General features: G+C 63.0%; 56 protein-coding genes and 2 pseudogenes (1 of these 58 cut by a window edge). 18 read left to right on the top strand and 40 right to left on the bottom strand.

All coding sequences use genetic code 11. The features are described 5' to 3' along the window. On the bottom strand, positions 1-1,571 hold the 5' portion of the coding sequence (flhA, locus tag HCN58_RS33425; protein WP_171583604.1) for a flagellar biosynthesis protein FlhA. It extends 565 nt beyond the left edge of the window; only the first 1,571 of its 2,136 coding nucleotides appear in the window; the start codon lies at positions 1,569-1,571; the stop codon falls past the left edge of the window. Positions 1,572-2,655: 1,084 nt separating this feature from the next. Here flhA and HCN58_RS33420 point away from each other — a divergent pair. Both HCN58_RS33420 and HCN58_RS33415 read left to right on the top strand, forming a co-directional pair. Further along, positions 2,656-3,156, top strand: coding sequence for a hypothetical protein (locus tag HCN58_RS33420; RefSeq protein WP_171583603.1), 501 nt, complete (start codon positions 2,656-2,658; stop codon positions 3,154-3,156). Positions 3,157-3,782: 626 nt separating this feature from the next. Beyond that, the gene (locus HCN58_RS33415) at positions 3,783-4,070 is read left to right on the top strand and encodes a hypothetical protein (protein ID WP_171583602.1); all 288 of its coding nucleotides are present in this window, start codon (positions 3,783-3,785) and stop codon (positions 4,068-4,070) included. Between the two features lie 719 nt (positions 4,071-4,789). On the opposite strand, the gene HCN58_RS33410 is transcribed toward HCN58_RS33415, so the two are convergent. Further along, complete coding sequence (locus HCN58_RS33410) at positions 4,790-5,218, bottom strand: hypothetical protein (RefSeq protein ID WP_171583601.1); 429 nt, start codon at positions 5,216-5,218, stop codon at positions 4,790-4,792. Positions 5,219-5,492: 274 nt separating this feature from the next. After that, positions 5,493-5,885 (bottom strand): VOC family protein, encoded by a 393-nt coding sequence (locus HCN58_RS33405; protein WP_171583600.1) that lies wholly within the window; start codon positions 5,883-5,885, stop codon positions 5,493-5,495. A gap of 265 nt (positions 5,886-6,150) precedes the next feature. On the opposite strand from HCN58_RS33405, the gene HCN58_RS33400 reads away from it, so the two are divergent. Further along, positions 6,151-6,993: a GNAT family N-acetyltransferase gene (locus HCN58_RS33400; protein WP_171583599.1), complete on the top strand. Its 843-nt coding sequence runs from the start codon at positions 6,151-6,153 to the stop codon at positions 6,991-6,993. Positions 6,994-7,123: 130 nt separating this feature from the next. Here the strand turns inward: HCN58_RS33400 and HCN58_RS33395 are convergent, their stop codons facing one another. The 7 genes from HCN58_RS33395 to HCN58_RS33365 form a co-directional block, all read right to left on the bottom strand. Further along, complete coding sequence (locus tag HCN58_RS33395; RefSeq protein ID WP_171583598.1) at positions 7,124-8,194, bottom strand: AI-2E family transporter; 1,071 nt, start codon at positions 8,192-8,194, stop codon at positions 7,124-7,126. Between the two features lie 126 nt (positions 8,195-8,320). Continuing rightward, positions 8,321-8,587: a copper-binding protein gene (locus tag HCN58_RS33390; protein ID WP_235984118.1), complete on the bottom strand. Its 267-nt coding sequence runs from the start codon at positions 8,585-8,587 to the stop codon at positions 8,321-8,323. A 139-nt stretch (positions 8,588-8,726) separates the two neighbouring features. After that, complete coding sequence (locus HCN58_RS33385) at positions 8,727-9,188, bottom strand: cupredoxin domain-containing protein (protein ID WP_171583596.1); 462 nt, start codon at positions 9,186-9,188, stop codon at positions 8,727-8,729. Positions 9,189-9,316: 128 nt separating this feature from the next. Next, positions 9,317-10,714: a multicopper oxidase family protein gene (locus HCN58_RS33380; RefSeq protein WP_235984111.1), complete on the bottom strand. Its 1,398-nt coding sequence runs from the start codon at positions 10,712-10,714 to the stop codon at positions 9,317-9,319. A 242-nt stretch (positions 10,715-10,956) separates the two neighbouring features. Continuing rightward, entirely contained in the window at positions 10,957-12,396 is a 1,440-nt protein-coding gene (locus tag HCN58_RS33375) for a TolC family protein (RefSeq protein ID WP_235984110.1), read from the bottom strand. After that, the gene (locus tag HCN58_RS33370) at positions 12,386-12,688 is read right to left on the bottom strand and encodes a hypothetical protein (RefSeq protein ID WP_171583595.1); all 303 of its coding nucleotides are present in this window, start codon (positions 12,686-12,688) and stop codon (positions 12,386-12,388) included. Before HCN58_RS33370 ends, HCN58_RS33375 begins: the two co-directional genes overlap by 11 nt. A 79-nt stretch (positions 12,689-12,767) precedes the next feature. Then, on the bottom strand, positions 12,768-13,208 hold the full coding sequence (locus HCN58_RS33365) for a hypothetical protein (RefSeq protein ID WP_171583594.1): 441 nt from the start codon (positions 13,206-13,208) through the stop codon (positions 12,768-12,770). Positions 13,209-13,474: 266 nt separating this feature from the next. On the opposite strand from HCN58_RS33365, the gene HCN58_RS33360 reads away from it, so the two are divergent. Further along, on the top strand, positions 13,475-14,710 hold the full coding sequence (locus HCN58_RS33360; RefSeq protein WP_311966932.1) for an MFS transporter: 1,236 nt from the start codon (positions 13,475-13,477) through the stop codon (positions 14,708-14,710). 88 nt (positions 14,711-14,798) lie between these two features. Here HCN58_RS33360 and HCN58_RS36360 read toward each other — a convergent pair whose 3' ends face one another. From HCN58_RS36360 to HCN58_RS33350, 3 genes are read right to left on the bottom strand one after another with little or no spacing between them, the layout of a single operon-like run. Then, positions 14,799-15,038 (bottom strand): GDCCVxC domain-containing (seleno)protein, encoded by a 240-nt coding sequence (locus HCN58_RS36360; RefSeq protein WP_446471653.1) that lies wholly within the window; start codon positions 15,036-15,038, stop codon positions 14,799-14,801. 17 nt (positions 15,039-15,055) lie between these two features. Beyond that, positions 15,056-15,340, bottom strand: coding sequence for a mercury resistance system periplasmic binding protein MerP (merP, locus tag HCN58_RS33355; protein WP_171583593.1), 285 nt, complete (start codon positions 15,338-15,340; stop codon positions 15,056-15,058). Positions 15,341-15,354: 14 nt separating this feature from the next. Beyond that, positions 15,355-15,741 (bottom strand): mercuric transporter MerT family protein, encoded by a 387-nt coding sequence (locus HCN58_RS33350; protein ID WP_171583592.1) that lies wholly within the window; start codon positions 15,739-15,741, stop codon positions 15,355-15,357. Positions 15,742-15,789: 48 nt separating this feature from the next. Between HCN58_RS33350 and HCN58_RS33345 the strand changes: the two genes are divergently transcribed. After that, entirely contained in the window at positions 15,790-16,221 is a 432-nt protein-coding gene (locus HCN58_RS33345; protein WP_171583591.1) for a MerR family transcriptional regulator, read from the top strand. Between the two features lie 22 nt (positions 16,222-16,243). Here the strand turns inward: HCN58_RS33345 and HCN58_RS33340 are convergent, their stop codons facing one another. Next, entirely contained in the window at positions 16,244-16,648 is a 405-nt protein-coding gene (locus HCN58_RS33340; RefSeq protein WP_171583590.1) for a DUF4864 domain-containing protein, read from the bottom strand. A 167-nt stretch (positions 16,649-16,815) separates the two neighbouring features. On the opposite strand from HCN58_RS33340, the gene HCN58_RS33335 reads away from it, so the two are divergent. Continuing rightward, complete coding sequence (locus tag HCN58_RS33335) at positions 16,816-17,094, top strand: DUF1488 family protein (protein WP_171583589.1); 279 nt, start codon at positions 16,816-16,818, stop codon at positions 17,092-17,094. 167 nt (positions 17,095-17,261) lie between these two features. On the opposite strand, the gene HCN58_RS33330 is transcribed toward HCN58_RS33335, so the two are convergent. After that, positions 17,262-17,699: a cupin domain-containing protein gene (locus tag HCN58_RS33330; RefSeq protein WP_171583588.1), complete on the bottom strand. Its 438-nt coding sequence runs from the start codon at positions 17,697-17,699 to the stop codon at positions 17,262-17,264. Positions 17,700-17,789: 90 nt separating this feature from the next. On the opposite strand from HCN58_RS33330, the gene HCN58_RS33325 reads away from it, so the two are divergent. Then, positions 17,790-18,716: a LysR family transcriptional regulator gene (locus HCN58_RS33325; RefSeq protein WP_171583587.1), complete on the top strand. Its 927-nt coding sequence runs from the start codon at positions 17,790-17,792 to the stop codon at positions 18,714-18,716. Positions 18,717-19,213: 497 nt separating this feature from the next. On the opposite strand, the gene HCN58_RS33320 is transcribed toward HCN58_RS33325, so the two are convergent. The 3 genes from HCN58_RS33320 to HCN58_RS33310 form a co-directional block, all read right to left on the bottom strand. Continuing rightward, positions 19,214-19,570 (bottom strand): hypothetical protein, encoded by a 357-nt coding sequence (locus HCN58_RS33320; protein WP_171583586.1) that lies wholly within the window; start codon positions 19,568-19,570, stop codon positions 19,214-19,216. A gap of 264 nt (positions 19,571-19,834) precedes the next feature. Further along, entirely contained in the window at positions 19,835-20,242 is a 408-nt protein-coding gene (locus HCN58_RS33315; protein ID WP_171583585.1) for a hypothetical protein, read from the bottom strand. A gap of 751 nt (positions 20,243-20,993) precedes the next feature. Next, positions 20,994-21,542: a cupin domain-containing protein gene (locus HCN58_RS33310; RefSeq protein WP_028347208.1), complete on the bottom strand. Its 549-nt coding sequence runs from the start codon at positions 21,540-21,542 to the stop codon at positions 20,994-20,996. Between the two features lie 153 nt (positions 21,543-21,695). Here HCN58_RS33310 and aptA point away from each other — a divergent pair, with 153 nt between their 5' ends. Beyond that, positions 21,696-23,024, top strand: coding sequence for an omega-aminotransferase AptA (gene aptA / locus HCN58_RS33305; protein ID WP_171583584.1), 1,329 nt, complete (start codon positions 21,696-21,698; stop codon positions 23,022-23,024). A gap of 163 nt (positions 23,025-23,187) precedes the next feature. After that, on the top strand, positions 23,188-24,453 hold the full coding sequence (locus HCN58_RS33300) for a D-amino acid dehydrogenase (protein ID WP_171583583.1): 1,266 nt from the start codon (positions 23,188-23,190) through the stop codon (positions 24,451-24,453). Positions 24,454-24,630: 177 nt separating this feature from the next. Here HCN58_RS33300 and HCN58_RS33295 read toward each other — a convergent pair whose 3' ends face one another. Further along, positions 24,631-26,952 carry a molybdopterin-dependent oxidoreductase gene (locus tag HCN58_RS33295; protein ID WP_171583582.1) on the bottom strand — a complete coding sequence of 774 codons (2,322 nt, stop codon included), beginning with the start codon at positions 26,950-26,952 and terminating at the stop codon, positions 24,631-24,633. Beyond that, the gene (locus HCN58_RS33290) at positions 26,949-27,518 is read right to left on the bottom strand and encodes a cupin domain-containing protein (protein ID WP_210266278.1); all 570 of its coding nucleotides are present in this window, start codon (positions 27,516-27,518) and stop codon (positions 26,949-26,951) included. The genes HCN58_RS33295 and HCN58_RS33290 overlap by 4 nt, the downstream gene beginning before the upstream one ends. Here HCN58_RS33290 and HCN58_RS35400 point away from each other — a divergent pair. The 6 genes from HCN58_RS35400 (at position 27,493) to HCN58_RS33265 (ending at position 32,571) form a co-directional block, all read left to right on the top strand. After that, positions 27,493-27,762: a hypothetical protein gene (locus HCN58_RS35400; protein ID WP_210266277.1), complete on the top strand. Its 270-nt coding sequence runs from the start codon at positions 27,493-27,495 to the stop codon at positions 27,760-27,762. The genes HCN58_RS33290 and HCN58_RS35400 overlap by 26 nt on opposite strands. A 47-nt stretch (positions 27,763-27,809) precedes the next feature. Then, the gene (locus HCN58_RS33285; protein WP_171583580.1) at positions 27,810-28,577 is read left to right on the top strand and encodes an ABC transporter substrate-binding protein; all 768 of its coding nucleotides are present in this window, start codon (positions 27,810-27,812) and stop codon (positions 28,575-28,577) included. Then, positions 28,577-29,230 (top strand): amino acid ABC transporter permease, encoded by a 654-nt coding sequence (locus HCN58_RS33280; RefSeq protein ID WP_171583579.1) that lies wholly within the window; start codon positions 28,577-28,579, stop codon positions 29,228-29,230. The genes HCN58_RS33285 and HCN58_RS33280 overlap by 1 nt, the downstream gene beginning before the upstream one ends. Then, on the top strand, positions 29,227-29,958 hold the full coding sequence (locus HCN58_RS33275; protein WP_171583578.1) for an amino acid ABC transporter ATP-binding protein: 732 nt from the start codon (positions 29,227-29,229) through the stop codon (positions 29,956-29,958). The genes HCN58_RS33280 and HCN58_RS33275 overlap by 4 nt, the downstream gene beginning before the upstream one ends. An 18-nt stretch (positions 29,959-29,976) precedes the next feature. After that, positions 29,977-31,269 carry an NAD(P)/FAD-dependent oxidoreductase gene (locus tag HCN58_RS33270; RefSeq protein WP_171583577.1) on the top strand — a complete coding sequence of 431 codons (1,293 nt, stop codon included), beginning with the start codon at positions 29,977-29,979 and terminating at the stop codon, positions 31,267-31,269. A gap of 87 nt (positions 31,270-31,356) precedes the next feature. Next, complete coding sequence (locus HCN58_RS33265) at positions 31,357-32,571, top strand: DUF1236 domain-containing protein (RefSeq protein WP_171583576.1); 1,215 nt, start codon at positions 31,357-31,359, stop codon at positions 32,569-32,571. 325 nt (positions 32,572-32,896) lie between these two features. Here HCN58_RS33265 and HCN58_RS33260 read toward each other — a convergent pair whose 3' ends face one another. Further along, positions 32,897-33,589 (bottom strand): LysR family transcriptional regulator, encoded by a 693-nt coding sequence (locus HCN58_RS33260; RefSeq protein ID WP_171583575.1) that lies wholly within the window; start codon positions 33,587-33,589, stop codon positions 32,897-32,899. A gap of 216 nt (positions 33,590-33,805) precedes the next feature. Between HCN58_RS33260 and HCN58_RS33255 the strand changes: the two are divergent. Continuing rightward, positions 33,806-34,773, top strand: a pseudogene (locus tag HCN58_RS33255) (Bug family tripartite tricarboxylate transporter substrate binding protein). A 50-nt stretch (positions 34,774-34,823) separates the two neighbouring features. Here HCN58_RS33255 and HCN58_RS33250 read toward each other — a convergent pair. After that, the gene (locus tag HCN58_RS33250; protein ID WP_171583574.1) at positions 34,824-36,524 is read right to left on the bottom strand and encodes a phospholipase D-like domain-containing protein; all 1,701 of its coding nucleotides are present in this window, start codon (positions 36,522-36,524) and stop codon (positions 34,824-34,826) included. 131 nt (positions 36,525-36,655) lie between these two features. Between HCN58_RS33250 and HCN58_RS36355 the strand changes: the two are divergent. Next, positions 36,656-36,742, top strand: a pseudogene (locus tag HCN58_RS36355) (thiaminase II); the annotation flags it as partial. 11 nt (positions 36,743-36,753) lie between these two features. Here the strand turns inward: HCN58_RS36355 and HCN58_RS33245 are convergent. From HCN58_RS33245 to HCN58_RS33230, 4 genes are read right to left on the bottom strand one after another with little or no spacing between them, the layout of a single operon-like run. Next, entirely contained in the window at positions 36,754-37,944 is a 1,191-nt protein-coding gene (locus HCN58_RS33245) for an ABC transporter permease (RefSeq protein WP_171583573.1), read from the bottom strand. Between the two features lie 2 nt (positions 37,945-37,946). Continuing rightward, complete coding sequence (locus HCN58_RS33240) at positions 37,947-39,107, bottom strand: ABC transporter permease (protein ID WP_171583572.1); 1,161 nt, start codon at positions 39,105-39,107, stop codon at positions 37,947-37,949. Then, on the bottom strand, positions 39,104-39,784 hold the full coding sequence (locus tag HCN58_RS33235; protein WP_171583658.1) for an ABC transporter ATP-binding protein: 681 nt from the start codon (positions 39,782-39,784) through the stop codon (positions 39,104-39,106). Before HCN58_RS33235 ends, HCN58_RS33240 begins: the two co-directional genes overlap by 4 nt. Before the next feature lie 47 nt (positions 39,785-39,831). Continuing rightward, positions 39,832-40,899, bottom strand: coding sequence for an efflux RND transporter periplasmic adaptor subunit (locus HCN58_RS33230; RefSeq protein WP_171583571.1), 1,068 nt, complete (start codon positions 40,897-40,899; stop codon positions 39,832-39,834). Between the two features lie 451 nt (positions 40,900-41,350). On the opposite strand from HCN58_RS33230, the gene HCN58_RS33225 reads away from it, so the two are divergent. After that, positions 41,351-42,178 carry a DUF2066 domain-containing protein gene (locus HCN58_RS33225; RefSeq protein WP_235984108.1) on the top strand — a complete coding sequence of 276 codons (828 nt, stop codon included), beginning with the start codon at positions 41,351-41,353 and terminating at the stop codon, positions 42,176-42,178. A gap of 32 nt (positions 42,179-42,210) precedes the next feature. Here HCN58_RS33225 and HCN58_RS33220 read toward each other — a convergent pair whose 3' ends face one another. From HCN58_RS33220 to HCN58_RS33155, 14 genes are all read right to left on the bottom strand, one after another. After that, positions 42,211-43,224, bottom strand: coding sequence for a zinc-dependent alcohol dehydrogenase family protein (locus HCN58_RS33220; protein ID WP_171583570.1), 1,014 nt, complete (start codon positions 43,222-43,224; stop codon positions 42,211-42,213). A gap of 73 nt (positions 43,225-43,297) precedes the next feature. Next, entirely contained in the window at positions 43,298-43,924 is a 627-nt protein-coding gene (locus tag HCN58_RS33215; protein ID WP_171583569.1) for an FMN-dependent NADH-azoreductase, read from the bottom strand. A 13-nt stretch (positions 43,925-43,937) separates the two neighbouring features. Beyond that, positions 43,938-45,515 (bottom strand): isochorismatase family protein, encoded by a 1,578-nt coding sequence (locus tag HCN58_RS33210; RefSeq protein ID WP_171583568.1) that lies wholly within the window; start codon positions 45,513-45,515, stop codon positions 43,938-43,940. A 19-nt stretch (positions 45,516-45,534) separates the two neighbouring features. After that, positions 45,535-46,383: an MBL fold metallo-hydrolase gene (locus HCN58_RS33205; RefSeq protein ID WP_171583567.1), complete on the bottom strand. Its 849-nt coding sequence runs from the start codon at positions 46,381-46,383 to the stop codon at positions 45,535-45,537. A 53-nt stretch (positions 46,384-46,436) separates the two neighbouring features. Continuing rightward, positions 46,437-47,327: an amidohydrolase family protein gene (locus tag HCN58_RS33200; protein ID WP_171583566.1), complete on the bottom strand. Its 891-nt coding sequence runs from the start codon at positions 47,325-47,327 to the stop codon at positions 46,437-46,439. After that, a complete protein-coding gene (locus HCN58_RS33195) occupies positions 47,324-48,442 on the bottom strand; it encodes a vWA domain-containing protein (protein WP_171583565.1) in 1,119 nt (372 codons plus the stop codon). The genes HCN58_RS33200 and HCN58_RS33195 overlap by 4 nt, the downstream gene beginning before the upstream one ends. Then, positions 48,439-49,320 (bottom strand): AAA family ATPase, encoded by an 882-nt coding sequence (locus tag HCN58_RS33190; RefSeq protein ID WP_171583564.1) that lies wholly within the window; start codon positions 49,318-49,320, stop codon positions 48,439-48,441. Before HCN58_RS33190 ends, HCN58_RS33195 begins: the two co-directional genes overlap by 4 nt. Positions 49,321-49,328: 8 nt before the next feature. Continuing rightward, complete coding sequence (locus HCN58_RS33185) at positions 49,329-50,351, bottom strand: xanthine dehydrogenase family protein molybdopterin-binding subunit (RefSeq protein ID WP_171583563.1); 1,023 nt, start codon at positions 50,349-50,351, stop codon at positions 49,329-49,331. Position 50,352: 1 nt separating this feature from the next. Continuing rightward, a complete protein-coding gene (locus tag HCN58_RS33180) occupies positions 50,353-51,936 on the bottom strand; it encodes a xanthine dehydrogenase family protein molybdopterin-binding subunit (RefSeq protein ID WP_171583562.1) in 1,584 nt (527 codons plus the stop codon). A gap of 11 nt (positions 51,937-51,947) precedes the next feature. Beyond that, complete coding sequence (locus HCN58_RS33175; RefSeq protein WP_171583561.1) at positions 51,948-52,427, bottom strand: (2Fe-2S)-binding protein; 480 nt, start codon at positions 52,425-52,427, stop codon at positions 51,948-51,950. 4 nt (positions 52,428-52,431) lie between these two features. After that, entirely contained in the window at positions 52,432-53,250 is an 819-nt protein-coding gene (locus HCN58_RS33170) for an FAD binding domain-containing protein (protein WP_171583560.1), read from the bottom strand. Between the two features lie 16 nt (positions 53,251-53,266). Then, positions 53,267-53,710, bottom strand: a complete 444-nt coding sequence (locus HCN58_RS33165) for an SRPBCC family protein (protein WP_171583559.1) — start codon at positions 53,708-53,710, stop codon at positions 53,267-53,269. Between the two features lies 1 nt (position 53,711). Continuing rightward, positions 53,712-54,149 carry an SRPBCC family protein gene (locus HCN58_RS33160; RefSeq protein WP_171583558.1) on the bottom strand — a complete coding sequence of 146 codons (438 nt, stop codon included), beginning with the start codon at positions 54,147-54,149 and terminating at the stop codon, positions 53,712-53,714. A 9-nt stretch (positions 54,150-54,158) separates the two neighbouring features. Next, positions 54,159-55,444: flotillin family protein (locus HCN58_RS33155; protein ID WP_283814676.1), on the bottom strand; the 1,286-nt coding region annotated here is incomplete at its 5' end.

The raw sequence follows: 55,444 nt of genomic DNA, 5'->3' as shown, positions 1-55,444 counted from the left end.
CCATAGGACAGCAGGTCACTCATGTTGTTCTTGAGCAGCTCGGTAAGGTGCGTCGACAGCACGGTCGCGGCATCGACCACGGTGTAGCCCTTCAGCGAGGCCTCTTCCTTCAGCGCGGCGTCGACCCAGGTCGCCGGCAGACCAAACGTCGGCTCGACGGTGTGGATGCCGGGCACCCCGACCTGGTTGCCGGCGGGATCCATGACCATGAACTGGTTCGGCCAGATCTTGCCGCTGCCGGCGTCGACTTCCTTGATCTTAATGACGTAGGTGTTGGCCTCGAGTTGGACGTTATCGAGGATGCGCACGGCGGGCATCACAAAGCCCATTTCGATGGCGAGCGAACGGCGCAACGCCTTGATCTGCTCGGTCAGGCGGTCGGTGCCGTCAGGGCCGTTGACCAGCGGCAACAGCGCGTAGCCGAGCTCGATCTTGAGGTCGTCGATCTTGAGCGCGTTGGCGATCGGCTCTTCGGCCGCGGCGTTGGCGGCAGCGGCTGCGAGTTCGGGCGCGGCGGCTGCGGCTGCTTCCGCCGCCTTGGTGACGCGGTTGTGGTTTCGCGCTTTCCAGGCCAGCGCCGCGGCACCGCCGCCGAGCGCCAGGAACGGCAGCATCGGGATGCCCGGCAACAGCGCCAGCACCAGCATCACGCCGGCCGACATGCCGAGCGCCTGCGGATATCCTGAAAGCTGCTTCATCAGCGCCTTGTCGGCGGCGCCCGTGATGCCGGCCTTCGAGACGAGCAAGCCCGCCGCGGTGGAGACGATCAGCGCCGGCACCTGTGTGACCAGACCGTCGCCGACGGTGAGCACGGTATAGGTGCGGGCGGCGTCGCCAAAGCTCATGCCTTGCTGCGCCACGCCGATGATGATGCCGCCGACGATGTTGATGAAGACGATCAGCAAGCCCGCAATCGCATCGCCGCGGACGAATTTCGAGGCGCCGTCCATCGCACCGAAGAAGCCGCTTTCGTCTTCCAGCGCCTTGCGCCGCTCCTTGGCGGCCTTCTCGTCGATCAGGCCGGCGGAGAGATCGGCATCGATCGCCATCTGCTTGCCGGGCATCGAATCCAGCTGGAAGCGGGCGGCGACTTCGGCGATGCGGCCCGAACCCTTGGTGATGACGACGAAGTTCACGATCACCAGGATCGCGAACACGATAATTCCGATGACAAAATTACCGCTCATCACGAAATTGCCGAAGGCCTCGATGACGTGGCCGGCCGCCGCCGTGCCCTCATGCCCCCGCGACAGGATCAGGCGCGTGGAGGCCATGTTCAGCGACAGCCTCAGCATGGTCGATATCAGGAGCACGGTCGGAAACGCCGAAAATTCCAGCGGCGCCTGGATGAACAGCGAGGTCATCAGGATCAGGATCGACACCGTGATCGAGATCGCCAGAAACAGGTCGAGCACCAGCGCGGGCAGCGGCAGGATCAGCACCACCAGGATGGTGAGAACGCCGAACGCCAGCGCGAGATCGCCGCGTTTTAGGATATCGCCGATTTCGCTAAGGCGCGGAAACTTGCTGCTTGGGCCTGCGCCGCCCTGACCCGCCGTGACATCGACCATGGTAGCCGCTCCCCCCCGCGATTGACGCCCGCGGGCGCCAAACGTCTTGGCGGCGGCCGAAGGGCCGCCGCTCCGAAAGTGAGGCACCGCACTGGCGTCCACGGGGTTCCTCCCGTTTTACGCGGCCGACGACACTCGACTTCACCCGGCAATTTTTGCCCGGTGTATGGTTAGCAAAGGGTTAACGGCCCGGTCATTCCGGGGCGATGCGCCAGCATCGAACCCGGAATCCCGATCCGCGTGCGCGGTCGTACCCCGCGCAGGCGTACGCCGCGGCCTATCGGTTCAAGCACTGCGGCCTCTGGAATACTGGATCGTCCGCTTCGCGGACGATGACAGCCCAAACTAATTTAGTCAGACCTTCACCTTCCCGCGGCGCATTCCACCCGGGTTTTGCCAAAAACTTTCGCCCCATCAAGAAGAGGGCGCAGGGAATGCCGGGTGCCGGCTAGCACCCGCGGTCTCGTGTGCAAGAGATTGCGAAGATGCGCACACGAGCATACAGGTACAGCCAGAGCATTCCGGCATTCCCTGCGCAGTGGTTTTACGGCTTATGCCGCGCTCTCCCCGGAGACGAATTCCTTTTGCCTCCGTCGCCGGCGAATTGACGACTTTGCGCGCCCGGTTGGGCTCGCAAAACCTCCGCCGACTTGACGCCAGCCACGGGCGCCAGGACCACACGGTTTTGCCGTACGCTTCAGCACCGCTCGTCTGCCGCGCTGCCGACCGCTCACGAGCTTTGGGCTCGCCCTGCCATCGACCTTGCGCAGCGGGTACTGGCGCGTCCACCGCATTCCGAGCCCAACGTCCGTGACGATCGCGATACGCCCCTCTAGCGGGCCGGAACGGGCGAGGTTGTAGAACTGATTTGCGGCAATCGAAAATAGATTTATTTTTGCTGGGAGGACTAGACAGCAAATCACGTTGATTGCGTTGAAGAAATCGTGTGAAAGGATTTGGGTTGTGGGCCGGCGAAATGCGTTTCCGAGTATGCGGTAATTTGGGCAATTGAATTTATCACCTCACAGGATGCGAAGGTCGCAGGGCACGACATTCCATGTCGTCGTGCCTGTCAGGTACCGCCATGCGCAACTTCATCAGGATCGCGCTGCTCGTTTGCTCGGCGGTGGCGGCCGTACCGATCGTGCTGGCCGGAGCGCTCTGGCTGTGGAGTTGGCACGCGGCTGCCGAGGCTGAGCGGTTTTATCGAGATCATCCTCTGCTGGGGCAAATGAGCAGTCTTCAAAAGAGCAGCACAAACGCTTCGCAGGATGCCCGCAAAGCCTGGTTGGATCTGGTGCCGCTCGGGACCGCCAGAGAGGTGGCGATCGCCGCGATCCCCAACGAAGGATTCGAATGTAAGACGATCGTCGAGCCGATCGCAGATAGGCAGCTTCGCCAGCGCTTTCTGAAAGCACGCGGGTTGAAGGACATCGCCAATGATACTCAGGGCGGAAAGAACAGAGTGGATTGTCAGATGACGTCCCCAGCTCTCGTTGGACACGAGCATTGGATCGTGGATTTGCAATTCAACACCGGCGGCCTGAGCGAGGCACGCGTTGCCAAATGGAACATCTTCCTCTAGCGCAATAGCTGCGCAGGATGGGTAGAGCGGAAAGCGAAACCCATCAATCGCGTGCGCGGCGGGATGGTATCGCTTCCGCCTTCGCTCTAGCGAGCTAGAGCGGACAGGGCCGCTCCACCCATCCTACCTGCAAAAAAATCCTGCGTGGGGAAAACTCCACTTATGTCAGCCGAACTGCATTTTCCGAATCGGCAGTCCGTGCTCGCTTTCTCGAAATTTGAGTCTGGTTTGCGGGGCAACGGAGTGAGCCAGTTTTCCTTTATGCTTCTGCTCGTGGTGTCCCTGACGCTCACCGTCTGCGTCGGAGTGGCAGCTTGGCGCATGTCCGACGATCGACTGGACGTTACAGGAAGCACTTCGCCGGCATCTATCCACATGCGTTGAAAATCCACCCTTCAAAAGCGCCGGCGTTTGTAGTCGGCGACGCGCATCCAGAAATGGCCTCCGGTGCAAGGCGCTACCATGATCACTCTTGTCAGCCGAGGCCGAAAAAGTTCCAACAATAAACGCCGCTTTACGCGCGGAACCGTGGTAAGGAACCAAGTGTTTTTTCCGCGACGCACTTAGGTGATTTAGGTAATTGCAACCGCACTTTTCTGACCGCGCTTCGATTTGGAGCATCGGACATGAGCACATTTCTCAAGGTCGGTGCCTGGATTGCGGGCGCAGTTCTCGGTGTTTTTGTTTGGAATGTGTTTCCCGACTTCCGACCGATCGTGACCTGGGTTTTGGCCGCCGCATTCGTCTGCCACGTGTTGTCCATCATCGTTGAAGCGACAGTTAAGCGGCTAATAGGGGACGAACTCCTGGAAGTTCGACGTCAGTGCACCGCCGCCTCTGCCCGTCTTGACGTCCTGGACCGTAAAGTTACTGCGATTCTGAGAGATGCGCTTGAACAGCGCCGGCTCCGCTGACGGAGGCGAAGGCCACGCGACCGCGCGCCGGCCGGCTAGTCTCCCCACGGCCTTACCGGCACCGCTTAGGATCGCAGTGCGATGAACCCGTTTGCCGCGACGGAGGCAAAAGGACTTCGTCATGTCCGCAACGGTCAACGCTTTAGCGGCAAGCTCCTGAATGGGATCGATGCCTCCATTTGCTGACCTGGATCGACGGTCCCGAGCTGGGCCTCACATTCGCGGAAGAGGTCGAGGCGGAAAAACGCGCGGCCGCGCAGCGCGTCGCTAATGCCTACGCGCGCGCATGCGCCCAATGCGTTGTGTTCATCTGCCACGCGCGGGCCACTCCTTCTACGGGCTGATCGATGGCCGCGAGCGAACGCAACGCTGCGCCACCGACTCGCAATGCCGCTCTCAAATAGAACTGCGACACGGCCATCCCCTTAAAGCCGAAGGGCCCCAACTCCTGACGGAGCTGAGGCCCTTGCTGCAGCAGATACAGCCCGACACCCACACCGAGCTGATGCGGGGATGCTGCGCGTAGCCTTCGGGCGCGGCTATTACAAATGTTAGCCGTGCGTTAGCGCAGTAGGCATGTAGGATAGGTGGAGCGACTTGTCCGCCGTAGCTCCCTAGAGCGAAGGCGGAAGCGATACCCATCGGCCTTCTTGGATGGAGATCGCTCCACCCATCCTACGCACTGTCATCGCAATACGAACCCGCACGAGCTGCGCGGCTCAATCGCAGTAGCTCCACCTGCCATAGCCGTCGTCGCATCGCACCCGCGCGCGGTAGGGCACGGGCAGAGGCGGCCTCGGCGCATACTCCGCCGCATAGTCGCGTTCCTGCGCGTAATAGCGTTCCCGAGCGTAGTAACGCTCGGGATAGGCGGGCGCGCGTTCGACATAGACCGGCTGCGCGGCGTAGGGCGGTTCGTACTCGCCGTAGACCGATGCGGGTGCACGGTATGGATAGCCCGGCGTTCCATAAGAGGGCTGCCGATATCCGTAACCGGGTTCCGCGTACGGCCGATGAGCCGGGCCCGGACGTACATAGACATCAGCGGAAGGCGCGTAGATTCCACCCGGTGCCACATAGACGTCGCTGGCCGCGGCGGTCGCAGCGGACAGGACAACAAAGGCCAGCGTGAGCGATGATCGGTACATGTGTGAACCCTCCTACAACGCAAAGCCGCGCCAGCCAGCATGATTAATTTTCGCTAAACAATTCGCCGGGCGCAATGACATTCTGCGCGAAGAAGTGTGCCATTTCTGGACTGTGCAACGTGCGCATCGCATCGCAAGTCGAGGAACTGCGCTGCGCCCCATCGTAGGATGGGTAGAGCGAAGCGAACCATCACACTTATTGAATCGAACGTAGATGATGGGTATCGCTGCGCTCCACCCATCCTGCGAAATGATTGATTTCGTCGCGCGGTCCTCACGGATTCCATCCGCCGCTGCCGTACGGGCGGGTGATGATTTCGAGCAGGTGACCATTGATATCCTCGAAGTAGACGCCGCGTCCGCCGTCGTGGTGATTGATCTCGCCCGGCTGCTTGCGCCCGGGATCGGCCCAGTAGGCGAGCTTGCGATCCCGAATCCGACCGAGAATCTCGTCGAATTCGTCCTCGCCAACCAGGAAGGCGTAATGCTGCGGCGAGATCTCGCCGTCAGTGTCCATGTAATCGAGATTGGCCCCGTTATCGGTGATGACGACCTCAAATGGTCCCCAATGCCTTGGCGCAGGAAGGTTCAGCATCTCAGCCAGAAACCTTGCCGAGGCCTTGCTGTCGCGCGCCGACAGGATCGTATGGTTGAAATGGATCGGCATGTCACTTCTCCCTTGAGATTGTCCCGCTCCGTCGATCGTTTGCTCGCCACTTGCCTGCAGGTTCCACTTTCTTGCCCAATGGCTGCAACGCTGAAACAGTGCAACTTCGGTTGAGTTCCATTTTCAGAAATGCATTCAAATGACTTTGGCTGGTGGGCAGCACGTGGACTTACGCTTTCGCCCCGAGTCGTCGCTTCCTGGCGCAAACGCTTCGCGTTTTGCCGCAGGCAACGACGGCTGAAAACCCATCCGAAGGATCGCCGCCATGAACGACCTGAACATCCGAACGATGCGGCCGGACGAAATCTCGCTGGCGGTGAATTGGGCCGCGGCCGAGGGGTGGAATCCGGGCCTTGCCGACGACGCCTGCTTTGCGTCTGTCGATTCGGAAGGCTTTTTCATCGGCGAGATCGATGGCGCGCCGGTCGCGACCGTCTCCTGCGTCAATTACGACGCGCGCTTTGCCTTTCTCGGCTTCTACATCGTGCGCGCGGATTTGCGCGGCAGAAGTTTTGGACTGCGGATCTGGAATGCGGCCATCGCGCATGCCGGCTCGCGCGTGATCGGGCTCGATGGCGTGGTGGCGCAGCAGGACAATTACAGGAAGTCTGGCTTTCAGCTTGCTTACGCTAATGTCCGCTATGGCGGCATGGTCGCGGCATCGAGTGCGCCGCAGGCCGGGGTGATTGATCTGCGCGAGGTCCCGTTGGCCGATGTGCAGGCGGATGACGCGACGGTATTTCCGGCACCGCGGCCGGCCTTCTTGCGCGCCTGGATCGCCGCGCCCGGACATGCCGGGTGCGCGGTCGTACGCGACGGCCGGCTTGCGGGGTGGGGTGTGATCCGGCCGTGCCGGAAGGGTTTTAAGATCGGACCGCTGGTGGCCGACGATCGCGCCACTGCCGAAGCGGTGTTGTCGGCCTTGCTTGCGAAAGCGGGCGGCGGCGAGATTTTTCTGGACGTGCCTGGGATCAACCGCGAGGCGGTCGCGCTTGCAGAAGATTTGGGGCTCGCGCCGGTGTTCGAGACGGCGCGCATGTATACCGGCGCGATTCCGCCGCTGCGGCTGGAGCGGGTGTTCGGCGTCACGACATTTGAGTTAGGGTAGTATGGGATTGGGCGTTCGCACTGACCCCGTCATTGCGAGGAGCAAAGCGACGAAGCAATCCATATCTCCGCAAGGGGCGGCATGGTTGCTTCGCTTCGCTCGCAATGAAGGTGGAAACATCACGCGGACGCTACGCCTCGCTCGCCCGCTCGTCCCGCGCTATCCGCCTGGACGCAACAAAGATCTCCCAGCTCACCAAGAAGATTGCCGCGATCAGCGGGCCGATGACAAAACCGTTGAGGCCGAAGACTTCGATGCCGCCGAGCGTCGAGATCAGCACGACGTAGTCCGGCAGCTTGGTGTCCTTGCCGACCAGGAACGGCCGCAGCACATTGTCGACGAGGCCAATGACGAGCACGCCATAAGCGATCAGGGCGAGGCCCTGCCAGATGGCGCCGGTAGCGAGAAAGTAGATCGCGACGGGGAGCCAGACGAGCCCGGCGCCGATCGCCGGCACCAGCGACAGGAACGCCATCAGCACGGCCCACAGCAGGGCTGCGTGAACGCCGAGGAACCAGAAGGCGATGCCGCCGAGGGCGCCTTGCGCCAGCGCCACCAAGATCCCGCCCTTGACGGTGGCGCGAACGACATCGGCGAACCGGCTGAACAGCGCCGACTTCTGATCGGCGCGCAGCGGCACCGCCTGCTTGATCGCATCCGCCAGCGCCCGGCCGTCGCGCATCAGGAAAAACAGGAGGTACAGCATGATGCCGAGGCTGATGACGAATTCGAACGTGTTCATGCCGATGCTGAGCGCCTGCGGCGCCAGGATCTGGCCGCCCTTCATCAGGCCGGACGACAAGGTGTCGCGGAGCCCCGAAAGATTTGTCAGGTTCAACCGCTCCAGCCAGCCGACGGCCCACGCCGGCAGCGCATCGAAGATGCGCTGGATGTAGGCCGCAAGATCATATTCGCCCGACTGGATTTTACTGAACAGGCTGGTGGCTTCCCGGACCAGCGAGGCCGCGACGATCGCGAGCGGCAGGATCACCATGGCGATGATGAGCAGAACGGTCAGCAGCGCCGCGAGGTTTTTCCGGCCGGGCATCGATGCCAGCAGCGCGCGGTTGACCGGCGCGAAGATGACGGCGACGATGATCGCCCACAGTACGGCGCCGTAGAACGGCTGCAGAACCCAGCCGAAAGCGAGCGTAACGGCAAGCAGCAGGAGCAGGAACGTCTGTTCGTCAATCCTTCGCACGGACGTCTCGTTCGGTTGCTTTTGTGTAGGATGGGTAGAGCGAAAGCGAAACCCATCGCCATTGTGAACGGAGTTGATGGGTTTCGCTACCGCTCTACCCATCCTACGCCCACGCCCGGCCGGTGTTTACCGGCTCTTCTGTATCTTCGTCACCGTATATCCGGAAGAGCCGTTCTCTGCTTCGAACTCGACCTTGTCGCCGACCTTGACCTGTTTGAGAACCGCGGGGTCGTTGACGCGGAACACCATGGTCATGCCCTGGTCCATGCCGAGGTTCTTGATCGGGCCGTGCTTGAGGGTGATCTTGCCGGCGGTCTCGTCGATCTTCTTGACTTCGCCCTGAACGGCGTCGCCCTGCGCGTGGGCGGGAAGCGACAGAATTGCCGCGAACATCGCGGCTGCAACCGCATGCGTGAATTTCGTCATGGTGTTCTCCTCAACGCTCGATCCCGGTTCTGCGGAGCAGCGTTGCCGGACGATGCTTCGCATCGCCTAGGCTGCACCGCGTCCGGGACACGCCTGTGACCTTGTCTCACTTCACCGTCACCTTGCCGATCATCCCGTAGTCGCGATGGTCGGGGATCAGGCACGAATATTCGAAGCTTCCCGGTTTGCTGAACTTCCAGATGATCTCGGCTGATTTCTTCGGCTTAAGCCGCACGCCATTGGGATCGTCGTGCTCCATATGCGGGTTCTTCTTCATGGATTCCGCGTGCTTGAGGTTTTCCTCCGTGGTGGCGAGCAGGAACTCGTGGTCCTCCTTGCCGACATTGCGGATCACGAAACGGATCTGCTCGCCGCGCTTCACCTCGATGCGCGAGGGCGTGTACGCCATCTCGCTCATTTCAACTTCGATCGTGCGCGAAGGTTTCTTGGGATTGCCGGGCTCGCCGGCCGAATAGCTTTCGTGGGCGTGCTTGTCGTGGCTATTCGCAGGCCATGGCAGCGTGACGAGGGCGGCCAGCCCGACGCCTGCGATCATCATCCTCTTCATCTTGTCTTTCTCTTGTTGCTGGTTTGAACGCTTCGCGAGGGCATGCTGCCTGCCTACCCCGTCGTCCCGGCGAACGCCGGGACCATATCGCGTGATCTCTCTTGTGGCATGATGTCGGACGCTGTCCTTCATCGCAGATGCCGGTGATTATGGGTCCCTGCTTTCGCAGGGACGACGCGGGGAGAAATGCTGCTGCCCTTCGCCGGCGGGGAGGTTGCCGGCGTCTCCTGCCGCGTTGGCGCGGCGGCGGGCGTATCGACTTCCCAAGCCACCGTGCCGGCCGGGAATTTGTAGGGGCCGGGATCGGAGTAATCGTCGCGCGCTATCCCCTCGCGGATCTTCATCACCGTGAACATGCCGCCCATCTCGATCGGGCCGAACTGACCGGTGCCGGTCATCATCGGCAGGGTGTTGTCGGGCGCGGGCATTTCCATGTTGCCCATCGCCATGCCGGTCGATCCCATCACCATCGCATCGGGCGCGAGCTTGCCGACGGCCTTGGCGAGATCCTTGTGCGACACGCCGATCATGTTGCGCATGTCGTGGCCCATTGCATTCATGGTGTGGTGCGACTTGTGGCAGTGGAACGCCCAGTCGCCGGGATTGTCCGCCAGCAGATCGATCGCCCGAATAGCGCCGACCGGCACGTCGGTCGTCGTCTCCGGAATTTGCGCGCTCTCCGGAATCCAGCCGCCATCGGTGCACGACACCACGAATTTGTGGCCGTGCAGGTGGATCGGATGATTGGTCATGGTGAGATTGCCCATGCGCACGCGAACCCGGTCGCCAAGCCGCACCGGCAGCGGATCGATGCCGGGAAACACGCGGGAATTCCATGCCCACATGTTGAAGTCGGTCATCTCGTTGACCTTCGGCAGATAGGTGCCGGGGTCGATCAAATAGCTCGACATCACGAAGACGAAGTCGCGATCGACCGGGCGGAACGATTGGTCGCGCGGGTGCACAACGAAGATGCCCATCATGCCCATCGCCATCTGCACCATCTCGTCGGAATGCGGGTGGTACATGAATGTTCCGGAGTGCCTGAGCTGGAACTCGTAGACGAAGGTTTTTCCGGGCGGGATGTGCGGCTGCGTGACGCCGCCGACGCCGTCCATGCCGCACGGCAGGATCATGCCGTGCCAGTGCACGGTGGTGTGCTCGGGCAATTTGTTGGTGACGAAGATGCGCACTCTGTCGCCCTCGACCGCCTCGATGGTCGGTCCCGGCGCCTGGCCGTTGTAGCCCCACAGATTGGCCTTCATGCCTTCGGCGAATTCGCGCACCACGGGCTCTGCGACCAGGTGAAATTCCTTCCAGTCGCCGTTCATGCGCCACGGCAGCGTCCAGCCGTTGAGCGTGACGACAGGGCGATAGTCCGGGCCTGAGGTCGGATGCAGCGGCGGCTGCATCACGGCCTTGTCCGTCGTCGGCGCTTCCGGGATGGCGGCGGCCTGCACGCGGCCGGAGACGGTGCTGGCACCAAGGAGCGCTGCAGTGCCGAGGAATCCTCTGCGTGAAAACATCGTGTCTCTCCTTTTAGATCGGTCCGGCCGCGAACTCACTCACCTCTCCCGCTTGCGGGGGTCGAGACGAGCGAAGCTCGCTCTGAGGTCGCATCGCCTCGGATGATGCAATGCGGGTGGGGGAAGCTCTCTCCGCACGAACAGTGCGACTCACGGAGGCACCCCCACCCCAGCCCTCCCTGCACGCGGGAGAGGGAGCGCAGCTCGCATCCTGGATGCATCTCGATCTATTCCCATCATGTTCAGTGCCCTCCGCCGGCTGCAGGCGTTGCCGCGGCCGTGGTCGTCGGCGTCTCTCGTGCGCCGCCCGATCCGCCGCCGTTGATGGCGGTCTGCAGCTCGCTTTGCGCCAACCAGAATTGCCGCTTCGCGTCGATCGCCGCGCGCAGGGATGCCAGGCGCTGGCGTGCCTCGGTCAGCAGCGCGAACACGTCGATCTGCATGCTCGAGAAACGAAGCTGCATCTCCTCGGTGATGATCTGGCGCAAGGGGAGAATCTCGCGCTGGTAGTGGCTGGCGATGTCGTAGGTCGAGCGATAGACCCGGTAGGCGTCGCGCGCTTCCGAGCGCACATTGACGGCTTTCTCGGTCAAGAGGTTGAAGGCCTGGTTGTAGCTCTCCACCGCCTGGCGCACGCGCACCTCGCCACCGTCGAACATCGGGATCTGGAACGCCACGTCAAAACCGCGTTCGCGGAACGGCGGTCCTTCCGGATCGCGGGTGCGCTTGGCGATGCCGGCGACGTCGAGCAACGTGACGAAGCGCGTTGCCTGCGTAAGACCAAGCGATTTTTCCAGCGCCGCCAATTCCATCCGCGCGATCTGCAGGTCGATGCGGTGGCCGACCGCGTCGGCCTCGATGGTTGGAAGCGATCGCGGCTGTCGCGGCAACGCCGGCAGGCGGCTGGGTAGGCGGAAATCGAGATCCTCGCCCCACAGGCCCATCAGGCGCGTGAGCTGTTCGCGGGCGCTGGTTGCCTCCTGCCGCGCGCTGGCGAGGTCGGCGGTGGTTTCGGCATAAAACACCTGCTCGCGGGCCTGGTCGAGCTTGTTGAGCGAGCCGGTCTCGCCGAGTTTTTTCGCCAGCTGCGCCGTGCTCTCGGCGGTCGACTTCGCATCCGTGAGCAGGCCGACCATCTCGTTGGCCGCGACTGATCGGAAATAGCTGCGCCTGACCTCGGCGGCGAGCCGCAGTGTTTCCAGCGCGGCACGGAGCTGCGCCTGACGAAAGCGCTCGCGCGCGATCTCGGACCGGAACGGCAAGGTCGCTAGCGCCAGAATGTCGCCGACCACCTGCCGCTCGACTTCGCTGGCGCCGTTGCCGGAGATGCGCGAAATCGAGAAGGTCGGATTCGGCGGCAGGCTTTGGGCAACGAGATCGGTCTCCGCCAGTGCGAGCTCGTTATAAGCTGCCTGCAGCCCCTTGTTGCTCAATAGCGCGACCTGCACGGCGGCATCGACGGTGAGCGGACGGCCAAGCAGGCGGCGCACGGCGCCGCCGGCCCGCTCGGCACCGTCGGCCGAACGCACGAAGGCGACATCCTTGCCGATGGTCTGGCTGGCGACGTCGGAGACGACACCCATGCCGGCGTCCGGCGAGAACGATGCGCATCCGGAGAGGCCGATGCTCGCTGACAGCAGTAGGGCTGTGGCCGGCGTGCGCCACATGAAACTAATGCTCATGGCTGTTCCCCCGAGGTTTGGGGGCGACACTGTCGTTGCGCTCGCGCCAGGGCGCGGGCGTCGAGGGGCGCCATGCGGTGTAGGGCGCGACCGTCGAGCGGTAGCCGACGCGTGCTATTCGCGCCGCGGGGTCCGCGGGATCGATGCCGGCGACGCGCGTGGTCGCAGGTGTGCAGCCCGCGGCCATAATCGCGGTGGCGGCTACGACGCCGCGGACCGCCGACTTGAAGATGGCACGGCGTCCGTCCGCCGAACCGATGGCGGCGACCCACGCATGAGACTGCGCAGACATGAATGAATCCCTGATTTCGCGGTTGACCACGGGCGTGCGCGCGCTGTCGTCGCGCGGCGGCCCACCTCGCTACGTCGGATCAGGCGATAGGGGGACGGTAGTGGAGAGGGGGCGCCTCACCCGGCAGGCGCCAGGAATTCTCGGAGACGCAGACCGAGATCGGCTGCGAGGGTTTTACAACCGTCGGCAGATCGGCCGCTATTCCGGAGACGCATAGCATGGCACAGCATGGTCCCGGCGAAGACTCGTCGTGCCCATGCTTGGCGGGCTCATGCTGAGTGTCGCCGGCATCGGCGTGGTGACTTTCGTGCGCCTGATGGTGCTGATGCGCAGCGGCTGCCGCATGCTCCGCGTGATCATGGGGATGTGAGGCGGCGACCGGCTGGATTCCGATCACCAGGCACGAGGCGGCATCGCCGAGTGCCAGCGCAACGCCGGGTGCCAGCACGCAAAACAAATAGAGCAGGGCGGCAAACCACCCTGCCTTGACGCGCGCAGGTCTCGTCAGGCGAACGAACATGGCCGGCAAGCTATCCCCAATCGCCGATTCAGCCAAGGTGGAGTGGCGAAGGCTCTCTCCTTTCGTCATTCCGGGGCGCGCGAAGCGTGAGCCCGGAATCCATGCTCCCGATGGTTATGGATTCCCGGCCTGCGCCCAACAGGGCGCATCCCGGAATGACAACGGTGCGTGGAAGCCGCGCCGTCCCGCCCCCTCACATCTGCATGCCCAATATCGCGGCATTGTGGCTTGACCTTGGGCGATTTGACCGCGAAGTTCCGCCTGCCGTGGCAATTTCTTCTGAACTCACCCGAGAATCCGACCTGTTCATTCCCGACTCGCGCCGGGCATGGATCCGGCTTGCCGTGGCCGTGCTGATCGGCTCGCTCGGCAGCGTTGGCATGTGGTCGGTGGTGGTTGCGCTGCCCGTGGTGCAGACGGAATTTGCCGCGAGCCGCGGCACCGCCTCGTTGGCCTTTACGATGATCATGCTCGGCTTCGGTTCCGGCGCGGTGCTGACCGGCAAGATCACCGACCGCTACGGCATCGTCACCGCGATCGGCCTCGGCATCGGCATTTTGGGCCTCGGCTATGTCGTCGCGGGAATGTCGACCTCGATCTGGCACTTCATCCTGGTGCATTTCGCGATCGGATTGTCGTCGTCGGCCACCTTCGGCCCGCTGATGGCGGAATCCTCGCACTGGTTCGACCGCTACCGCGGGCTTGCGGTCGCCGTCGCCGCCAGCGGCAATTACATCGGCGGCGCGATCTGGCCGCCGGTGGTCAACTACGCTATCGAGACGACGGGCTGGCGCACCACCCACATCGCGCTCGGGATATTCACGGCAGTGGCGATGACGCTGGCGCTGATCGCCTTGCGGCTGCTGATGGGGGCGGGATCTCAGCGCGACCATGAGAACGCGCCGCCGCCGCGTGTCGATTTGAGGATATCCACCAATGCGCTGACCGCGATCCTGTCGCTCGCGGCGATTGCCTGCTGCGTCGCGATGTCAATGCCGCAGGTTCATATCGTCGCCTATTGCGGCGATCTCGGCTATGGCGTGGCGCGCGGCGCCGAAATGCTCTCGCTGATGCTGGGTTTCGGCATCATCAGCCGGATCGGTTCAGGCTTTCTCGCCGACAAGATCGGCGGCATCCGCACGCTCCTGATCGGCTCGGTGGCGCAGGGCACCGCGCTGCTATTTTACCTGTTCTTCGACAGCCTGACCTCGCTCTACGTCATCTCGGCGATGTTCGGCCTGTTCCAGGGCGGCATCGTGCCGAGCTATGCCATCATCGTGCGCGAGGCAATGCCGGCCTCCGAAGCCGCGACACGTGTGGGCATCGTGATCTTCGCTTCCGTGTTTGGCATGTCGTTTGGCGGCTGGATCTCGGGCGCGATCTTCGACGCCACCGGCTCCTATATGGCCGCATTCGAGAACGGGCTGGGGTGGAACGCGCTCAACATCACCATCATGGTGCTGCTGTTGATGCGTGCACGGCAGCGGCTGGCGATGGCATAAGGATAGGTAATTCGATCCGGGTCTCTAGCTGGCATTGCTGGACGCGTGCTGCCGGGACAATCGCGTGAGATCTGGACTGCACCGTCCCTCATGATGCTCTGGCACCGGAGCAAGAGTTGGGCGTTGCGGCTTCGCCGGAGCGCACGGCCTGTATCGGCGGACACGGCACCGAACCATAGGAACAGAATACGCAGCAATCGCCCCGCTTGGGCCGCAGCCGAGCGCCGCAACCCCCGCATTCATAAAAGAAACGGCAGGCATCGGTTGGCATGGCTTCCGATTTAGCGGTGGCGCAGTGCGGGCAGGTAATGACGGATTCGAGGATCACGGCGTTTCCAAGCATGCCTAACCTTTGGCAGCGGACGGATAACCCGCATTGGTGGTGGCGGCGGTCAGCTCATTTACGCTGGTCTTCGCATCGTCGAACGTCACGACCGCCGTCTTGTCCTTGTAGGACACCGTGACCTTTGCCGCGCCCGGCACCGCTTCAAGGCTTGCTTTCACGGTATAAGGACACGCTGCGCAATACATATTCTTGACCGCAAGCGTGACCGTCCTCTCGGCAGCGAACACGGTGGAAGGTCCAAGCAGGCAGAGGACGAATGCAGCGGATATGAGGCGTTTGTTCATCGGGAATCTTCCTTTCATGTGTTGAGAAGCAGTGGCGCAAGGAGGTCGAACCCGAGTGCAGCAACGACCAGGATCGTTGCCAATATGAGCGCGGTCTTGACCAACTGGTTTGGCAAGGGACGGGCGCAGGCTTCGCCCTCCGCGCAGGCACGGTTCGAGCTACGGTGGACGAGCCAGTAGCCAGTTCCGAGAAAGAGCAGTGTCGCCGCGAGGAAGTAGGGTTGATAGCGTGCAAGCTGCGTGAAATTGCCGATCCACGCACCGCTGATGCCGAGACTGAACAGAAGCACCGGCAGGACACAACAGGACGACGCGGCGAGCGCGCCCAGCAGACCGCCTGTGGCCATCAGCGCCTGTCCGTGCCCTGGGTCGGCGGAGATATGCTCTTCCTTGACCTTCATGCCAACAAGCCTACATCCTGTAGTGACTACAGGATCAAGGGGTTTTCCATGAGTGCGATCACGGCTGCGCGAGCCGAAAAGCTAACAATCGGCAAGCTGTCGCAGCTTACCGGCGTAAACATCGAAACCATCCGCTACTATGAAAAAATCAAGGTGCTTCCGGTCCCCTCGCGCGCGGAAAACGGGCGTCGCGTGTACGGCCCGATGGAAGGGCGCATTCTTGCTTTCGTGCGGCGCTCTCGCGAGTTGGGATTTTCGCTCGACGAGGTCCGCGCCTTGCTCCGCCTCGGCGGTCCTGAAAAAGCCTCGTGTCGTGAGGTCCGGGAGATCGCTGCCCATCACCTCGACGACATCCGCACAAAGATCGCCGACCTCCGCAAGCTGGAACGCTTGCTGACCAAAACCGTCGCCCAATGCACCGGCACCGCAGCGCCGAAGTGTCCGGTATTGGAGATCCTCGATATCCAACGTTCCAGATAAGTGCTCGGCGGTGGCTTGAGTCTTATGCCGCCTGGCCGGTTTTCAACAGCGAGCAGCCGGTAATCTTCAGGCTGCCGTCAGGCTGCTGCTCCAGCGTGTACATCGCTTCCCAAGCCTCGCCATTGTCGTCCACGATGTGGACGCGCTGCGCGACGTGGCCATTGGCCGCGCGCGCCTCGCCGAATTCAAAACTCTTGTGGCGATAGACCGGCGCGTAGCCCTGCCGGACCATCTGCATGAAGATGTCGGCTTGCGGAAAAATCTGCCTGATCTCGGGCGCGGCATGGGAATAGGCGGCCGCGGCATCGTCGCGGATGAACGCCTGCTCCTGCGCGCGGATCACGCTCTGGGCGGTGGCGACGTCGTCGGCGAGGGCAGCGGCGCCCAAGCCGACCAGGAATGCGAGAACCAGAACAAGAGCGCGCATGCCAATGCCTCCCGGACTGGCGGTGCTTGCCACGGTGCAGACACGCGGAAATTTATACCCGCAGGCAAGCGGGCGGAAGTGCTATTCGCGCACGCATCAGGAGAGATGAGGAACAAGCCGAGGCAATTACCGTTTCTAATTATCGTTTCTGTCGGGAGGAACACCCGATGACACTCGCACGCGGAAACATTCGCGGTTATGAGTTCGATCGCATGGTGCTGCTGTTCTCTATGATGGACGGGCCCAGGGAGATTCCCTGCGCCGTCAGCGCCTCGGCGATGGACGAGCTGGAACATGCGTCGCGCACGGCGACCAGCCAGCGCGAAGAGCAATTCCTTCGATTGCGCGACCGGATCGAACAATGCGCGTCGCGCAAGTTCGAGGCCGGGGAGCTGGAGGGGACGCCGCCCGGCATCATCCTGCGCAGCATCGACTTTCGCGGCTAATTCTTGTGCTGGCTCTGCTCCAAGCGATGGCTGTCGCCACGATGACAAGACCGCCTAGTTCTACTGCGTCATAACTGCTCAAACCCTCATCCCTGAGGAGCCCGCAGAGCGGGCGTCTCAGAGGCGCTTTGCGCTCCTCACCATGCGGGGCTTATGACGCAGTAAGGCTAGTGCGAATGCAAGTCCAGGAACGGCGTGTCGTTGGCGCTGACATAGAAGATGACCACCTTGGTCGCTTCGGTCGCGCTGCGATTATAGCCGGTCATGGCGATCTTCGGCGGTTCGACCATCGCCTCGCCGGCCTTCACGTTAAGCGGTGGACGACCGTCGAGTTCGAGCGTGAAGGTACCTTCGAGGACATAGACCGTCACCGGAAAACGGTGGGTGTGATAGACGGTCTTGTCGCCCGGCTTGAACGTCGCCGTCATGACCCGCACGGTCTGCTTATCATCCTTCGGTAACCCCTCGACGACCTGATGCAGCACCATGTTGGGCTTGGTGATATCAGGTGCGGCGGCACTGTGCTGCTGCGCCGAGGCCGGACTGTTGAGGCCTGCGCCCAGGCCGGCGAGAAAGAGGATGCCCGGAAGAAGGTGGCTGCGCATGTTGTCACTCCCTGTGTCAGTCGAGTACCGCCTGGGTAGCTCGGCGCGAAAAAGCCTAAACGCGCCAGCCCTGCCGCGGGAGCCGCAAGATTGCGAAACCCCGCTGCAGAAGTGCATAATGGGCGCATGTTCGACTGGAATGATCTGAAATATTTTCTCGCGGTGGCGCGCCATGGCAGCACGATCGCGGCCGGCAGGGCGCTCGGCACCAGCCAGTCGACGGTGCACCGCCGCCTCGACGAACTCGAACGCAGGCTCGGGCGGGCCTTGGTGAGGCGGCAGAACACCGGCTATCGGCTGACCGAATATGGCAGCACGCTCTTGAAATATGCCGAGCGCATCGAGGCGGCGGTCGATGATTTCCAAAGGCGGGCTACCGACGTCGAGCAGGAATTAAAGGGCGTGATCCGTGTCACCTGTCCCGAGCCGATCGTTTTCCGGATTACGCAGTCGACGCTGATCGACCGCTTCCATGCCCGCTACCCGCAGCTTCGCGTCGAGTTCATCACCAGCGACCGCTATCTTGATTTGTCGAAGGGCGAGGTGGATGTTGCGTTTCGCTCAGGTGATACCGACGACGAGCTGGTGGGCCGCAAGGTCGCGGACTCGATCTGGGCGGTGTATGCCAGCCGCGGCTATATCGAGCGTCATGGCAGGCCCGAGCGCATCGAGGATTTGTCACACCACCTTCTCGTCGGTTTCGATGAGACGCTCGCCAACCATCGCGCGGTCAAGTGGCTGAAGGAAGTGGCGCCAAACGCGCAGATGTCTGCGCGAAATAATAGCGTGCTGGGGCTGGTCTATGCCGTGAAATCCGGTGTCGGCCTTGGCCCGCTGCCAACGGCGCTCGGCGATGCGGAGCCAGATCTGGTCCGCGTTCTCGGGCCCATCCCCGAATTGACCCGAAGCTGGCGACTCTTGACCCACCCCGATATCAGGCGCGTCCCGCGTATCGCGGCGTTCTTCGACTTCATCGTGGAAGAACGCGACTCGTTGAAATCAATCCTGACAGGGTGAAGACGGAGCAGCCCCGCCGGAGCGCGCCGTTGAGCATTCAACCCGATCCTTGATCAGGATCGTTCCTAGCAGCGCGCCGGAGATGAATTATCCGCCCTAGCTCTTTGCCGGGAGCCCTGTCGCTGGAGCTTGCACCGCAACAGGCGGACATTATTGATCACCGATTTCGGCGGCGGACTGCACGAGTAAAAAAGTCGCGGGCTATCGTATCCAAGACCGCGGAAATTTGTTCGCTGGACTCTCGCGTTGTGACACGTCCAATTTCGAGCCTCTCAGCCTCGCGAATGTAATCCATGGATAATTCGCGCAAACGCTGGGCTTCAGAGTCATCGGGTAAGGGAGCGATTTGTGCTAAAAGGTATCGTGCACGCGCGCGTGCACGTTCGCTTCGAGAGCCATCCATGAAAGCCTCCGACGGATCTACGGTTTTGATTTTTGATCAGTCCCTCTGCCTGCGTTCGGCACGGAAGGGAGGCCTTTGAGATCGGCTCACTAGATCAAGAAAAGTAAACGCGGCCCGTTGTGTCGCGTTCCCGACATTGCGTCCATTTTAACGTCGTGCCGCCTGATTTTTGGTAACGGTGGGAAAAGCCAAATGGGTCAAGCGCTTTGCCAAGACCCGCCGCCGCTCGAGCTGCGCCGCCCCGGAGTTCCGCTGTTCCACACCAATCGTATTGATCGGAACGGCTCGCGAAATCGTCCAGCCGCGCTTTGCTTGGGATCGCCGGAAGAGCGGGTGCACGCGCGCAGGCGACGCCATCGGCGATGATCGCCTCGACCGTGTCGGGAATAGCGGGCTGCAGCGTGCGGCCCCAGCCGCCGTTCAACGCCGCCTCGATCCAGACCGTGCGCATGCTATGACTCTCCCGAAAATTCGGTTCTTCCATCTATGGCGCGTGTACTCATAGACGAGAGATATCCGATTTTGGGGCCAAAGCAGACACACCTTTGGGCTCCGGCGGATGCCCGCAACTCCAAACAAGACTCTCGGCGCCGCCTTCTCGCATCCTTCACAGGAGCCTGTATGCTAAGCGAAATGTCGAGCGCCGATGATTGCTGCGCGGCTGGCCCCTCGTCGTGCGCCATCCGCACCTGCAATTGATCTCTTGCAACGAGTCTTAAGCTTTCAGGTCCGTGATCCGCATAATTGCGACCACGTTCCCATCATTGAACGCCTGCTCTTTTGTGTCCTTGTTGCAGGTCCAGACAAAGTTCTTCTTGGCTGTAAAGGTCTTTCCCTCTTGCTCGAGCCGAAGCTCTCCCTCGGGGATATGGCAGATCATGGCGTTCATCATCGGGGGGCCGGCTGTTTTCGATCCCGGCTGCATAATGACGTCGCGCATTGAGACGCTCTTAAAACCGGGGATGATCGATGGTGTCTCGCCATCATATTGACGCACCACGACACCTGGCCACGGCGTCGTATCCTTGTACCCCGTGGTTTGAGCGGCGGCTGGCTTTATCATGGCCGCCGAAGCCGCTGCCAGCCCGATTCCCAATGCTGACCTTCGATCGATCTTATTCATCGCTTTTCTCCTGAAGTTACAGCAACGAGCCGCCGCAGAAGCGGCGCGCGCATTTTGTGGAATGTGAATGGTCGTATGAACCGAAAAAAGCGTCGGTCTGTTAGGAGAGCGTGCCTGCCGATGGCATCAGTACTGCTCGTTCGCCCCGGACGGCGATTTCGGCTGTCCCGTTTCAAGGGCAACTACATTTATACGTGACCTGACGCCCCAGAGAAACAGCATCAAAAATGCACAATGTCATAAATTGGTGAGAGCCTGAAGAAGGCCGAATCCGGCATCGGCAGCTCCACTCTGGCTAACTGACATAGCAAGTCAGCATGACTGACCGGCCTTTCGGCTCGATCATCGGTAAGTGCGCCACCACGGCCCGATTGGCGTCAACGTTCGGAGCGACGACTGCGGCTCCCAGAATGTCCGGAGTTGGCCGATGGTGTTGAAAAACCCGAAAATTGAGAGGCGCCGAAAATCTTCGAATATCGAATGTGGGCGATCTCAGCCGCTAAAAGGCTCTGTAGAACTGGTAGAACAGTCAGCGATCGCTTTTGTGTTAGTCGATGTGGTCCCTCACGTCGCCGCGCAAGAGACGCGCGAGTGGCCCTGAGAATTTTCACTCATCAGCCAAAGAGGAATTTTTCAAAACTATCGGGCCAACTCGGACATGCCGGTAGGCGGTTCCGATGTCTGCTGCCGAGCCAAAAGCGGAGATTGCCATTGCAGCGTTGCCGCGGATTTATCAGCACGCCCTTGCTGCTCAAAACGTCGGCGGCGTGCAGGCGCTTATCACCTCGCAAGGTTTGCCACCGACGCAGCGGAAGCGGTGCGGGCGGCGGCTTTCGAAATAATAGGCGTCGCCGGGGTCGAGGATGCGGCGCTCGTCGTCGACGGTCACCTCGAGGCGGCCGCTCACCACGATGCCGCCTTCCTCGCCGTCATGGGTCAGCGGCACGCGCCCGGTGTCGCTGCCGGGCTCATACCGTTCCTTCAGGATCTGCAACGCGCGGCCGAACAGATTGTCGCCGACCTGACGGTAGGAGATCGGCTGCTTGCCGATCTCGGTCAGTTCGTCAGAGCGGTAGAACGCCTTGCGGGGCCGCTCCGGCTCGATCGCGAAGAATTCGGCAAGCCCCATCGGAAGTCCGTCGAGGATGCGCTTGAGCGCGCCGACCGACGGGTTCATCTGGTTCGATTCGATCAGCGAGATCGTCGAATTGGTCACGCCGGAGCGTTTTGCCAGCTCACGCTGCGACAGCTTGTGCCGGGCCCGGACGAAGCGGAGTCGCCCACCGATATCGACGCTCATCGAAAATCCCTGTTGCAGGTGTTTCGGATCGAACAAATATGCCCTGACGGGGTCAGCAAAATCAATGGGTTGCAGGGGCGCAGAAAAGGACTTGTTGTGGCTTCCCGAGCGTGGCCCGGTGGCACCTTGAGCTGCCAGCAAAGGAGCTAGACCGTGACCGTTCATCAGAAGCCGAATACCCTGCAGACCGACTCGTTCTGGATGCCCTTCACGGCCAACCGGCAGTTCAAGAAAGCGCCCCGCCTGTTCGCCTCCGCCGAGGGCATGCACTACACCACCGTCGACGGCCGCAAGGTGATCGACGGCTCCGCCGGTCTCTGGTGCGTCAATGCCGGCCATGGCCGCCGCCAGATCGCCGCCGCCGTCGAACGGCAGTTGATGAATCTCGACTTCGCGCCCTCGTTCAACATGGGCCATCCGCTGGCGTTCGACTTTGCCGAGCGGCTCACTGAGATCGCGCCGAAAGGACTCGATCGCGTGTTCTTCACCAATTCGGGCTCGGAGTCGGTTGATACCGCGCTGAAGATCGCGCTCGCCTATCAGCGCGCCATCGGGCAGGGGACGCGGACGCGCCTGATCGGCCGCGAACGCGGCTATCACGGCGTCGGCTTCGGCGGCATGTCGGTCGGCGGCATGGTAGCCAACCGCCGCGCGTTCGCGACCCATCTGCCTGGAGTCGACCACATCCGTCACACCCATGATCTCGCCCGCAACGCCTTTGCGAAGGACCAGCCGGAACATGGTGCCGAGCTCGCCGACGATCTCGAGCGGATGGTGGCGCTGCATGGCGCCGACACCATCGCCGCCGTCATCGTCGAGCCGGTGCCGGGCTCGACCGCCGTGCTGCCGCCGCCGAAGGGCTATTTGAAGCGCCTGCGCGAAATTGCTGACAAGCACGGCATCTTGCTCATCTTCGACGAGGTTATCACCGGATTCGGCCGTCTCGGCACGCCGTTCGCCGCTGACTATTTCGGCGTCACGCCTGACATGATGACGACCGCCAAGGGCATCACCAACGGCACGGTTCCCTGCGGCGCGGTGTTTGCGAGCCGCAAGATCCACGATGGGTTGATGACCGGGCCTGAGGGCACGATCGAGCTGTTCCACGGCTACACCTATTCGGCGCATCCGACCGCCTGCGCCGCAGGCCTGGCGACGCTCGACATCTACAAGGACGAGGGTCTATTGACGCGCGGGGCAACGCTCGCCGACTACTGGCGCGATGCGCTGCATTCGCTCAAGGGTTTGCCGAACGTGATCGACATTCGCAATGTCGGCCTGATGGGCGCGGTCGAGCTCGCGCCGCGCAGCGACGGCGTCGGCGCACGCGGCTACGACGTGATGGTGGATTGTTTCAATCGCGGGCTTTATTTTCGCATGAGCGGCGACAGTTTTGCGATGTCGCCGCCCCTGATCGTCGAGAAGAGCCATATCGACGACATGGTTTCGATCCTGGGCGACGCCATCAAGCGCGTGGCCTGATCCTTGCTCTGAAGGAAGCCATAGCGTTTTCGAGCGAAGTGGAATCCGGTTCGCGCGAAGAAAACGCGTCAAGACGAAAATCCGGAGCGCGGTTCCGATTCAATCGGAGCCGGGCTCCAGAGCGGCCGCGGCGTGCGACGCCGCGGCAGATGCATGAGGAATCGTGAAAGTCATCGTTCTCGGCAGTGGCGTTATCGGCGTCACGACAGCCTATTATCTGGCGCGTTCCGGCCACGAAGTCGTCGTCGTCGACCGTCAGGCTGAGCCTGCACAGGAAACCAGTTTTGCCAATGCCGGCGAGGTCTCGCCCGGCTATTCCTCGCCCTGGGCCGGCCCCGGGGTGCCGGTCAAAGCGATCAAGTGGCTACTGATGCGGCACGGACCGCTGGTGATCTGGCCGAAGCTCGATCCCGTGATGTGGCTGTGGATGCTCAAGATGCTGCGCAACTGCACGGCTGAGCGTTACGCGGTCAATAAGAGCCGGATGATCCCGATCGCCGAATACAGCCGCGACAGCTTGCGCGCGCTGCGCGCAGAAATCGGCATCACATATGACGAGCGCAGCCGCGGCACGCTGCAGCTCTTCCGCAAGCAGAAGCAGCTTGACTCCACCGGCGGCGACATCGCGGTGCTCAAGCAATACGGCGTTCCGTACGAGCTTTTGGATCGCACCGGCTGCATTGGTGCGGAGCCTGCGCTTGCGGCCGTGAAGGAGAAATTCGTCGGCGGGTTACGATTGCCGCAGGACGAGACCGGCGACTGCCACATGTTCACGCAGGCGCTCGCCAAGCAAGCAGCAAAGCTCGGGGTACAGTTCAAGTTTAATACCGGCATCGAGCGGCTGGTCGCGAATGGCGACAAGATCACGGGCATCGTCACCAGCGCCGGGCTGTTGCAGGCCGATGCCTATGTCGCAGCGCTCGGAAGCTGGTCGCCGCGGTTACTCAAACCCATAGGCATTTCCATTCCGGTCTATCCGGTGAAGGGCTATTCGATCACGGTGCCGGTCACCGATCCCGACGGCGCGCCGGTGTCGACCGTGATGGACGAGAGCTACAAGGTCGCGATCACGCGGCTGGGGGACCGCATCCGCGTCGGCGGCACCGCGGAAATTTCCGGCTATTCGAACACGCTCGATGCGGCGCGGCGGGCGACGCTCGACCATTCGCTGACCGACATGTTTCCGCGTGGTGGCGATCTCGACAAGGCAAGCTTCTGGTGCGGCCTGCGCCCGATGACGCCGGACGGCCCGCCGATCATCGGCGCCACGCGCTACGGCAATTTGCACCTCAATACCGGCCACGGCACGCTCGGCTGGACCATGGCGTGCGGCTCGGGGAGGGTGCTGACAGATCTGATGTCGGGACGGAAGCCGGATATCGACGTGAGCGAACTCACGGTGAGTAGGTACGATCAGCGGTTTGGCTAGCGCTGTCATTCCGGGATGGTGCGTGAGCACCAGGCCCGGAATCTCGATATTCCGGGCTCGCCTCTTCGAGGCGCCCCGGAATGACGACCCAACTCACCCCGTCTGCGTCAACACACACACGGCACCACCGCCTTCATCATGGGCGGAATAGAAGAAGCGACGGATGTCGCCGCTACATCACCCTTGCTCGGGAGGATCAAAGGCCCGAATCGGAGGCAGCGTGCCCGAATACTTCTCGCACTCAACTACCGTCACCTGACCGCAGCAACCTTGCGCGAGCCGCGATGTGCCGATGTCGCGGGTGAGCACGTTCGCGTTGCCGTGGACGCAGAGCGGATGCTCTGCCGCACCCACTTGCGGGTCGTACCAGGCGCCGGTGGACAATTGCACCACACCGGGCATGACGTCGTCTGAAACGGCGGCGGCGGCCAGACACGCACCCCGATCATTGAACAGGCGGACGATGTCGCCATCGACGATGCCGCGACTCGCCGCATCAACGGGGTTGAGACGGACGGCTTCCCGGCCGGCAATTTTTTTGGACTGGCTGTAGGCACCGAAGTCGAGCTGGCTGTGCAGCCGGGTCGCCGGCTGGTTGGCGATCAGCGTCAACGGGTGGCGTGAATCTGGCAGTTCGGTCGATGGCAGCCATGCCGGGTGGGGCGGGCAATCGTCGTAGCCGAAGCCTGCGATGGTTTTCGAATAAATCTCGATCTTGCCGCTGGGTGTGGGCAGCTTGTCCTTGACAGGATCGTTGCGGAAGGCGCGCAGAAAGCCGCCGTCGTCGGGCGCCGATGGCAGCGCGAGTTCGCCGCGTTGCCAGAATTCATCGAAATCCGGCGCATCCCAACCGGCATCAGCAAGCGCCCGCCGCGTCGGCTCGTAAAGATGAACCAGCCATTGCCTGGTATCGCGTCCTTCCGTGAAAGCCTGTTCGACGTCCAATCGCCGCGATAACGCGGCAAAAATATCAAAATCGTCGCGCGCTTCGCCGATCGGGTCCACGGCCCTTCGCATCGCGATCAGCCTTGGATCGGTGCCGGCGGCGCCGATATCGTCGCGTTCCAGCGTCATGGTCGCCGGCAGCACGATGTCGGCAAACTTCGCCATCGGCGTCCAGGCGCTCTCGTGCACGACAATGGTTTGCGGAACATTGAAGGCCCGCCGTAGCCGATTGATATCCTGGTGATGATGGAAAGGGTTGCCGCCCGCCCAATAGACCAGCTTGATGTCGGGATACCGCATTGTGTGGCCGTTGTATTCGAACGCTTCTCCCGGATTGAGGAGCATGTCGGCGACTCGCGCGACCGGGATGAAGTCGCTGGTAGCATTCTTGCCTTGCGATAGCGTCGGGATCGGAACTGCGTTGAGACGGCGACCGGTGTGGCCGAGCGCACCGAGCGCGTAATTATATCCGCCGCCGGGCAGGCCGATCTGGCCGAGCATGGCCGCGAGCACCGCGCCCATCCACACCGGTTGCTCGCCATATTGCGCCCGCTGCAGGGAATGCGAGACCGTGATCAAGGTGCGTCCGCGCGGCAGCCGCCGGGCGATATCGACGATTGTGCTAGCCGGAATGCCGGTAATATCAGCCGCCCATGCCGCGTCCCTCGGCGTATGGTCGTCGCGGCCGAGCAGATAGCGCTCGAAGACGTCGAAGCCGGTGCAATAGTGCGCGACAAAGCCGCTATCCCACAGATTCTCGACCAGGAGCGTATGCGCGAGCGCCAGCATCAGCGCGACGTCGGTACCGACCTTGATCGGCATCCACCGGGCGCCGGCCGCTTCCGGCACGTCGTCGCGCAAGGGAGCGATGCCGTAGAAGACGGCGCCGCGGCGCGCGGCTCTATGCATCGCATCGCGCTCGATGTGCCGGCTGATGCCGCCACTTGCGACGTCCGAGTTTTTCAACGCCATGCCGCCGAAGGCCAACACCGTATCGGTGTGCTCGGCGATCTGATCCCACGTTACATTGTGGCGCGAAACCGCTTCGTAGCCGCCCATCACATGCGGCAGGATCACGGCCGAGGCGCCGGCGCTGTAGCTGTTCACCGAACGCACATAGCCGCCGAAGGCTGTGTTCAGGAAACGATGAACCTGGCTCTGCGCGTGGTGGAAACGTCCGGCGCTGGCCCAGCCATAGGAGCCGCCATAGACTGCGGTGGCGCCATATTCGGTTCGGACCTTAGACAATTCGCCTGCGAGCAGGTCGAGCACTTCGTCCCAGGGGCATGCGACGAATTTCTGGTCGAAGGTGCGCGCGGCGGGTGCGCTCCGGTCCAGCCACGCCTTGCGCACCATCGGGCGCAGGATACGGGCCTTGTGGCGCACCGCCGTGGTAAAATTCTGCAATATCGGGGAGGGCGCCGGGTCGCGCTCGTCCGGCTTGATATCCAGCGTCGCGCCAGTCCACCGTGCCGAGAAGGCGCCCCAATGCGCGCTGTGCGGGCTCCAATCTTCTCTGGCTCGGTCCACTCCTTGTTCCAGCCTGTCGTTCATGACGCCTGCGTCACGCAATTCACCCACAGCACGACCGCTTTCGCATCTTTCGCGGGATTTGAGAAGCGGTGCGGGCGGCGGCTGGCAAAACGAAAACTGTCCCCTCGCTTGAGCGACCAGGTCTCAGCGTCGACGGTCAGCGTCATCTCGCCTTCCAGCACCAGCCCCGCCTCCTCGCCGTCATGGGTGTAAAGCTCGTCGCCGGTATTGCCGCCGGGCTCCATGTGCACGAGAAACAGGTTGAGGCGGTTTTCCGCACCCGCCGGGCTCAGCAACTGCTTGGAAATGCCGGTGCGCCACAGCTTCAGTTCGGCGCGCTGCATTTCGCGCGTTACCACGCCGCCGGAAGCGGCGTCGTCGCTCGGCTGCGAGCCGAACAGCGCGGCGATGCCGACGCCGAGCATGTCGGCCAGCGTCGCCAGCACGCGAAGCGAGGGTGACGACAGGCCGCGCTCGATCTGGCTGAGGAAGCCGATCGATAGATCGGTGCGCGCGGCAATCGTCTCCAGCGACAATTTGTGTTCGCGGCGGAGGTCGCGGATGCGGCGGCCGACTGCAAGATCCATCGCCGGCTCGGCCGGCCTGGTGGCGATCTTCGCCTTCGACCTGGCCGCAGCCTTTCCTGCGGCCCTTGCTTTGGCCCTGGATGCCGGTTTGGGCGCCGGTTTCCTTATTCGCTTGCCGCCGCTCACGTCAGACCGCTTCCTTCATGTGCATGAAAACCACTTGCAAACGCTTGGCAAGTGTGACCACAATTTCATATTGGTGAAAATAGGCCTGACCGGCGTTGCCCGCAACTCTTTAGTCTGAGGCGAGCGGGCCGGCCGGGGCGGTGTGCAGTTTCAGGAGGTGGTGCGATGGCTCTGAAGCGTCTCGTTCAGGCCGCGGTGGCGGCCTTTGTTCTCACAGCCGCGATGCCGGCATCCGCGCAGCAGGTGCTGAAAGTGGGCTCGACGCCGACCGGCGTGCCCTTCACCTTCCTCGACACCAAGACCAACAGCATTCAAGGCATCATGGTCGACCTCATCACCGAGATCGGCAAGGACGCCGGCTTCCAGGTGCAGATCGAGCCGATGCAATTCTCGACCCTGATCGCCTCGCTAACGTCGAACAAGATCGACATCATCTCGGCGGCGATGTTCGTAACCCCCGCGCGCAAGGAGGTAATCGATTTCTCCGAACCGTTCTACAGCTATGGTGAAGGCCTCTTGGTGCCGAAGAGCGATACGAAGGCCTACACCAAGCAGGATGATCTAAAGGGCGAGGTGGTCGGCGCGCAGGTTGGGACGGCGTTCGTCGATGCGCTGAAGAAGTCGGGGCTGTTCAGGGAGGTCAAGGCCTACGACACTATTCCCGATATTCTGCGCGACGTGAACGCCGGCCGTCTCAAGGCCGGCTTCGCTGACTACCCGATCCTCGCCTACAACCTGAAGCAAGGCGGCTTCCCGGAGGCGCGCATTGTCGAGAGCTACAAGCCGGCGACGGTCGGCTCTGTCGGCATCGGCGTGCGCAAGGGTGATAGCGAGTTGCTGGCCAAGATCAACGCGTCGCTCGCGAAATTGAAGGCGAACGGCACGGTCGAAAAGATCCTCGATAAATGGGGCCTGAAGGCGCAGGGGGCTTGATGCAGGCCTTCTGGCGCGATACGACCGAGTTCCTGCCGATCTTGATGAGCGGCGTGGCACTGACGATCATCGTCACGATCGGCTCGTTGTTGCTGTCGACCGCGCTTGGATTGATCTGGGCCTTGATGCGGGTATCCGGCATCGGCGTCTTCACAGGCTTCAGCGCCGGGCTGATCAACGTGATCCGCGGCATCCCAATCATCGTGCTGCTGTTCTATCTCTACTTCGTGATGCCCGAACTCGGCGTCACGCTGACGGCGCTGCAGGCGGCAATTCTCGGTCTCGGTATCGCCTATTCAGCCTACCAGGCGGAGAATTTCCGCGCCGGCATCGAGGCGATCGACAAGGGGCAGATCGAGGCGGCGCAGGCGATCGGCATGGGCTGGTGGGCGACCATGCGCCGCGTGGTGCTGCCGCAGGCGGTCAAGATCGTGCTGCCGCCCTACGGCAACATCATGATCATGATGCTGAAGGATTCTTCGCAAGCTTCGACCATCACGGTCGCCGAGCTCGCGCTGCAGGGCAAGCTGATCGCGTCCTCGACCTTCAAGAACACCAGCGTGTTCACGCTTGTGGCGCTGATGTATCTCACCATGAGCATCCCGCTCATTCTGCTGGTCCGTCACTTCGAAAAGCGCGCGGGCCATAAATGATCGAGCTTTCCAACGTTCACAAAAGTTTTGGCAAGGTCGAGGTGCTCAAGGGCATCACGGCTTCCGTCGAGAAGGGCGAGGTGGTCTGCATCATCGGCCCCTCGGGCTCGGGCAAGTCCACCATCTTGCGCTGCATCAACGGACTGGAAAGCTATGACAGCGGCAAGATCCTCATCGAAGGCGCGAAGGTCGATCGCAGCGCGCCCTCGATCGTCGCGATCCGGACACAAGTCTCGATGGTGTTCCAACGCTTCAATCTGTTTCCGCACCGTACCGCGCTCGAAAACGTCATCGAGGGGCCGGTCTATGTGAAGAAGGAGCCGCGCGCCGAGGCGCTGGAGCGCGGCCGCGTGCTGCTGGCGCAGGTAGGGCTTGCCGAAAAGGCCGACAGCTATCCGCCGCAACTCTCCGGCGGTCAGCAGCAGCGCGTTGCGATTGCCCGCGCACTGGCGATGCAGCCGAAGGCGATTCTGTTCGACGAGCCGACTTCGGCGCTCGATCCCGAACTGGTCGGCGACGTGCTGTCGGTGATGCGCAAGCTTGCCGACGACGGCATGACCATGGTCGTCGTCACCCACGAGATGGGATTTGCTGGGGATGTCGCCGACCGCGTACTGTTCATCGACGGCGGCGTGATCGTCGAGCAGGGGCCGGCGAAATCGGTTCTCAACCAGCCGCAGCATGCGCGCACGCAGGATTTTTTGCGGCGCGTGCTGCATCCGCTCTAAGCATCCGGTTTACGATTCATGAACGCGCCCGCACCTCTGCCGCTGCCGCCAAGCCTCTACGCCGATACGGCGGTCGCGCCAATACCGACGCCGCCGCTCGATAGAGACAAGGACGTCGCGGTCGCGATCGTCGGCGGCGGTTTCACCGGGCTGTCCACCGCATTGCATCTGGCCGAGCAGGGCGTAAACGCGACCGTGCTGGAGGCGCAACAGCCGGGCTGGGGCGCTTCGGGCAACAATGGTGGGCAGGTCAATCCGGGCCTTAAGCATGACCCCGACCAGATCGAGGCCGATTTCGGCGCCGAGCTCGGCGGCCGCATGATCGCGTTTTCCTACGGCACCACGAACTACACGTTCGACCTGATCCGCCGTTATCAGATTCCCTGCGAGGCGCGGCAGAACGGCACGCTGCGCGCGGCCTATAACGAGGCGAGCGCGGCGGCGATCGGAAACACGGCAAAGCAATGCATCCGGCGCGGCATGCCGGTGACACTGCTGAATCGCGAGCAGATGCGGGAGATGACCGGCACCGATCGCTATCTCTGCGGCATGCTGGACAATCGCGGCGGCGACCTGCATCCGCTGAGCTATGCGCGCGGCTTGGCGCGCGCCGCGATCACGGCCGGCGTCGCGGTGCATGGCGAGACGCCGGCACTCTCCTTGTCGCGTGAAGGCGCGCATTGGTGCGTTGAGACGCCGCGCGGGATCGTGCGCGCCGACAAGGTGCTGCTGGCAACCAACGGATTCACCGATGACCTTTGGCCGGCGCTCCGCCGCACCATCGTTCCAGTGTTTTCGTCGATCGCGGCCACCGCGCCGCTCTCCGACGCAGTCGCGCGCGAGATCATGCCGACGCGCTCGGTGTTGTACGAGAGCGGCCACATCACGGTGTATTACCGGATCGACGCGCATAATCGCTTGTTGATGGGCGGACGCGGGCCGATGCGCTGGATCAGCAAGCCTGCCGACGTTGCCTATCTCATCCGTTACGCCGAACGGCTGTGGCCGCGGCTGAAAGGCGTGAGCTGGACGCACGGCTGGAACAGCCGGCTGGCGATCACGCGCGATCACTATCCCCATGTGCATGAACCCGCGGAGAGCCTTCTGATCTCGCTTGGCTGCAACGGCCGTGGCGTCGCGCTTTCGACCGCGATGGGCGCGCAGCTCGCCCGCCGCCTCGTCGACGGCAAGAACGCCGAGATCGACATGCCTATCACCGCCATCAAGCCGATGGCGATGCACGCGTTCTGGCCGCTCGGCGTTACCGCAGCCGTACTGGCCGGGCGGGTGAGGGACCGACTGGGCCTATAACCGCCTCTGCATCGCGGCGTAACTCTGCGGAACCTCCGGCAGCGGCGAACGTTCGCTTGCATAATGCCGATTGTGGAGGAGGTTTAAATGCGCAAGCAGTTGCTGTTATCGACTGGAATTATCTGCCTGATGCTGGCACCGGCGGTTTCCTACGGCCAGGCGCCTGGCGCAAGAGGGGAAGAGCAGAAACAGATGCGGCCAAGCGATTCTGACAAGGGTGCTGCATCGCAGGAACGCGGCGCCGAACGGTCGCAGGAGCGCGCGAAGGGTGCGGAGCAAAAAACGCAGGGCGCGGCAGGCCGTGAGGAAAGAGGACCCGCTCCCCGGCAGGCCGAGGAAAAGGGCAAGGCCGCGCCAGGCACTGAGCGCCCAGCGACTGCGCGCGATGACAAGCGTGGACGCGGCGATGACGCGAAAGCCGCCGAGCAAACCAAGGACTCCCGCAAGGGCGATCGGGAAGCTCAAGGCGGTCGCGGCGGCAAGGACGCTGCCAAAGGTAGCGCCGAAATGAAGCGCGATAGCGCCCGGGAAAAATCAAGCGCGGAATCCGACAAATCCAGGGACGGAACCGCTGCCTCCCAGAAGGAACGCGAGGGCACGGCTACCACGCAGAAAGAGACCGGCCGCGATCAGCGGGACAGAGCCTCGAAGGATGCGGCTGAGCAGGGCAAGGAGACGAGCCGGCCGGCGACCGCGACTGAAACCACGCGCACGCAGACCCAGACCAGCCAGACGCAAGACCGCCAGCAGATCTCGACCGAGAAGCAGCTGCGCATCTCCGAGACGCTGACCCGCGAGCGCCTCGCGCCGCCGCAGCGCAATCTCAATATCTCGATCCGGGTAGGCGAGCGGCTCCCGCGTCATGTCCGGGTGCAACGGCTGCCAGCCACCATCGTCTCGATCGAGCCGCAGTACCGCGGCTACGATTACTTCACGACCGAGGAGGAAATCGTGATCGTCGAACCCGGCACGCAGCGGATCGTGAGCCATATTCCGCGTGACGCGTCGCGCATTCGCGCCGCTGGCGGCGAGACCGGCAGTGGACGTGCAACCGACGCGATGGCCCAGGCCGGCGGTGCGCCTTGCCGTATCATGCGCCGGGATACCGCGGGCAATATCACCGAAGTCTCGCCCACAACAGTGGGTTCGACCGCATCGCCGGACTCGATCAGCGTCACAGTTCGTGCGCCGGGCGGCGGAGGGTCGACGAACCCGATTGCATTGGGTGCGTCCGATGGACAGATCGTTGTCGCCATGCAAGGCGGCGATTGCACGGTCACGATCGAGCCGCAGACGCGGTAGCAGGACCAGCGCGCCTCATCGGTGAAACATGATCGTCGCCGCGAGGCGCTATTAAAAAAGTCCGGCACCAAGGTGCCGGACTTCCTTTTGGCTTTCATGAGCGTCGAACTCGTGCTATCCGAAATGATCAGCAGCGCCCCTGCTTCCAGAGGCCGGGAGGGCAGCCGCGACCACGCCAACCGACCTTTCTTCCGCGGTGCCAGCCTGGAGGCGTGCCATAGCTATGTCCCATCGTGAACGCGCCATGGCCGCGCCCACCACCATGCCAGCCGCCATGTCCGCCGCCACCCTTGGCTAAAACCGCGTTCGGCATCATCCGGCATGCTCAGGCATGGGGCACCCGATGCACCGGCACCAATTTCTTGGGGTGATGCCGGGGTGGCACGTGGCTCAGCACATTGACGGCGATGTTTGGCACGTAGTTTAGTAGGGGTCGCTCACGCAAACCCTTCCAACTGGCCGTTTTTCCCTTGGTCAGCCGATCATCGTTGCGCAACGTTACGCACAGCGGGTCGGCGCAGATGATGTGCACCTCGACCGATTGATCCGGGGCAACACCCGCCGGCCCAAAGCCGATGTTGGTAGAGCCGTTCTGCAGACCGGCCAGCACCTCCTGGATCGGCACGTCATCGAAGCGGACGTCCACGCCGGGATGGCTGGTGTTGTATGCGGCGATCAGTTCGGGCAGCAGCGTGCATGATAACGTCTCGGGCGCGGCCACGCGCACCAACCCGCGGCGAAGCTCCTTGAGGTTGGTCAGATTATCGAGCGCCTCGTCAAGGTTCGAGAGCACGCGCCGCGCCATCGGTGCAAAGGTCTCGCCGACGGCGGAAGCGGAAACTCTTCGCGTCGTGCGGTCCAAGAGGCGGAGGCCGACGCGGCTCTTGAGCTCCTTGATCAGGCCGGAGAGCGCTGCCTGCGACAAATGCATGGCCTTGGCGGCTTCCGAGAAGCTCGCGGCCTCCAGTACGGCCACGTAAGCGCGCAACTGCCGCAGTGTCACATCGCCATGTCGCATCCTTCATCGTCGTCTTTTCGATATTCATAGGATCAGCTTATCAATCTGTCAAAAAATACACATTGTTCGATAGAAGTTGCACATCTATCGTTGCAGGCTCGACAAGACGAAGAGTCAGGCGGTCCAGCAATGCGATCGCGCCAATGCGGCTCGAGTAAAAAGGGATGGACGCGACGGGCTGCACCGCACTTTCAGGCGGCCCCAAAAGAGGCGCTCATGAACGTCACACGCCGAACGCTGCTGGGGACCATCGCCGCCTGCCTTTCCGCAGGCTCTACCTTCGAGGCATGCGCCGAGGGCGACTGGCCGTCGCGGCTGGTGCGGCTCGTGTCGCCCTACGGCGCCGGCGGGGCAAACGACATTTCGCTGCGCATTTTGGCCGAGCAACTCGCACGCAGCTTCAACCAGCGGTTCATCGTCGAGAACAAGCCGGGGGCGGGCACGCGTATTGCCAATGAGCTGGTCGCGCGCGCCGCGCCGGACGGATACACCTTCCTTTATGCAGCGGCGCCCTATGCCACTGCCGAAGCGCTGTTCGGAAAACTGAAATACGATCGCAAGGATCTGCAGCCGGTGACGATGACCGTCATCGCGCCGCTGTTTCTGATCGTCAATGCCAAGGCTGCCTTCAAGAATTTGCAGGAGATGATCGCCTACGGCAAGTCGCAGCCCGACGGCCTGACCTTCGCCTCGCCGGGCGCGGGCTCTCAACCGCATCTGGCGGCCGAGTTGCTGCTGAGAGACGCCGGCGCCAAGGGCCTCAACGTTCAGTACCGCGGCGACGCAATGGCGTACACGGAGTTGCTCGCCGGCCGCGTCGACGCCACGCTGACCGCGATCAGCACGGCGTTACCGCATATCCAGAGCGGCGATTTTCGCGTGCTGGGCGTCGCTTCCGCCGAGCGCAGCGTCATCTATCCAGAGGCTTCGACCCTGCGCGAGCAGGGCTTTCCCAACGTGGTTGCGTCCGGATGGTTCGGCTTGATGGCGCCGGCAGGGACGCCGCGGCTGATGGTCGACGGATGCAGCAGGAGATCAATCGCGCGCTGGCCGATCCCGAGGTGAAGCAGAAGCTGCTCGCCCAGGGGCTCGAAGCTCACAGCCGCACGGCCGTCGAGTTCGGCAAGTTCATCGACGATGAGACGCGCAAATGGAGCGAGGTGATCCGCGCGGGCGGCCTCTAGGGAGAATAGGCAAGTTATCCATCAGGGACGATCTCCCAGTATAGCGAATGTTACGAGAATAACTTGCGGTCACGAATCTTTCGTTCGTCCGTATAATACTCGCTCCACCACGTCTTCTCGCCGCGCTTTCGCGGCGGCTTGGCCAATTGCAGCTTCTTTCTGGCGTTCTTGGCTTCGGCTTGCACAACACGGAAATGATAGTGATCGAAGATTCTGAGCGCTTCGATCATATAGGACACGGCAATCCGCCGGTCTCTTATCAAAAGAAGATTCTCGCCATTCGATGTGTCGGCCGGAGGTGAAAAATTGTAGGAGCCGAAGTAAACTCTCGCGGTCGGCTTGTCGAAATCAATCACCACGAACTTGTGGTGCATTCGATTTCCCCCGCCTCCTTTTGGTTCGGACTTGAAGGGCTCCGGCACGTTTTTCGAAAGCGCCGATGGAAAGACCGGCTTGACCTTCCCATCCGGCTTTTGAAAATCCAGACCTCCGACCTTCTTGTCAGAGATGCCATAGAGGAAGATGCCTTCAGCCTTGGCCAGTTTCTTGACCGCCTCGCGAATAGATCCTTCGGTCTGATACAGAAATGCCAAGGAAAACAGCACGCTAGATTCCGCCGACTTCATGTCTTCCGCAATACTGTCGAGCAGCGCGTTGCCGCTGACGTGTGGCGAGAAGGAAACCTCTGCGTTGATATTGCGCAGTCCGAGACTGGTCCACTCGGCTGATCCTGTGGCGCCGAAGTCCGCGGCCTCGTCGTTCTCCCAGTAACTCTCGAATGCATCAAGAAAGGGCTTGATGGCGGACTCGCCGGTCAGGACGACGGCGTTGTTGGACTGAACATACAGCCCTCGCCAGGAGAAATTCGTCGAGCCGCAGACGGCTTTCTTCAGATTCGGTCCATCGACGACGATGGTCTTGTTGTGCTGAAGCGCGCCCATCTTCTGGCGCTTCACGTTGTCTTCTCCGGCCGTTTTCATCAATCGCCTGGCGGCTTGCGTCTCTCCGGAATCTGCATGTCCATGTTCCCCCGCATCGTCGATTATGATCTTCAAGCGAGAGCCCATCTTCTCCAATCGGGAGACCACCTCAATCTGGCTTAGATCGTAAGCAACGACCCGCACCTTTGCATCTTCATCCTTGATCGCTTGATCGAGAACCTCAAGAATTGCGCTGCGGGCTTCAAAACCCATCCAGGCGAGCGCTTCATTCTTCTTCGGATGGGTGGGGGTGAACTTGAGGCCGTCCTTGGCTTTTGCAGGCAACAGCTTTGAAATCGTCTTGTACCTGTCGACGAATGCCTGCGACAATACGAACCCGCGTGTGTAAGTGACATTGAGTTGATCCGGATAGGTTTCCCGGCGCAGTTCAATGGCAGCTACTTGCTGCTCGCCAAAACTCAGCTCGTCCTGCTTATTCATGAAAACCGGGGTGACCCGGTAGACGAATTCTCCTGCCAACTCGGCGTTTCGAGGAAAATGCACCCAGCGAAATTTTTGTATGGGCGACTGCATCGAGCTCAGCCGATTTGGATTGGTCTTTCCGTCAGCGCCGGGAAATGCGATCCGGTTCTTCAAGGCAAAGAACCTGTTGCCGTTCGGCTCCTTGTATTCGATGGCGAAACCGACAAAATCGAGCGGCGGCTCGTCGTCCTTCCAATCCATAGCGACCAGAGCCATGCCATCGCCGCGATGAATCTTGAGGGTAAAGAGCGCGTCGGCGTTGCTTCCCGTAACCTGAAATTCGGACATTGGCGGAGCCCCAACTTGAAGTCTCATGCAACTCTAGGGCGATGTTGGTCCTGCCCGCAATGGCGAAGTGACGGCCGGAACAGGACGTCTTTGAATTGTCACAGAAGCTGCGCTAGCCAGGCCCGTCCCCGATCGAGTTTGCCCGCGCCCGCGCACTCGCCGTCTACAGGTCGCCCAAGCTCGCCGACATGTGTGAAGCGGCGGCCGGCCGCAAGGCACAACAGGAGGCTCAGTTCGCGTACAGGCCTTCGACGATCGGCAATCGCGCGGCCCGGAGCGCCGGAAACAATCCGCCGATCAGACCCACGATCAGCGCGAGCGCGACGCCTTCGCCAATCAGCAAGGGGCTGAGCTTGAAGTCGAACACCACCTGGGTGAAGTTGCCGCCAAGCGTCGAGGCGGTGACGCCGTCGAAGATCAGGTAGGTGGCGGCGGCACCTAACAGGCCGCCGATGACGGCGAGCAACAGCGATTCGGCCAGTGTCCCGACGAAAGCAGGGAAGCCGCCGAAGCCGATGGCGCGTAGCGTTGCGATTTCCGTCGCGCGCGCGGCGACCGACGAATACATAGTGTTGAGCGCTCCGGCGACAGCTCCGAGCGCCATCGCAATCGCCAGCGGCCAGCCGAGCTTCTGAATCAGGTCGGAAGTTTGCGATGCCTGTTCGGCGAAGTAGCTTGCTTCCGATTTGACGTCGAGCTTCAGCCGCGGATCGTTGTCGCTGTAACTTTTGAGCTCGTTCAGCGCGGCCGGCCCGGTGAGGCGCGCGCGCACCGTTTGCACGATGTTGTTGCGGTTGAACAGGCTCTGCACCACATTGAGATCGGCCCAGATCTCGGATTCGAATACGCTGCCGCCGGCCTCGAACACGCCGACCACAGTCCAGCGCGTGGCGCCGAACGACACGGTGGAGCCGAGGTCCAACCCTTCGAACTCCCGCAGCAGCGCCTTGCCGACCACCACTTCGTTGCTGCCGCGATTAAACATGCGGCCTTCGGTGATGCGAACGTCCTTGCGCAACTCGGAGCCCTGTTCGCCGATCCCACGCAGCGGCAGATTGGCCTTGGTTTTGGTCGAGCGTTTGATGCCGTCAACCACGAGATAGAGCTCCGGCGAGATCAGCGGCTTGCCGTCGCTGCCGCGCGCGATGCCGGGCCCGTCCTCGATCAGCCGCACCTGATCGCGGTTCACCGTGCTGTTGATTTCGGCCTGCGAGCCGGCCCGCAGCACGATGGCGATGTCGTCGGCGCCGGATCCCGCAATGGTGCGCTGGAAGCCGTTGGCCATCGCCAGGAAGGCGAGCAGCACAATCACCACCAGCGCAATCGCGATCACCGTCGAGAGCGAGAGCCAGCGCCGCTGCGCGATGCTCTTGAGGTTGATGGCGGTGACCGCCGCCACTTGAAGCCAAAGCGAACGCATGCCTATCCCCGTCCGAGCGCGGTTGCAATTTTGAGCCGCATGGCGTTGAGCGCGGGGATGATCCCGGTGATCAGCCCGAGCGCGATCATCAGCGCCACCCCTTGCAGCGCGATCGCGGGCGATACGGCAAAAGCCGGCGCGACGTTGGCAAGGCTGTTGCGCAGCGCCACAGCAATCAGTGCCGCGATCGCGAGGCCAGGAATTCCGCCGAGCAGCGCCAGCAACACGGATTCGCCGAGCACCATCGTTAGGATTCGAGGCCCTGAAAAGCCGAGCGTCTTCAACACGCCGATCTCGCGAGTGCGCTCCCGGATCGAGAGCGCCATGGTATTGCCGACGATCATCAGGATGGTGACGAAGGCGGCGCCGACCACGAGCAACACGATCAGGGCGATGTTGCCGAACTGCGCCGCAAATGCCTTGCCGAACGCCTTCTCGGTGTCGGTCGAAGTCTCGGCGGTGGAATTCGCAAACATCGCGTCGATCGTCTTCGCCACGCGATCGTTGTTTTCGGGCGAGGCGGTCTGCAGGATCATCCAGCCGATAGTGTCTTTGCCGAACGAGCGGGTCTCGTCGAAATAGGCATACTGGAACAACAGGAAGTTAGTGTCGACGTGCTCGGCCTTGCCCTTCACGATGCCGGCGATGGTGAGATCCCAGCTGTGGCCGCCGCTCTTCTGGCTGAAGATGTTGCTATTAAGAGGAATGCGGTCGCCGACCTTCCAGCCCCATTTCGCCGCCAGCTTTTCACCGACCACTGCGCTGCCGCGGTCGCGCAGGAAGGCCTGAAGCTGTTCGGGCGCAACCTCGAATTCGCTGCGATAAACGTCAAAATAGGTGTTCGGCTCGATTGCGAGCGCCATGATGAAGTTCTTCGGGTCCTGATAATAGCCGCCGAACCAATTGGCGAACGTCACCTGCCGCACCCCTTCCACCGCGCGCACACGATTGAAATAGGCGATCGGCATCGGCTGGGTGAAGTTGATCTTGTTGACGGTGATCATCCGATCCGCGGCGGCGCGATCCTCGCCGGCCGTAAAGGCGCGATAAAATCCGGCGAGCACGCCGAAGATCATGAAGGCGATCAGGATCGACACGATCATCAGGCTCGCGCGCAATTTGCGGCGGAACAGGTTTTTTCGCACCAGATCGAAGTCGTTCACGCGGCAAGCTCCCGTTCGACGAAGCGGCCCTTGTCGAGATGCAAGATGCGCTTGGCATAGTTTGCCGCCGCGGGGTCATGGGTGACCATGACGATGGTCTTGCCGAGCTCGCCGTTGAGCAGTTGCAGGATCGAAAGAATCTCGTCGGCGGATTGACGGTCGAGATCGCCGGTCGGTTCGTCGCACAGCAACAGGTTCGGGTCCGAGACGATGGCGCGCGCAATCGCCACGCGCTGCTGCTGGCCGCCCGACATTTCGCGCGGACGGTGCTTGACGCGATCGGCGAGCCCAACCACCGAAAGCGCGGTGTGGACGCGCTCCGCGCGCTCCTTGCTGCGCAATCTGGTGAGCAACAGCGGCAATTCCACGTTCTGCGCCGCCGTCAGCATCGGCATCAGATTATAGAACTGGAAGATGAAACCGATATTGGCGGCCCGCCAGGCTGCCAATTCGCCCTCGGAGAGGCCGTCGATGCGATGGTCCGCCACCGCAATCTCGCCCGCATCGGCGCGATCGATGCCGCCCAGTAGGTTGAGCAGCGTCGTCTTGCCCGAACCGGACGGTCCCATGACGGCAATGAAATCGCCGCGGGGAATCGCAAGATCGAGGTGATCGAATATCGAGATCGTTTCCTTGCCCTTGGTGAAGCGCTTGCTTACGCCGGCGAGGCGAACCATCGGGTGTTCGGCTGTCACGTTTTTCTCCTCTTTGAATCGGCTGGGAGCTAGTTCGCCGCGGTGGCGCCGGCGGCGCCATCTGCCTTGGCCAGAAAGTTCACCTTCACCGCCATGTCAGGCAGAATGCGCGGGTCCTTCTTGTCGAAGCGGATGCGGACCTTCACCGTAGCTTTCTCGCGATTTGCCGTCGGCACAATCGCGATCACGGAGGCGGGAATAGTCCAGTCCGGGTAGGCATCCAGCGTCGCGTTCACGGCCCCCCCGGGGACGACCCGGCCGATGAAGGCTTCGTTGACGTCGACCTCGATTTCGATCGAATCCATGTCGACAATGGTGCAGATGCCGGTGCGGGTGTAGCCGCCGACCGACATCGGCGAAATCATCTCGCCGGGTTGCGCGCTGCGGTCGACGACGACGCCGGCGAATGGCGCGCGGATTTGATGCTTGTCGAGCATCGAGGCGCTGCGCTTGGCGTCGATCTTGGCAGTCTCAAACTGTGACTGCGCCTGGCGCAATTGCGCGCTGAGCACGCCGACCCGCGCCTGCGCCTTGGTCAGATCTGCCTCGGTGGCAAAGTTCTTCTGTGACAGTGTCTGTACCCGCGACATGATCCGGGTCGCATCCTCCAGATCGGCGGTGATCGCGGCGACGGCGGCGTCGGCGGTGTCGACGCGCGAACGCGCCAGCTCATAGTCCTTTTCAGCCAGCACGCTGTCGAGCCGCGCGACGACTTGACCTTCGGTCACCGTCCTGCCTTCGTCGGTGAAGACCTCGACCACCTTGCCGGTGATCTCGGCCGCAACGGTTGCCTTGCGGCGCGCAACCACATAGCCGGAGGCCGCCAGGCTGCCGGCCGACTTGCCATTCGTTGCAGGCGGCTGGGGCTGCTGCGGCGCCTGCGGCTGTGAGGCGGTCTGCGATGCGGTTTGCGATGCAGTTTCTTTGGGCAGGTCCTGCCTGCGCAATTCGAAAGCGGCAAAGGCGGCAAATGCGACGACGCAGGCGGCGACAATGGCGGCCGAGATCGCCAGCCAGCGGCTCTTCGGTCGTTCCACCTTGCTGGTGCCGCGATCGATGGTCAGCGATCTGAGCAATTTGCTCTTGTCTTCGCGCATCGTTCATTTCCATCCGGCTGCTCGCTGCAGCTTCCGCGCGGGACATCGTTCTCGCGCGAGCGGTCTCTCTTACAGCCGATCTACGTGTCTCGCCATAGCAGCGGTCGAGCCCTCAGCTTTTTCCGTGAGGCGGCGACCCCAGCTCGGTTGTAAATCACGTTCAGCTCTCGCATGCGCCAGGCGGCGCCGTTTCGACGAGGCGAATTGCGGAAATCTAAGGCCTAATGGCGATAGAAGCAATTCTTGGAACCAGCAAGAGTTGTATGCGCCGCACCGCCAATTTCAGGCCGTCAGCATCGCGGATCCTTTGCCTAGACGCCTATGATCCTGAAATGACCTCAAAACCCGGCAAAATGTTGCAGTCGGAACCTGTCACCGGACCCGCGCCTATACTTTCCGCGCCGAAGATACATAATGCTAAGGTTGAAGCCTCACCAGCGGGATAGCCTTCTTGAAACGATATTTTCCGGCGCTCGCTGTAGTCCTGGTTTGGTGCGCGGGCGCGATGGCGGCGGCGGGGGCTGATCTGTATCGGGCGCAGACGGTCGTCACGGGTCAAGGCGAGGCCAACCGCATCACCGGCTTTGCCGCCTGTCTGGAGGACGTCCTGATCAAGGTATCCGGCGCACACAAGCTCGCCGGTGACAAGCGATTGGCGGCGTACAAATCGAACGCAAAAAGTTTCGTCAAGGCATTCAGCTATCGCGACCAGTTTTCGGGCAAGCCTATTCGTGACGAGCAGGGGACCCGCGATCGGCCCTACGATCTGACGATCGACTTCGAGGAAAAGAAAATCGACGACATTCTCAGGGCGCTTGGCCTCAAGCCTTGGCTGTCACATCGGCCGCGCCTGGCCGTCTTTGTCGAGATGGAGAACGGCCCGAGGAAATTTGTCGTCACGGCCGATGGAATCCAGTCTGACCTGCAGCGAGACGCCTTGCTCGCAGCCGCCGATAAACGCGGGATAGGCGTCGTGCTGCCCAGCGCGGCAGCGTTGGCGAAATCGGGCCTTGAAGGAGCGAAGCTCGAGGCCGTGCCATCCTCGACCCTGGTGCCGCTTGCGACCGAGCAGGGCGGCGAACTCGCGTTGGTCGGATATCTGGCCTGGAGTGACCGCGAGCTTGGATGGGTCACGAATTGGCGGATGGACTGGCAAGGCCGGACGCACGTCTGGGAAATCCGTGGCGTTACGTTCGACGAAGCCTTCCGGCGTGGCATCGGCGGCGCGGCTCAGATTTTGTCAGACAACGGCGATCCGGGCGGCCGCGCGCGACGCTGACGGAATTGGCCGCGGGTTAGCGGGATGGCGCTTCATCCGATCTCGATCGCCACCTTCCCGAAATGCGCACCGCTCTCCATGTGCGCAAATGCGTCCTTGGCCTGATCGAAACGGAACGTTCTGTCGATCACAGGCTTCATGCCGTTGGTGGTGATCGCATCCACCATTGCCTGGAGATCCTCGACCGATCCGACGGTGACGCCTTGCAGCCGCTGCTGCTGCATGACCATCAACGGGAGCCGTAGGTCCGACGGTGGCGGGCCGGCGAGCACGCCGATGAACGCGATCGTGCCGCCGATCCTGGTCGCCCGGATCGATTCGTTGAGCGTGCCGACCCCGCCGACCTCCACGACCAGGTCGACGCCGTGAAGGCTCCATTCGCGGGCCTTCTTGCCCCAGTCCGGCGCCGTCTTGTAGTTCAGCGTAAAGTCGGCGCCGAGCTGTTTGAGGCGTTCGATCTTGGCATCGCTGGAAGAGGTCGCGACGACGCGCGCACCGCACATTTTGGCAAACTGAATTGCGAACAGGGATACCCCGCCGGTGCCCTGCGTCAGAACGGTCTGGCCGGGCCTCACGCCGCCGAGTTTTATCACCGCGCTCCAGGCCGTGAGCCCGGCGCAGGGAAGTGCGGCGGCTTCGATGTCGCTGAGGTGCTCCGGCGTCCGGACCAGCGCGTGCTTCGGAAAGACCCGATACTCGGCAAGGACGCCGTCCGCCGCGCCGCCGAGGGCTGAGCGCATTTTTGCTTCGCTCGGTCCGCCGCCGATCCAGTCCTCGAAGAAGCTGCCGATGACGCGGTCGCCGGCTGCGAATTCACGCACGCCTGCGCCGACGCGCTCGACCACGCCCGCGCCATCCGAAACCGGCACGAGGGGGAATTTCTGTCGCGAGCCGTAGCCGCCCTTGACGGTGATGAGATCGCGGTAGTTCAGCGTTGCCGCTTTGAGCCGGACCAGCACCTGGCCGTCGCCGGGCGTCGGCACAGGCTTGTCCACGAGGGCAAGTCCATCGATTCCGCTCGGTCCCTGTAGCTCGTAACATTTCACGGAGATCTCCTTCGACGTAGTCCGGTAAGCGTAATATTGCCGCAAATATTCTGGTTCCGCCAAGGCTTTAGGGTCAGAATCGCGCAGCCATCTCGGCCAGCCGCTGATGTGCGCCTTCGCGTGCGGTGCGGATCGGTTCGAGCGGCCCGGTCGTCGGCCCGATCGGCACGAAACGAACGTCGCTGACGCCGATGAAACGGAGCGCCTCGCGCAAATAGGGCGTCGCCATGTCGATGCGGCCGCGATTCATGCCGGTGACGAAGTCACTGCCGCTTGCCAGGATCACCACCGTCGGTCTGTCTGCGACCAAGGGCAGATATCCTTGCGAGGGATCGAAGCGGAACGTAAGCCCGGGCTGTGTGATCACGTCGATCCATTGTTTCAGCTTGTAGGGAATGCCAAAATTCCACATCGGCGTCGAAATCAGGACGCGATCGGCGAGCGCGAACCGGAGCGCGATGCGCTCGGCGACCGCAAAGGCATCGCGCTGTGAATCGGTGAAGGCCCGTCCATTGATGCGGGCGTATTTGGCCTCGAGTACGTAACCCTCGAATTCCGGCAGGTGATCCCGCCACAGGTTCATCACGTCGACGTCCCAGTCGGGCCGAGCTTGACGGAAGCGGTCGATAAAGACCCGCGCGCCGGCCGAAGATTCCGAGTCCGCGCGCGGCGAGCAGCTCAGGTGAAAGAGCTTGGGCATGGCCGGGCCTCGCTCATCCCAATCCCCTGATCACCGCGTCTGCGTTGGTAACGACGGCGACGTTCTGCATGGCAAAATTGATGGAGGCGTTGTGCCAGTCGGCGTTCATGGTCGAGCAGCAGTCTTCGGGCACGATCATGAAGTAGCCTTTGTCGGCGCCGGTGCGGGCGGTATGTTCGACCGACATGTTGGTCCAGGCGCCGGTGTTGATGATCATGTCGCGGCCGGTCGCCTTCAGAATGGTCTCCAGCCGCGTGCCTTCCCAGGCGCTCATGCGCATTTTCTCGACGACGAAATCGCCCGTGCGCGGCTCGAGCCCCGGCACCGGGGCGGCGCCCCAGCTTCCGCGCACCATCGCGCCGCTATCGACTAGCCCCTCGAACAAGGGAGCGTTGAGCGTGACGCCGGGCGCGCCCGGTTCGACGATGAACCAGACATGGATGATAGCGACGCCGCGCGCCCGCGCGGCGTCAGCAAGGCGGCGGACGTTGTCGATCACCCGCTGCTGGCGCGCATGGACGGGCGAGCCGGAATCGGCAAACGCGCCGCCCTCCATGATCACGTCGTTCTGCAGATCCTGAATGATCATCGCGCAGCGGCGCGGATCGAGCTGAATGTCGCCGCCGGCTTGTTGAGGTGACGCAGGCGTAGCGGAAGCGGTGTCGGGACCAGTCGAAGCCCGGCCGCTCATATAGGGCTCGTGGCGCGGTCCGGCCTTGACCGGGATGGCATAGACCGAATGCGTCGCGGTCAGATAGAGCGTGCGAAAGTCAGGCCCGCCCCAGGCGAGATTGGCGACGAGTTCGGGCACGCGCACCTTGCCGAGCAATTCGCCCGCCGGCGAATAGACCCAGACGCCGCCGGGCGCGGTGACCCAGACGTTGCCGCGCTGATCGCACTTCATGCCGTCGGGCAGACCGGGCTCGAGCTCGGAACGGATGCCGCTGGCGAAGACGCGCGCATTGGAGAGCAAGCCATCGGCTTCGACGTCGAAGGCGCGGATCAGCGCCTGCGTGGTGTCATTGACGTAGAGCAGGCGCTCGTCGGGCGAGAAGCAGAGGCCGTTCGGCTGGTCGAACAGATGGCGGTCGACCACGAGTTTTGGCGGGCCGCCGCCGGGCGGGATACGGTAGACGCCCTGGAAGCCGAGCTGGCGCGGCCGCTCGACGCCGTAGACCGGCATGCGGCCATACCAGGGATCGCTGAAATAGATCGCGCCGCTGGAATGCACGCAAACATCGTTCGGGCTGTTGAGCTCCTGATTGTCGAAATGCGAAGCAATTACCTCGCGCCGACCGTCCGGGCTTTCGCGAATCAATGACGAGGTGGCATGCTCGCAGACGATCAGGTTGAGTTCGGCGTCATAGGTCATGCCGTTGCATTTGTTCGACGGACGCTTGACTTCGACGACGCCGCGCTTGGCATCCCATCGCCGGCGCACGTCAGCCGGCATGTCGGAGAACAGCAGATAGTGATGGACCGGATGCCAGATCGGCCCTTCCGTGAATTCAAAGCCCGTGCCGACCTGGCCGACCGGCGCATAGGGATCGATCAACGTTTCGAATTCCGGGCGCAGCGTGACGTGCGTCATCGGTCGGTCCTTTCAGCGCTCAGGCCGGAAACCAGTTGCGTTGCGGCAGGCTCTGAACCACGGGCCCAGGCACCTGGTCGTGCAAGCGCCCGACCACCATGCCGCCTTCGATCCTGGCCGGCCGGTCGTGGACCGGGAGAAGGTAGCGCGAATTGCTCAGGAGTTTTTTGATGGCCGCCTTTTCGGCGCGCTTGCTGGTGCCGTGATTGCCGGTCGTGCGCGGCTCCCAGTCGTGGATTTCGTTGAAGGGGTTCACGATCTGGTCGTTGAAATCGTAGATCACGTCGCCGCAGATGGTGGCGATTCCGTCGGCGGTATGGACGTGGATGTTCATCGAGCCTTCGGTGTGGGCGTTGGCGGCGTCGCAATAGACGCCCGGCATCAGTTCGATCGGGCCGGTCACCTCGAGATCGAGGAAGCGCAGTGCGCTCTTGGTGTGCAGTCGGTCGATCAGATGCTTGATGTCGGGCGCCGGATATTGCGGATGCATCAGCCCCGAGACGGAATATTCCAGCTCCTTGCGGTTGAGTACAACCGTCGTGTTCATGGGAAACAGATCGTCCTTGCCGGCATGGTCGATGTGCAGATGGGTGTGGCAGACGAAGCGGACGTCGCCCATGCGGACGCCGTGGCGCGCGAGCTGGTTTTCGATCATGTTCTCGTGGAACTGCAGTCCGCGCATGCCCAGCGTTTCCATGATCTGGTTGGAGCGGTAGCCGGTGTCGACCACGACCGGATAGGGGCCGCCGACGATCAGGAAGCCCAGCGTCAGGACACGGCGGGTGCGGCCGCAATCGCGGCCGAGCACGAGAAAGCTCGATTCCAGTTCGATATCTCCGTAATCGAGAATCTTGATTTCAAGCGGCATGTGTTCCCTCCCGTGTCCCCTCAAAAACTGAATTCCGTATGCGCGGGCATTGCTCAAGCTCCCAGCCGATAGACTCGCGCGGCCGTTGTTCGCAGAACTGCATCGCGTTGATCGGCGCGAAGCGAGGCTGTCGCGGCGAGATAGGTGTCGATCAGTTCGCGATAGGTCGTCCAGAGTTTTTCAATTGGAAAATTGGAGCCGAACAGGCAGCGATCAGCGCCGAAGATCGCCACGGTCTCGGTGAGAATGGAGGCGATGTGAGCGGGGTCGTTGCGATGGACGAAGGTGCCAAGGCCGGAAAGTTTTGAGACGATGTTGGGGCGGGCCGCCAACCGTGTCATTCCGGCGCGCCAGGCGGCGCGGCCTTGCGGCGAAAGGTCTTCCAGCATTCCGGCGTGCTGGAGGACGAACGTTACATCTGGGCAGGCTTCGGCGAGGCCCGCCGCATCGGCCATCTGCGGCGCGAACACCTGCAGATCGAAGCTGAAGCCATAGTCGGCAAGATGCGCGATAGTGCGCCGGATTTTTGGATCGGCGCAAAGGTCCGGCCGGGCCGCAAAACGATAGAGCGGGTTTTCGTGCCAGTGCAATTGCATGCGCACCCCGCGCACCAGGGGATAGCGCGCCAGATGGTCGAGCTGCGGGCGGACGTCATCGACGTTGAAATCGGCAAAGGAGACGATCGCGTGCGGCCAGCCATGGTCCTTCGCGGTCTGCTGCACCCACGCCGTTTCGTCCTCGAAACGATCCTTGGCCCAATTGGTCTGCACATAGACCGACCGCGTCACGCCGGAGCCGGCGAGGTCGGCGAGATATTCCTGGATCGGATAGTCGCGCCGGATCGGCTCGTAAGGGCCAAAGATGCGCGGCTGCATCGGGCCGCTCAGCCACGGCAGGTCGGCCTGACGCCAGATGTGATGATGGGCATCGACGATGTCGGTCACGCGGCCTTCCTTTGTCCGAGCGAGAGCACATGCGAAACGATCGCGGCGGTCGAGCCGCCATCGACCAGATCATCCACGAAACGGCGGATTGCGATCAGCGCCTCGGTCTGCGGCTGAAAGCCGGGGCCTGACGCCAGCGGTGTCAGCCAACTCAGCCGCCAGGCGCGCCGCGACAATTTGGCGACGGCATCGCGCAGCGCCGAGGGGTCTCCGCGCTCAAGGCCGTCCGAGAGAATGACGACCGCGGCGCCGCGGGCATAACTGCCGAATCTCGGTACCGCCAGAAACGCTTGCAGCGCATCGCCGATCCGGGTGCCGCCGTCCCAATCGCTGACGAGATGCGCGGCGGCGGACAGCGCCTGCTCGCGGCGCTTGAGGCGAAGCGCGCGCGTGACGCGGGTGAGCCTCGTGCCGAAGGTGAACACCTCGACGTGTGGGATGGCGTGAACCAGAACGTGCGCGAGCTTCATATTGTCATCGGTGCGTCCCTTCATCGAACCGGATACGTCGATCAGCAACAAAACCTTGCGCGGCCGGGCGCGCCGCTTCAGGCGGCCGAGCTGCAGTACTTCGCCATCGTTGCGCACGCTCTCGCGCAAGATGCGGCGGAGATCGGCCCACGGGCCGCGGCGGGCGCGCATGCGCCGGTGGCCGCGGCGTCGCGGCAGCCGGGCAGGCGCCTCGCGCGAGAGCCGGCGCAGCGCATCGCCGGTTGCGCCCGGCGCGAAGCGGCGTTCGACCAGCGCCTCCGCGCGCGCGGCGGCAAGTCCTGACTCATTGGCCTCGTCGGCGAGCAATGTTTCGTCTTCGCCGCGTCCCTCCTCCTGCAGGCGAACGACTTCCTCATCTTCGGCGCCCGCATGATCCACGGCTTCGCTGCCGAGAAAATGAATATCGAACAGCCGGTCGTAAGTCGCGCGCCGCTCGGGCGGCGGGGCGAGCGTCGCGAGCCCCGCCCGGCGGATCGCTTCCATGCTGCGTGGACCCAGCAGATCGATGGCCGCCAGGAACGCCGTTGTCTGCTCCGGCGCCACCGCAAAACCGTTGGCGCGCAATAGAGCGACAAAGGACACAAAGACGCCGGCAGCGCGTGGCAATTGAGGTTCGTCGCTCACGGGGCAGCCTCCGCGATGAGGGCGTCGAGTCGGCCGGAGATGAAGGTGAGATCCTCCTCGTCCTTCAGCGCAACGCCGATTGAGCGCTTGAAGGCGTCCGGCCAACGCGCGCCGCGTGCGTGCAGCAGTGTGGCGGCTTCCGCCCAGTCCACAGCTTCGGCGATACCCGGCGCCTTGCTGAGCGGCTCGCGCCGGAGTTTGCCGACGGCGGCGACAACGGCGCGCGCCGTCGCTTCGGCGACGCTCGATGCCCGCATCATGACAATGCGCGCCTCACGCTCGGCGGTGGGATAATCGATCCAGTGGTAGACGCAGCGGCGGCGCAACGCTTCATGCAGATCGCGGGTGCGGTTCGAGGTCAGCACCACGACGGGGCGCTCCGTGGCCCGAACCGTGCCACGCTCTGGAATCGAAATCTGGAAATCGGAGAGGAATTCGAGCAGGAACGCCTCGAACTCCTGGTCAGCGCGGTCGATTTCGTCGATCAGCAGGACAGTCGAATCTGGCGCGCGCAACGAGGCCAGCATCGGCCGTTCGATCAGAAAAGTCTCGCCATAGATGTCGATGCTTTCCTCGCCCGCCTGGCGGATCGCGAGCATCTGGCGCGGATAGTTCCACTCATAGAGTGCGGCTGATGCGTCGATGCCTTCGTAACATTGCAGCCGGATCAGGCGGCGGCCGAGCACGGCGGCGATGGCTTTGGCAGCTTCGGTCTTGCCGACACCCGGCGCGCCTTCCAGCAGCAGCGGCTTGCCGAGCGCAAGCGCCAGATAGGCTGCCGTCGCAAGGCCCTCGTCGGCAAGGTAGTACGCCGTCCGCAACGCGCGCTCGAGCGCTTCGGGGCTGTCGATGCCAACGATGTTTCCTCGGAACGTCATGTTCGACCTCAGCGCCGCGCCTGCGGCCGTGCGCCGCCCTGGGCCTTGATCGCTCGCAGGACCTTTTCGGGCGTGATCGGCAGTTCATCCATCCGCACACCCACGGCGTTGAAAATGGCGTTGGCGACTGCGGGCAGCACCGGATTGGCGCACATCTCGCCGGGGCCCTTGGCGCCGAACGGCCCGTCGGCCGCGGGACGTTCCAGCACCGCGATGTCGTGCGGGCAGATATCTCCGGGGCCGGGCATCAGGTATTCGACGAAGTCGCGCGGGCCGTGTGCCGGATCGGGATAATAGGGCTCGGGCGTTTCGAACAGCGCGTGGCTGATCCCCATCCAGGCCCCGCCGACGAGCTGCTGCTCCACCAGCCGCGGATTGAGCGCGCGTCCCAGTTCGTATGCACTGTCCATGCGCACCATCGCGACCTCGCCGGTCTCGTCGTCGACCTCCACCTCGGCGACCAGGCAGGCGTGCGCGTAACAGGTCGCGGGCGACATCTCTCCGGTCTCGGGATTCACTTCGGACAGCGGCACCAGAAAGATGCCGCGTCCCGATATCGTCTTGCCCTGCTTGAATTGTGCGGCGATCGCGACATCCTTGGTGGAGATCGAGCGGTGCGGCGCGCCCTTGACGTGAATGTTGCCGCGCCCATCGGTGTCGAGATCGGCGGCGTTGACCTCCAATTCCTCCGCGGCGGCCTCCATCATGACGCCGCGCGCCTCCTTGGCCGCCGCCATCACCGCGTTGCCGACACGATGGGTCCCGCGCGAGGCGAACGAGCCCATGCAGTGCGGGCCGGTGTCGGAATCAGCCGTATCGACATAGACGTCTTCGACGGGCACCCCGAGCGTCTCGGCGCAGATCTGCCGCGTCACCGACTTCATTCCCTGGCCGAGATCGATCGACGACAGCGATACCGTGAACTTGCCGCTGGGGTTGGAATGGACGAGCGCCTGGCTGGGGTCGCCACCGAGGTTCATGCCGATCGGATAATTGATCGAAGCGATGCCGCGTCCGCGATGTTTTGCCATATCAGCGTCTCCTGGTGCCGAAGACGGATGAAAAACGGGTGGCGCCGTGTGACGGCGAGGGCGCCTGCGGCCTCGGAGGAGGTGGTGGCGCAGTCGGTGGCGGTTCGTGGATCGGTGCAGGTGGCGCGCGATCGTAAGTAGTTCGCTGCTGCGAAGCCACGGCACGTTGCGGCTCCGGCTCGCGCGGTGTCGGCGATATCGCTGCCCGGCTGCCGCCGCCGTCCTTGCGCGATGACATGCGCTTGACCTCCTCGCGCAGCGGCCACTTGGCCTTTTCGGCCGCGACCTGCACGCATTCAATCAGCGCGGTGTTCTTGGCCTCGCGCCGGTGCGCCTTCATGTCGCCGTCGCGATAGGCGTTGAGGATACGAAACTCCATTGGGTCAATGCCGATGAGATGCGCCAGCTTATCCATCTGGCATTCGAGCGCAAAATCCATCGCCGTGACGCCGAAACCGCGCATGGCGGTCGCAGGCGTCCGGTTGGTGAACACGCAGTAGACGTCGCCATGGACGTTCGGAATCGTATAGGGGCCGGGCAGGTGCGCCACGCATTTGACGACGGCATAGCTCGAAAGTCTTGTATAGGCGCCGCTGTCGAAATAGGCGCGGATCTTGCGCGCGACGATGCGGCCATCGCGCATCACACCGTCCTTGATGTAAATGCGTTCGGCGCCGCGTGGCGAGCCGAATTGCATCTCCTCTTCGCGGCCGAGCTGGTAGCGCACCGGGCGCCCCGTCAGCATCGCGCCGAGAATGGCGAGCGGTTCGGTGAGGGTGTCCACCTTGCCACCAAAACCGCCGCCAACGGTTCCGCCAATGAAGTGGAAGGTGTTGGAGGGCACGTCGAGGATTTTTGCGCAGGTATCGAGCGAGAAGAATAGCGCCTGCGTCGAGGTGTAGACGACATAGCGTCCGTTGGTGTCGGGCGCCGCGATCGAACCGTTGGTTTCGGTCGGCGCGTGCTCGATCGGCGACATCTGGTAGCGCTGCTCGAGCACGTGATCGGCTTCCGCGAAGCCGCGTTCCACATCGCCGAAGCGCAGCTTTTGGTGATCGTAGACGTCGTGATAGATAAAGGTGTTCTTTGGATATACCTCATTGACGACGGGAGCGCCGGGTTTCAGCGCCTCCTCGACGTCGAACACCGCAGCCAGCGGCTCGTAATCGACGCGCACTTTTGACATCGCCTCATAGGCTTCCCGCGGGCTGTCGGCGACAATGGCGACGATCGGCTCGCCCTTGTAGCGGACCTTGTCGACCGCCAAAGATGGCTCGTCGTCCTTGCCGAAATTGATGAGGCTGAGCAGGGTGTTGAGATTGCGCGGCACATCGGCCCCGCGGATGATGCGCCGCACGCCGGACGAACGTTCCGCTTCCATCGTATCGATGCGGCGCAGGCGGGCATGGGCGTGCGGGCTGCGCAGCACTTTGAGATGCAGCATGCCCTGCAGCTTGTGGTCGTCGAAATAGGTCGAGGTGCCCGTGACATGGCCAAGCATGTCCTGACGCTGTGTGCCCTTTCCAATTTCCTTCAGGTTATCGTCGCGTTCGTCGGCGAAGATGTCCTTGCGCAGTTCCAGCATGGTGGTGTCCTTCAGGCGCGGGCACGCCCGCTCGAGGCGGCGGCGAGCACGGCGTTGACGATCGGCTCGTATCCGGTGCAGCGGCAGATATTGCCGGAGATCGCCTCGATGACCTCGGCGCGGGTCGGCGATGGATTGCGATCGAGCAGCGCCTTCGCCGCCATCAGCATGCCCGGGGTGCAGTAGCCGCACTGCGCCGCGAACTGCTCCATGAAAGCGCGCTGCAGCGGATGCAGATTGGGCCCGTCCTTCAGCCCGTCGAGCGTCTCGACGGAGCGTCCGTTCACGGTTTCCGCCAGCGTCAGGCAGGAAAGATGCAGTTCGCCGTCGATCAGCACACTGCAGGCGCCGCATCCGCCTTGGCCGCAGCCGAACTTCGGCGTCATGTCGCCGATCGATTCGCGAAGCGCGACCAGGAGATTGACGCCGCCGTCGACGAACAGGGCGACGTCGCGGCCGTTGTGACGAAACTGGAGGGCGGTCTTGGTCATATTCTTACTCCAGGCCGGACAACAGGCGGCGAAGATGAACGCCGACGATCTCGCGGCGATACCAGGCGCTGCCAAGGGCATCGTCGGCGGGTGAAACGTCTTCGGCGGCTACCGCCACAGCGGCGCTGATTGCGGAATCGTCGAGCGCGCGCCCCTCGAGCGCGCGTTCGGCGGCCCGGGCGCGAATTTGCGTGGCGGCCATCGAGCCGAGCGCGATTCGCGCCCCCGAAACGCGGCCGCCGCTCGAAGGCAGATGCGCGGCCAGCGTGATCACCGAACCTCCCTTCGGCTTGATGCGGGCGATCTTGCGGTAGCGGAAGGCGTCGGAGCTCGCGGGTCGCTGGCAGGAGACGGCCAGCACCAGCGCGCCGCTCTGCCGTTCGCGCGACCGCAGGAACTCTTCGATCGGCATGTCGCGGGCGCCAAGACCGCCCTGGACGGAAACGGTGGCGTCGAGTGCGAGCAGCGCGACGGTGAAGTCGCCATAAGGGTTGGGTGCGAACAGATTGCCGCCCACCGTGCCCATGTTGCGGACTGCCGGGCCGCCGATCGAACGCGCCGGCGCATGCAGGAAGGCAAGATCGCGTTCGGCCAGAATTCTCGCAAAGGTGACGCCGGCGCCGATAGTGACACGCGAGCTTGCGACATCGATGCGGGTCAGCGCGTGATCGGTCGCGCGCACGACGGTCGAGATCGAGACGTCGCCTTCGTTGAGGGCGCGCATGACCAGCGTGCCGCCGCCGAGATAGCGCGCGCTGCGGTCAGACGACAGCGCCGATGCCGCCTCGCCAAAACTCGCGAACGTCTTCACTGTAACGGGCATAGTCTCGCCTCCGCCTTTATGCGGACTCCTTCAGGTGCCGGCGAATGGCCTCGAAGCCGGCTTGATAGATTTGCTCGGCGACCATTTGCGTAAGCCTCTCGGCATCCGCGGGCCGCGTGGTGAACCTGGATTCCCAATGCCAGAAGGTTCGGTCGCCGTCGGTGACCGGCAGCAGGCGGACATGGGCCACATAGTTGAACATCGGGATCGGCGTATCGAGCAGGCAATAGCTGAAGGTCTGTTCGAGGTCTGAGAGCGCCAACAATTGCTCGCGCAATTCCGAGCCGTCCTGCAGCTTGAAGCGCCTGATACAGCCGATCTTGTCGGAGGCCTGGGCGCGCTCGATGGTGCTGGTGGCCACCGCGGGGTGCCAGCGGTCGTGACCGTTAAAGTCGCGCAGCACATTCCAGACCGCGCCGGTCGGCGCGTCGAGGATCGTGCTTCTGACGATATGCGGCACGCTAACCTCCGAAGGCGCGCTTGAGCGCGTCGAATCCGCCCTGAAACACGCCGCTGCCGATATTGCCGATCAGTTCGTTCTCCCGTTCCGGCGCGCAGTCGAACTCGGCGGTCCATTCGAGAAAGGTCTGGTCGCCGTCGGTCACGGGCGTCAGCCGCAGCGTTGCAACGTAGTTCTCCACGCCCATCGGCGACTCCAGGATGGAGTAGGTGCAGAACATGTCGTAGTCGGAGAGCCCGAGCAGTTTCTCCCGGATGCGATCGCCGTTGCGCAGGCGAAAATCCCGCACGCATCCGATCTTGTCCGCGGGCTCGCCGCCTTCGATGCGGCTCTCCGCGATCGCCGGATGCCAGTTCGGCAGCCCGTTGAAGTCACGCACGCGCGCCCAGACGCGGTCGTTGCGGGCGTTAACGACAGTGGAGACGTAGACGCGGGCCATGGTGTGCTCTCAGCCTTTCTTGCGCGGTCCGCGTTCGGCGGGGGGCTCGCCGGCGGCAGGCGCGGCGGGGGACGCGTCGGACTTGCCAGGACCGGCCTTGCGCGTCGATTCCTTGATGCCCTGCATGTCGCGGGCCTCGCGAATGAGGCCGGGCATCTTGGCCAGGCTCCCGCCCTCGACGCCGATGTCGGAAAGGATCGAGTCGATCAGCGGCGCCTGTACCCGGTATCGCAGCGCCGAATCGATCACCTCGTCGGTGGCGCTGCGGCCGCCATTCCCGCCGCCACCGTTGCCGTTGAGGCCGTCGACCTGAAGGATGCGAATGCCTTCGATCTTCTCCATCGGCTTGACGCTCTCGCGGACGATGCCCTCGATCCGGTCGAGCAGCTTGCGGCGGAACAGCGAGTAGCGCGCCTGGTCGGTGAGCACATTCTCCGCTTCGTTGAGCAGCCGTTGTGCTTCGGCTTCGACTGCGGCGCGCACACGCTCAGCGTCGGCAGCGATTCGGGTCTCCTCGGCCCGCTTCTCCGCCAGCAGCACCTCGACGGTCTTTTGTCGTTTGGCGATCTCGCTTTCGCGAGCGGTGACGACGCGCTCGGCCGCCTCGGTCGCGCGCACGCGGGCGTCCTCGGCCGCCACTTTGGCGGCGGATTCCTCCAGCGATTTCTGATAAAGCGCGATCGCTTTTTCCATCAGCGCCGTCTCGACGTCCTTCTCGCGGTTGACCTCGAGCCTGCGCAGATCGCGCTCGCGGCCGATGCGCGCTTCGTCAAGGCCGCGATCGGAGGCGATGCGGGCACGTTCGACTTCCTCGCGGGAGGCGATCTCGGCTTCCTGCAGCGCCTGGACACGGGCGACTTCGAGTTGCTCGATCGCACGCCGCCGCGCCAGCCGGGCGGCTTCGAGCGCCTGCTCGCGCGAGACATCGGTCGTCTCGACTTCCTTGCGCGCGTTGATCTCGGCCTGCTTGACCTGGCGATCGGCATCGATGCGCTCGGAACGCTTGGCGGCGAGCGCGATCACGCGCTCCTCGTCGGCGATCTCGACCGCCTTCTTCTGGTCGATATTGAGCACCTCGCGAGTCCTGGACGAGGCAATGCGCTCGGCTTCGAGCGCGAGCTCGACCTCGACGCGGCGCCGCTCGATCGCGTCGCGCCGCCTGAGTTCGGCGGCCTCGATAGCTTCGGTGCGCTCGATCTCCAGCCCTCTGGTTTCTTTTTCGGCCCGGATGCGCTGGGCGGCAACGACCTTCTCCTGGGCAATGCGCGCGGCCTCGATGGCTTCGCGCGAGGCGA

This window comes from Bradyrhizobium australiense (assembly GCF_013114825.1).
Lineage (GTDB): Bacteria > Pseudomonadota > Alphaproteobacteria > Rhizobiales > Xanthobacteraceae > Bradyrhizobium > Bradyrhizobium australiense.
The sequence above is the reverse complement of the archived record's forward strand: the minus strand, read 5'-3'. Positions and strand labels throughout refer to the sequence as shown.

What these genes read in the sequence shown, in the direction of transcription:
- HCN58_RS33420 (WP_171583603.1), top strand. Translation starts at nt 2,656, where the DNA reads ATGCGCAACTTCATCAGGATCGCGCTGCTCGTTTGCTCGGCGGTGGCG.
- HCN58_RS33415 (WP_171583602.1), top strand. Translation starts at nt 3,783, where the DNA reads ATGAGCACATTTCTCAAGGTCGGTGCCTGGATTGCGGGCGCAGTTCTC.
- HCN58_RS33410 (WP_171583601.1), bottom strand. Translation starts at nt 5,218, where the DNA reads ATGTACCGATCATCGCTCACGCTGGCCTTTGTTGTCCTGTCCGCTGCG.
- HCN58_RS33405 (WP_171583600.1), bottom strand. Translation starts at nt 5,885, where the DNA reads ATGCCGATCCATTTCAACCATACGATCCTGTCGGCGCGCGACAGCAAG.
- HCN58_RS33400 (WP_171583599.1), top strand. Translation starts at nt 6,151, where the DNA reads ATGAACGACCTGAACATCCGAACGATGCGGCCGGACGAAATCTCGCTG.
- HCN58_RS33390 (WP_235984118.1), bottom strand. Translation starts at nt 8,587, where the DNA reads ATGTTCGCGGCAATTCTGTCGCTTCCCGCCCACGCGCAGGGCGACGCC.
- HCN58_RS33385 (WP_171583596.1), bottom strand. Translation starts at nt 9,188, where the DNA reads ATGAAGAGGATGATGATCGCAGGCGTCGGGCTGGCCGCCCTCGTCACG.
- HCN58_RS33380 (WP_235984111.1), bottom strand. Translation starts at nt 10,714, where the DNA reads ATGTTTTCACGCAGAGGATTCCTCGGCACTGCAGCGCTCCTTGGTGCC.
- HCN58_RS33375 (WP_235984110.1), bottom strand. Translation starts at nt 12,396, where the DNA reads ATGAGCATTAGTTTCATGTGGCGCACGCCGGCCACAGCCCTACTGCTG.
- HCN58_RS33370 (WP_171583595.1), bottom strand. Translation starts at nt 12,688, where the DNA reads ATGTCTGCGCAGTCTCATGCGTGGGTCGCCGCCATCGGTTCGGCGGAC.
- HCN58_RS33365 (WP_171583594.1), bottom strand. Translation starts at nt 13,208, where the DNA reads ATGTTCGTTCGCCTGACGAGACCTGCGCGCGTCAAGGCAGGGTGGTTT.
- merP (WP_171583593.1), bottom strand. Translation starts at nt 15,340, where the DNA reads ATGAACAAACGCCTCATATCCGCTGCATTCGTCCTCTGCCTGCTTGGA.
- HCN58_RS33350 (WP_171583592.1), bottom strand. Translation starts at nt 15,741, where the DNA reads ATGAAGGTCAAGGAAGAGCATATCTCCGCCGACCCAGGGCACGGACAG.
- HCN58_RS33345 (WP_171583591.1), top strand. Translation starts at nt 15,790, where the DNA reads ATGAGTGCGATCACGGCTGCGCGAGCCGAAAAGCTAACAATCGGCAAG.
- HCN58_RS33340 (WP_171583590.1), bottom strand. Translation starts at nt 16,648, where the DNA reads ATGCGCGCTCTTGTTCTGGTTCTCGCATTCCTGGTCGGCTTGGGCGCC.
- HCN58_RS33335 (WP_171583589.1), top strand. Translation starts at nt 16,816, where the DNA reads ATGACACTCGCACGCGGAAACATTCGCGGTTATGAGTTCGATCGCATG.
- HCN58_RS33330 (WP_171583588.1), bottom strand. Translation starts at nt 17,699, where the DNA reads ATGCGCAGCCACCTTCTTCCGGGCATCCTCTTTCTCGCCGGCCTGGGC.
- HCN58_RS33320 (WP_171583586.1), bottom strand. Translation starts at nt 19,570, where the DNA reads ATGCGCACGGTCTGGATCGAGGCGGCGTTGAACGGCGGCTGGGGCCGC.
- HCN58_RS33315 (WP_171583585.1), bottom strand. Translation starts at nt 20,242, where the DNA reads ATGAATAAGATCGATCGAAGGTCAGCATTGGGAATCGGGCTGGCAGCG.
- HCN58_RS33310 (WP_028347208.1), bottom strand. Translation starts at nt 21,542, where the DNA reads ATGAGCGTCGATATCGGTGGGCGACTCCGCTTCGTCCGGGCCCGGCAC.
- HCN58_RS33295 (WP_171583582.1), bottom strand. Translation starts at nt 26,952, where the DNA reads ATGAACGACAGGCTGGAACAAGGAGTGGACCGAGCCAGAGAAGATTGG.
- HCN58_RS35400 (WP_210266277.1), top strand. Translation starts at nt 27,493, where the DNA reads ATGCGGCGGCCGACTGCAAGATCCATCGCCGGCTCGGCCGGCCTGGTG.
- HCN58_RS33290 (WP_210266278.1), bottom strand. Translation starts at nt 27,518, where the DNA reads ATGGATCTTGCAGTCGGCCGCCGCATCCGCGACCTCCGCCGCGAACAC.
- HCN58_RS33285 (WP_171583580.1), top strand. Translation starts at nt 27,810, where the DNA reads ATGGCTCTGAAGCGTCTCGTTCAGGCCGCGGTGGCGGCCTTTGTTCTC.
- HCN58_RS33280 (WP_171583579.1), top strand. Translation starts at nt 28,577, where the DNA reads ATGCAGGCCTTCTGGCGCGATACGACCGAGTTCCTGCCGATCTTGATG.
- HCN58_RS33275 (WP_171583578.1), top strand. Translation starts at nt 29,227, where the DNA reads ATGATCGAGCTTTCCAACGTTCACAAAAGTTTTGGCAAGGTCGAGGTG.
- HCN58_RS33270 (WP_171583577.1), top strand. Translation starts at nt 29,977, where the DNA reads ATGAACGCGCCCGCACCTCTGCCGCTGCCGCCAAGCCTCTACGCCGAT.
- HCN58_RS33265 (WP_171583576.1), top strand. Translation starts at nt 31,357, where the DNA reads ATGCGCAAGCAGTTGCTGTTATCGACTGGAATTATCTGCCTGATGCTG.
- HCN58_RS33260 (WP_171583575.1), bottom strand. Translation starts at nt 33,589, where the DNA reads ATGCGACATGGCGATGTGACACTGCGGCAGTTGCGCGCTTACGTGGCC.
- HCN58_RS33250 (WP_171583574.1), bottom strand. Translation starts at nt 36,524, where the DNA reads ATGTCCGAATTTCAGGTTACGGGAAGCAACGCCGACGCGCTCTTTACC.
- HCN58_RS33245 (WP_171583573.1), bottom strand. Translation starts at nt 37,944, where the DNA reads ATGCGTTCGCTTTGGCTTCAAGTGGCGGCGGTCACCGCCATCAACCTC.
- HCN58_RS33235 (WP_171583658.1), bottom strand. Translation starts at nt 39,784, where the DNA reads ATGGTTCGCCTCGCCGGCGTAAGCAAGCGCTTCACCAAGGGCAAGGAA.
- HCN58_RS33230 (WP_171583571.1), bottom strand. Translation starts at nt 40,899, where the DNA reads ATGCGCGAAGACAAGAGCAAATTGCTCAGATCGCTGACCATCGATCGC.
- HCN58_RS33215 (WP_171583569.1), bottom strand. Translation starts at nt 43,924, where the DNA reads ATGCCCAAGCTCTTTCACCTGAGCTGCTCGCCGCGCGCGGACTCGGAA.
- HCN58_RS33210 (WP_171583568.1), bottom strand. Translation starts at nt 45,515, where the DNA reads ATGACGCACGTCACGCTGCGCCCGGAATTCGAAACGTTGATCGATCCC.
- HCN58_RS33205 (WP_171583567.1), bottom strand. Translation starts at nt 46,383, where the DNA reads ATGCCGCTTGAAATCAAGATTCTCGATTACGGAGATATCGAACTGGAA.
- HCN58_RS33190 (WP_171583564.1), bottom strand. Translation starts at nt 49,320, where the DNA reads ATGACGTTCCGAGGAAACATCGTTGGCATCGACAGCCCCGAAGCGCTC.
- HCN58_RS33185 (WP_171583563.1), bottom strand. Translation starts at nt 50,351, where the DNA reads ATGGCAAAACATCGCGGACGCGGCATCGCTTCGATCAATTATCCGATC.
- HCN58_RS33180 (WP_171583562.1), bottom strand. Translation starts at nt 51,936, where the DNA reads ATGCTGGAACTGCGCAAGGACATCTTCGCCGACGAACGCGACGATAAC.
- HCN58_RS33175 (WP_171583561.1), bottom strand. Translation starts at nt 52,427, where the DNA reads ATGACCAAGACCGCCCTCCAGTTTCGTCACAACGGCCGCGACGTCGCC.
- HCN58_RS33170 (WP_171583560.1), bottom strand. Translation starts at nt 53,250, where the DNA reads ATGCCCGTTACAGTGAAGACGTTCGCGAGTTTTGGCGAGGCGGCATCG.
- HCN58_RS33160 (WP_171583558.1), bottom strand. Translation starts at nt 54,149, where the DNA reads ATGGCCCGCGTCTACGTCTCCACTGTCGTTAACGCCCGCAACGACCGC.